Origin of the sequence: Hyalangium gracile, assembly GCF_020103725.1 — a bacterium.
Classification (GTDB): Bacteria; Myxococcota; Myxococcia; order Myxococcales; family Myxococcaceae; genus Hyalangium; species Hyalangium gracile.
Genome location: NZ_JAHXBG010000009.1, coordinates 345,201 through 401,642, shown reverse-complemented (window position 1 = coordinate 401,642; position 56,442 = coordinate 345,201). Strand labels below are relative to the sequence as shown.

Sequence of the window (56,442 nt, the reverse complement as noted above, 5' to 3'; positions counted from 1 at the left end):
GTGTCCGTGCGCACCAGCGTCCCGTCGAGGTCGACGACGAGCGGCACGTCCGGGGCCGAGGCTGGGGCGGGCGAGGCGGAGGACATCATCGGAGGCAGCGAAGGCTAGCGCAGTGGGGCGTGGGCGCACGGCCCATTTGTCGGAGGCGGAGGGCCCGCCGGTGGGGGAGCGGCCGGCCTCATTCCGGCTGGGCGAGGATGAGCGTCTGCAGCGGCAGGCGCCGGATGGGTTGGGTGCGGAGGATGCGGTAGCCCGCGTCGTCCAGGAAGCCCTCCACCTCGGCCGGCGTGTACGCCGCCGCCTTCGAGGTCAGGAAGTAGTGCAGGCCGATGAGCGCCGAGGCGCTGGGCTCGGCCTCCACCTCCTCGCGCAGGTACTCCAGGACGGCGAGCGTGCCCTTGGGCCCCAGCGCGGTGCGCACCCGGCGCAGCAGCGCCACGTTCTGCGCCGGCGACAGGTGGTGCACCACCTGGAAGAGCAGCACCGCGTCGTACGGGCCGCCCAGCTCGGCCGACAGGATGTTGCCCTCCCGGTGCGTCACCAGGTGCGACAGCCCCGCCGAGGCGATGATCTCCCGCCCCACGCGCGCGCTGCCCTCCAGGTCCAACACCGTGGCCTTCAGCCCCCGGTGGCGCTGGCACAGCTCCGCCGCGTACCAGCCGTGCGCCCCGCCCAGGTCCAGGATGTGCTTCGCGCCGCGGGGCAGGGGAATGGCCGAGGCCACCTCCGGCGCCGCCAGCCGCGCCAGCTGGTGCATGGCGTGGATGTAGTCCCGCCAGCGTGGGTCCTCCGGCGCGAAGTCGTGGATGTCCACGGACCTGCCGGTGCGCACCATCTCCTCGAGCTGGTTCCACCACTCCCACTGCGAGTAGTTGAACTCGATGAAGCCGCCGATGTACTGCGGCGAGCGCGGATCCAGCCAGCGCCGCGCCCGCTCATCCAGCCAGTAGCGGCCACGCTTGCGCTTCACCACCTCGCAGGAGACCAGGCCCTCCAGCAGCACGCGCGTGCCCTCGGGGGAGAGCTTCAGCCGCTCGGCCAGGGCCTCCGCCGTGGCGGGGCCGTCCGCCAGCGCCGCGTACACCCCCAGCCGCACCCCGGCCATCATCGTCCGGGAGCTCATCATCCCGAAGAACACCTGCACCACGGGCAGCGGCGCCAGGTTGAACCAGTTCGCCACGCGCTCCAGCAGGTTGTCCGCCTTGAAGCCGAGTCGCACTAACGCCTCCTCCTCGCCGCCACCAGCCCCAGCCCCGTCAGCACCAGCGCGGCCTCGGGGCCCAGCAGGCAGCCCACGCGCTCCGCCTCGCGCACCCCGCTGTACTTGCACTTGCCTTGATTGCAGGTGAAGCGGGGGGAGCAGTCATTGCTGCTGTGGCAGTTCACCACGACGCGGCCCACCCCATCCTCTCCCTCGGGGTTGTCGCGATCGGCGCCGCCCTCGCCCACCGAGGCGTCCGGGGTCATGGAGACCCCGCCATCCTCCGAGGCCCCACCTGCCTGGGCCCAGGCCAGGGTCGGCGCTCCCAGCCCCAGGCAGAGCAGGACGGCGAGCAGGCGCGCGCGAGAGGTGGGAGGGGACACCATGGCGGGTGCAACCTATCCGCCCGGAGAGCGGGATGCACCCTTTGGGAGCACAGTTTCCTGATCCTGCCCCGAGGTTTTGCTAGGTTACGCCCACTGATGGCCCCGCGAATCCTCGTCGTCGACGACAACCAGGAGCTCCTCTCCCTGCTCACGCAGCTGTTCGAGGATGCCGGCTATGAGGTGACCGCGGCCAGCCGCGGCAGGCAGGCCGTCGAGCTGGCCAAGGGGCAGAGCCTGGCCACGGCCGTCATCGACATCCTCCTGCCCGACATGATGGGCTACCACCTGGCCGACTCGCTCCGGAAGGAGCAGCCCCAGCTCCCGCTCATCTTCATCACCGGTGTGTTCAAGGGTGGGAAGCACGCCATCGAGGCCCGGCAGAAGTACGCGGCGGCGGGCTACTTCGAGAAGCCCTTCGAGGCCCAGAAGCTGCTCGAGGCGGTGGCCAAGCTGGTGCCGGCCGAGAAGAAGGCGCCGCCGGTCGCCCGGGCGCAGGACGCCTTCGAGGTGGAGCTGGACATCGACGTGGAGGAGGAGGGGCCTCAGGACGCGATGGAGCTCACCGGTCGCATCAAGGTGACCGGAGGCGGCAACCTGTCGGCGGAGATTCGCGGCGCCAACCTCACCGCCAGCCCCATGCAGAAGGGGCCGGTGACGGTGGTGCGTCCGCCCCAGCCGGGCCGGCCGCCGGAGCCGGTGCCCGCGGGCGGCGGTGGACCGGGCATGCGCCGGGGCGAGCTGCGCGACAACCTGCCCTCGCTCATCACCGCCTTCTTCCTCTCGCGCGAGACGGGCGAGCTGGGCGTGCAGCGCGGCAAGGTGAAAAAAGTCGTGTACTTCGAGCACGGCACGCCGGTGTTCGCGCTGTCCAACCTGCTGTCGGACCGGTTCGGCCAGTTCCTGGTGCGGGTGGGGAAGATCCGCCCCGAGCAGCTGCAGGACGCGGCGACGGTGGCCACGCAGACGCAGCGGCGCACCGGAGACGTGCTGGTGGAGCGCGGGCTGCTCAAGGACACCGAGCGGCTGTACTACGTGGGCCAGCAGGTGAAGGCCATCATCTACTCGCTCTTCTCGTGGGAGGACGGCACCTACGTGATGAGCTTCAAGGAGAAGGCGGCCGCCGAGTCCATCAAGCTGGATCTGCACCCGGCCAACCTGATCGTCCGCGGGGTGAAGAAGCTCTACAAGCCGGAGCGCCTGCGCCGGCTGCTGCGGCCGGAGGATCGGCTCATCCCCGCGGTGGCGCCCGCCTACAACCTCAACGAGGTGGAGCTGGAGCGGTGGGAGGCGGAGCTGCTGCCTCGCATCGACGGCAACCGGACGGTGGCCGAGCTGCTGGCGTACGCCAACCGCCCCGAGCAGGTGGTCTACGGCTTCCTGGTGGCGATGCTCTCGCTGGGCATCCTGGACCGGCGCACGTAGAGGGCCGGGCTCGCGCCTCGGCCCCCGCCGGTGCTCACGCTTCGGCCGGCGCTACTTCCGCGCGGGCATGTGGACGGCGAACATGGCGCCCTGCGGATCCATGCACTGGGCGATCTTGTCGCCGCCCGGGACGTCCATGGGGCCGTTGAGCAGCTTGCCGCCGTGCTTCTGGATGCTGGCCACGGTGGCGGCGATGTCGTCGACGGTGACGTAGTACAGCCAGTAGGGCGGCGTGTTCTGCCCCTTGGCGATGTTCGACATGCCACCCACCGGGTGCTGGGTGTCACGCCCGAACATCCAGTACATGCCGTACTCCGGGCCCATGTCCATGGCGCTGGTGTTCTTCCAGCCGAACAGCTCCGCGTAGAACTTCCACGCCGCCTGGTAGTCGGTGGTGTAGAGCTCGTGCCAGCTGAAGAAGCCGGCCTTCTGAGGCACGTCGTCCATGACCTCCAGCGGCTGGAGCACGGCGAAGCTGGCCCCCTGCGGATCCGCCAGGATCGCGAAGCGACCCACGCTCGGAATGTCCGTGGGGGACATATGCACCCGGCCCCCGAGCTGCTCGGCCCGCTTCGCCGTCGCGTCGACATTGTCCGTCTGGATGTAGGACAGCCAGTGGGGACGGGCGCCCGCCTTCTTCGCCTCGTCCGGAAGCGCCATCATGCCGCCGATGGGCTGCTCTCCCACGGCCCACATCTCATAGTCGCCCTGCTCCCACTTGATGACGTTCCAGCCCAGCGTCTCCGAGTAGAACCGCTTGGCGGCGACGGTGTCGTTCGTCATCAGGTCGTACCAGTCGAAGCGCCCCTTCTTCATCGTCATGGCGTACCCCCTCCTTCGAGAGGGGCGGGACCCTAGCAGATCGCCTGTGACGTTGGGAGCGCCTCGGAGGACCCTTCAGGTAGTCCCCGAGGGCGACTCACTGTCAGGAGCTGAGCGGGAGCAGCGCCTACAGCCGCGAGCTGATCCAGAAGACGCCCAGCGCTCCGGAGGACAGGGCCACGGCGCGGTGCACCCACGTGGCCAGCCCGCTGCTCAGGCGGGACATGCTCTCGGCGAACAGCAGCCCCACGGCGCCCATGCCCAGGAGGATGCCCAGGGCGAAGCCCGGCAGGTAGGTCCACGCGGCCAGGCTCATGCTGCCACCCACGAGCAGCGGAGGCAGCGCCAGCAGCAGCGAGCGCACGCCGCTGACGGCCATCAGCGCGCCGGCGGCGGTGCTGACGGACTCGTGGGCGTGAGAGTGGGGCTCCTCGGTGTGGCCGGGCAGGTGGGGGTGGCCATGGCGCAGGCTGTTGGGGAAGAGCAGCGCGGTGACGGCCAGGGCGACGAGCACTCCACCACCGAACACCTCGGCCCAGCGCTCGAAGGCCTCGGACAGGCCCACGCCCGCCAGCAGACAGAAGGCGGCGACTCCCCCCAGCACGGCCGCGTGCCCACAGGCGAAGCGCAGCGCGGTCATGAAGGCAGCCCGGCGCCGGCCCTCGCCCAGGGTGTTGAGCGTGGCCATGGCGGCGCAGTGGTCCGGCCCCACCGCATGGAGCAGGCCCTGGCCGAGACCGACGATGAATGCGAAGAAGACGGGAGTCACTGGTCGCGCACCCTAGCCGCATGCCGCGCGCGTGACCAGCATGGGAGAGACCATGGTTTTCACTTCTTTGCAGCGCCCCCTGGCCGCCCTGGGCTGTGTGCTGGTTCTGCTGGTGTTGCCGGGCTGTGACAAGGGGCCGGAGCAGCTCGCCAGGGCCGAGGCCCGGTACGCGGACCTCATCCAGCGCGGCGTCTCCCCGAAGGACCCGGCCTGGGACGAGGTGATTGCCGCCTTCGAGGCCGTGCCCAGGGACTCCAAGGCCCGGGCCGAGGCGGAGCGCCGCATCCTGGCGGTGGAGGCCCTGCGGGGGCCGCTCCCGCCTCGACCGCTGGCCACGCCCGGGGCGATGGGGCCGGGCACGGACGCGGTGGTGGCGCAGCGCGCCGAGTGCGAGCGGCTGGCCCGGGAGATGGGCCGGGCGACCGAGGAGCGGCGGGAGCAGGTGCGTCAGGCGCTCAACGCCTGCCGGGAGAAGCTGGTGCGCCTGGAGGCGACGTCGCACCCGCCGGGAGAGGGCGGCGAGGAGCACGGACACGACGCGAAGCCCTGAGCTGGGGCGGGAGCGCCACAGGTGACCTGTAAAGTAGTGCTTGCGTGTCCGGGAGCACGGCGCTAGCAGAAGCGCCATGCCCATCCCTCAGACAGGTAGTCAGGCGCCCGACTTCCAGCTTCAGGACCACTCCGGGCGGACCGTGTCGCTCTCGCAGTTCGCCGGGAAGAACGTCGTCCTCTACTTCTATCCGAAGGACGACACCCCGGGGTGCACGGTGGAGGCCTGCAACTTCCGCGACGAGCACTCGGCGCTGGAGAAGGCGGGGGCGGTGGTGCTGGGGGTGTCGCCGGACAGCACGAAGAGCCACCAGAAGTTCGCCACCAAGTTCAGCCTGCCGTTCCCGCTGCTGGCGGACACGGACCACAAGGTCGCGGAGGCGTACGGCGCCTGGGGCGAGAAGGTGAACTACGGCCGTACGTACATGGGCATCATCCGCTCCACGTTCCTCATCGATGGCCAGGGCAAGGTGAAGCACGTGTGGCCCAAGGTGAAGGTGAAGGACCACGTGGGCGAGGTGCTCTCCGTGCTGACGGGCGGTGCGGCCTCGGAGGCCCCGGCCGAGAAGAAGGCGCCGGCGAAGAAGGCCGCCCCCGCGAAGAAGGCCGCGGCGAAGAAGGCCCCCGCGAAGAAGGCCGCGGCGAAGAGCCGCTGAGCCGGCTTCTCAGGATTCCTGATCAGGGCGTACCGAGAAGGCCCGTAAGATGTCGGCGCGGCTTGTGCCGGCATCAAGGTCGAGACTGCCGCTCATGCTTTCGTCACAGAAACTGGCAGTCTCCCCAGCCGGGAGGAGGCTCTGGCACCAGAGAGCAAACTCCGCGCAGTCTCGAATCTCGCCAACGAAGACGACAGCACTGCCTTCTCGGTTGAGAGAGCCATCCACCCGGGAGTGCGTCATGGGGATGCTGAATTCGAGCGCATGATTGTCCGCAGGGTCGTGCACTTGCTCCACCTGGGCGTGTGGCCAGCGTGAGCGCAGGAGTTGGAGAAATCGCGGAGCGGGTAGCAGGCCCTCTCGCTGTGGGATGAAGAAGTAGTTCATGCAAGCCCCGCTCAAGGCTGGATGAGGACCTCTCCTGGGATCCCCAGGGTTCGCAGCAGTCTCTCGAAGAAGGGGACCGCGCGCGCATCATTGAGGATGACTTGGAGCCCCACGGCTGGAGTGCTCGTGTCCGCAATGATGGCCGCATACCTTCGGAACTCGCCGGTGACTTCCTCCTGGATGACCGCTCGCACCCGCGCGTTGCACTGCGAGTTTTCGATGAAGGGGCTCTTTTCAGGAGCCGCGATGAACTTGACCTCGACGATGCGAGCCGTGTCCATTCGCAGCCCATCCGCCCAGATCTTCTCGCCGCCGCCTTCGAGCAGTATCTCCTCGGGGCCTGCATGCTTCTGCTGGTAGCGGTAAGCCTCGGGCGAGTTCTGCGCGGGCCTGCGCGGAGCCTGCCTCACCCACCTGGCGAAGGCTTCCAGGTTCACGCGCTTGAGCGTGTGGCCGGCGAACGTCCGGGGCGGGCGTGGGTTGCTAGACATCATGGTTGCGACGGATGGAGGCTCGGCTTTCAACGCGACGCGGGCCTGCGGGCCTTGAGCCGTTGCAAGGCGAGGCGAAGGCCCAGGGGGACCCGAGGGAATGCCGCGCGCGGCACGCCGGGTGAGGATGAGGGCTACGATGTTTATGCCGCCGATGGCGATGGCTCGAGCAAGATGAGCACCGGCGTCATCCAGCTCCTCGTGGCTGCGAGCGCTCCTGGCTTTGTTGGCGTATTGCCAGAGTGCCTGAGCCAGTTCGGCGGATTGGACGGCGAGCATGACGACGCCCAGAGAGAGCAGGGCCGCATCCACCGCCTGCCCGACGATGGGAATGCCTTGAGTCCCCATCCAGGCAACCAACATGCTCGTCATGAGAGCAAGGTTCTCGGGGGCCAGCAGAGCGCTCGCCTCCTTCGCGGTCGCGGCGGGTAACTGGACCAGCGCACGCGCGAAAGACCGGCAGAGCTTTTCAGAAGCCTCCATCCGCTGGACTGGGATGGCAGTTGCCGGGCAGAGCGCATCCTCCATGGAGTTGGCCGAGGCAGTCCCCCCCAGCAGCAAGATCGCGAGCAGGGCCGCAGTCTTCATGTCGCCATCATTCCTCAGGCAGCGGTGCGTGTGCACCCAAAGAACACAGGCCTGGATGGACCTTCCTGCGGCCCAACTTGCAGGACGGCCTATGTCGTGACATATTTTGGTCATGCAACCAAGATTCGAGGACACCGCGAGGGTGGTGCGTGAGGCGGCGGGGGTTCGGACGGAGCTGCCGTGCTTCCTGCTGCGCGGCGTCTTCTCTCGAGGGGAGTGCGCGCGCATCATCCAGGAGGCGGAAGGCGCTGGTTTCCAGGCGACGGGAGGCGACTATCCGCCCTCGTATCGGGACAACGATCGGCTGGTCCGCGATGACGCGGCGCTGGCCGAGGCCTTCTTCACGCGCATCCGCGCGTTCCTGCCCGAGCGCATCGTGGACGCCGCCGGGGAGGCCTGGCGCCTGCACGGCCTCAACCCCCGCTTCCGCTTCTGCCGCTACCGGGGCGGCCAGCGCTTCTGCATCCACCGCGACGGTGCCTACGCTCCTCGCCTCGAGGTGCGCTCGCACCTGACGTGCATGCTCTACCTCAACGACGGCGGAGAGTTCTCCGGCGGAGGAACCCGCTACTACGCCCAGCGCTTCGAGGGCTCGGAGGTGCTGGGGGCGGTGCGGCCCGAGGCCGGCACCTTGATCGTCTTCGATCATGCGCTCTGGCATGACGGAGAAGCGGTCTCCTCCGGCACCAAGTACGTCATGCGCACCGACGTCCTCTATGAGCGCGAGGCTCCCGCGCGCGAGGATGTGCCGGATGTGCTCACGGGCCATCAGGGCTACGTCTGGAGCGTGCTGGCCCGCCGGAACGGGAGCCTGGCCACCGCGTCACGCGATGGGACCGTGCGGCTGTGGCGGCCGTCACGGCACACGTGGCGCTCGGAGGCCGTGCTCACCGGCCATACCGCCTCCATCGTGGCCCTGGCGGAGGACGCTCGGGGCCGGCTGTGGAGCGCCTCTCGGGACCGCACCGTGCGCCGCTGGGAGAGCGGTGTCTCGCGCGTCATCGGACGGCACGAGGGTGCGGCGCTGTGCCTGGCTCCGCTGCCCGACGGCGGCATGGCCAGCGGAGGGGCGGATGGAGTCATCCACCTGTGGTCCTCGGACGGGGCTCACCGTGGCGCCCTGCGAGGACACTCGGGATGGATCTGGGCGCTCGTTCCGCTCGAGGGCGGGCTGCTCGCGTCCGCCTCCGAGGACGGGACGGTGCGCCTGTGGCACGCCGGAAGCACGAGCGAAGCGGCTCCTCCCGCTCGGGCTGGTGCGCCGGTGCGGGCGCTCGCCTTGGATTCTTCCGGGGAGCTCATCTCCGGCCAGGCCACGGGTGAGCTGACCGCGTGGCGCCTCACCACCTCGCCTCGCCTGGCTCTCCACGCTCGTCACACCCGCCGCGTGCACGCGGGAGCCGTGTGCGCCATCGCCCCTCTGCGCGACGGGAGGGTGGCGAGCGGCGGCGAGGACGACGGCATCCACATCACCCGCCTGCCGGACTTCGTCGCCACTGCCTCCTTCCAGCACGCGGGCTTCGTCCGGAGCCTGGCGGTGCTGCCGGAGGGGCGGCTCGCGAGCGCCTCGTATGACACGACGGTGCGTTTCTGGAACGTGGAGGTAGGCAGGAGCGTGGATTCGGACGTAGAACGGCCCGCCTTTCAGAGTGCGCAGTCGCTTCCCTGACCCGCGGTTCCTGGAACGTCCATGGCCATCAAGCTCTTCGACGCAGAGAAGTCCCCCAACGCTCGCAAGGTCCGGCTCGTCGCGGCGGAGCTGGGCATCCCCCTGGAGCGCGTGCCCGTCTCCATCCCGAAGGGCGAGAACCGCTCTTCCGACTACCTGTCGAAGAACCCGAACGCGAAGATCCCCACCATCGACGATGACGGCTTCGTCCTCTGGGAGTCGGCCGCCATCCTGAAGTACCTCGCCTCGAAGCGTCCCGAGAAGGGGCTCGTCCCCGCGGACGCGAAGAGCCAGGCGCTCCTGGATCAGTGGCTGCTCTGGTGGACCGCCCACCCCGGGCCCGCGGTGATGTCGCTCGCCCTCGAGAAGTTCATCAAGCCGTTCCTCGGCATGCCCGGCAATGATGCCACCCTCATCCGGGACGCCGAGGCCACCCTGGGGCGCTTCCTGCCCGTGCTCGACCAGCACCTCCAGGGCAAGGAGTACGTCCTGGGCAAGCTCTCCATCGTGGACTTCGTCGTCTGCGCGGAGCTGGAGCTCGGGGCCGGCGTCGGAGTCGACATCGCCCGCTACCCGAACCTCTCCGCCCTGATGGCCCGGATGCAGGCCCGGCCGTACTGGAAGGAAGCGTAGCGAGGCCTGTCCGGCCGCCTGCCGTCCCGTGGCTCGGCGGCGATCCTGCTTCGGAAGGAGGCGCTCCGCCCGTCCGAAGCGAACGGATCGCCGCGAGCCCGGCCCCCTGCCTGCTCCCACCTGTGCCCCCTCGGGGAAGTCACCACCATGAGGGTGCGACAGCGCGTGAGAGAGCTGCTTGCCGGGGGCTGACCATGCTGCATGACTCCATCGACACCACGCAATTCCCCTCCTTTCCGCCCGACGTCCTCGAGGAGGTGAAGCGCGAGGGACGGATCCGCCCTCTTTCTCCGGGCGACACCCTCTTCGCCGAGGCACAGCACGCCCTGGACGTCTTCATCGTCCTCGCGGGCGAGATACGCCTCACCCATCGCTCGGGGGACGAGGAGGAGACGCTGGCCGTCCATCGACGTGGAGAGTTCGTCGGGGAGCTCTCCCAGCTCGCCGGAGAGCCCGCGGGCGCCACCGCTCGCGCCGTCGGACCGGCGAGGGTGCTGCAGCTGAGGACCGACACCTTCCGGCGCATGGTGGCCGAGAACACGCCGCTCGCCCGGTTCGCCCTGCAGGCCATGGCCAAGCGCCGCCAGGACCTGGAGGCGCGCATCCGCCAGCAGGAGAAGCTGGCCGCGCTGGGGCGCATGGCGGCGAGCCTGGCGCACGAGCTGAACAACCCCGCGGCCGCGGCGAGGCGGGCGGCCGAGCAGCTCCGGGAGGAGTGTCTCGCCGCCCAGCACCGCGCGCTCGCCCAGGATCGCCGGGTGACGGATGCCCAACGCCAGGCGCTCCAGGAACTGCTCCAGTCGCTGCGCACGACGCCTCCCCAGGCGATGGATGCGCTGGCGCGCAGCTACCATGAGGACGCCCTGGTCGAGTGGCTGGCAGACCACGGCATGCGCAAGGCCTTCTCCCGCGCCTCCCTCTTCGCCAGCGCGGGCGTGGACCTGCCGCACCTGGAGGAGCTCGGCGCCACGATGGAGGGGCCGGCGCTCCAGGCCGGGCTGGGCTGGCTCGAGAGCACGCTCTCGCTGACGCAGCTGGCGGAGGTGGTGGAGGCGAGCACGGACCGCATCTCCTCGCTCATCTCCTCGGTGAGGCAGTACACGTACATGGACCAGGACGCGCTCCAGGAGGTGGATGTGCACACCGGCCTGGAGGCGACGCTGGCCATGTTCGCCCACCGCCTGCGGGGCGCCATCACGGTGACGCGCGACTACGACACCTCGCTGCCCAAGCTCTGGGCTCACGGCGGCGAGCTCACCCAGGTGTGGACCAACCTCATCGAGAACGCGCTGGACTCCATGAAGGACCGGGGGACGCTGCACGTGAGCACCTGCCGGCGCGGCGACGAGGTGCATGTGGAGATCGCCGATGACGGCCCCGGCATCCCCGAGGAGGTCCAGGCCCGCATCTGGGAGCCCTTCTTCACCACCAAGGCCCAGGGCGAGGGCACGGGGCTGGGGCTGGACATCGCCCAGCGCATCATCGAGCGCCGGCATGGAGGGCGCATCCGCCTGCTCCAGTCACGGCCCGGGGAGACGCGCTTCCGGGTGGAGCTGCCGCTCAAGCCCGAGCTGCCCCACTGAAGCTCGCCTGCCCGCCGCGCGGACAGGCTGCCTCGCGCCGGGCTCGCTGCCCGGTGGGTGGTGGAGGCGCGTGTGGGTGCTCATCCCTTGAGGCAAAGGGGGGCTCGTGTGCCCCTCGGGGAGTGGGCATGAGACAGAGCGGCTTTCGAGCGTGGAAGGCATTGGGCGGGCTCGCGGCGGTGGCGCTGCTGGGCGTGGGGTGCGGCTACCTCCCCGTGACGGGCGGGCGCCAGGCGGGGGATCCTCCCCTGGGGTTCTGGGGCAACCATCGGCACGACGTGCCGCCGGACTTCTATGCGCGTTTCCACAGCGATCCGAACCGGGGCTACAACGGCACCATCCAGGACGTCGGCTCGAGCATCGATCCGCGCACGCCCGAGACCGCCGGAGCCTCCGGGCAGTCCCGGCAGGTGGACGTGACGGGGCGGGCCCCGCCTGAGTCGCCCATGCAGGGCATCGGCGGCAGCGGGCGCGCGGGCGATCCCGGCAGCTCGAGCGATCTGGGCTGGCGGGCGCGGCTTCCCTACGAGGTGGGGCCTGTCCGCAACCCGGGCTACTACGGCAAGGAGCGCGAGGGGTGGTGAAGCAGGCTCGGGGACCGAGCGGGCGGGTGAGCGCAGCGGGCTCGCCCGCGGGGTCCCTGGAGCGTGGCCGGGTGCCCATCTCCGTGGGACGGCATCCGCAGCTTGGGGGAATCGACCATGAGTGAGAGACGCATCCGACGGTGGGCACTGCTGGCCGCGCTGGTCTCGACGGCGCTGTTGGCTCCTGCGTGTGAGCGGAGCCTCCCAGAGGCGGGAACCGAGAACGAGGGCCTGGCCAACGAGGCGCAGAAGCTGGAGCCCTCCGACGCCGCGCGGCAGGAGGCGACGGGAGGCTCCGGCTTCCAGCAGCCGGAGGAGGGCGCCGCGCCGCGGCCGGAGCAGGGACAGCAGCGAGGCATCGGGGCGCCGGGCTACTCGGACTCGCGCGAGCAGCCACGGACGGACCAGGGCTATGACGAGCCCAACCCGGAGCTGTACGAGTCGGGCGCCGCTCCGAAGACCGAGAAGCGGCTGATGCCTACCCCCGAGCCCAGTCCCGAGTAGGCACGGGCCCCGGCGCTACACCAGCACCTCGGTCGGGTCCTTCCCGGCGAAGGTGCTGGCGAGGCCCTCGGACAGCGCGCGGTGCTCGGTGTTGCCCAGCGTGGCGAGCCGGTCCTCGGGGGCATGGGCGAAGCGCGCCTCGAGCCGGGCGAGCCGGCGGTGGGCCTCGGTGATGCGCTCGCGGGGGAGGCGGCCGGACTCGACGGCCTTCACCAGCGCCTCGATGGCCCGCCGCTGCACGTCCGCGCGGTGGCACACCAGGAACAGATCCACGCCGGCCAGGGTGCCCTGCACGGCGGCCTCCTCCACCGAGTAGTGGTCCGCGATGGCCTTCATCTCCAGGTCGTCGCTGACGAGCACTCCATCGAAGCCCAGCTCCTGGCGCAGCAGGCCATGGAGGACCTTGTGGCTCATGGTGGCGGGCACGCCGGGCTCGATGGCGTCGAAGAGCACGTGCGCCGTCATCAGTGACGCCAGCTGGGCCTGACCGAAGGCGCGGAAGGGCACCAGCTCCACGCGGCGCAGGCGCTCCAGGTCATGCGCCAGCCGGGGCAGCGTGAGGTGGCTGTCCGTGGTGGTGTCTCCGTGGCCGGGGAAGTGCTTGCCGCAGGAGGCCACGCCACCGGCCTCCAGCCCGCGCCCGAGCGCCACGCCGAGCCGCGCCACCACCTCCGCGTCCCGGCTGAAGCTGCGGTCTCCGATGACGGGGTTGGCGGGGTTGGTGTCCACGTCCAGCACGGGCGCGAAGTCCCAGTCGAAGCCCACGGCGCGCAGCTCGTGCGCGAGCAGCCGCCCGACGCGCTCGGCGACGCCCGCGTCTCCGCGCTGCCCCAGCTCCCGCATGGGCGGCAGGGTGGTGAACGGAGCGCCGCGCAGCCGGGCCACGCGCCCTCCCTCCTGGTCCACCGAGAGGATGAAAGGCCGGCCCGCGCGCACCTTGATGTCCCGGCACAGGGCGGCGGTCTCCTGCGCGGAGCCCACGTTCCGCTTGAAGAGGATGGCTCCGAAGATGCCGTCGTCCATGAGCGCGGCGAAGTCGGAGTCGATGCGGGGGCCGGGGAAGCCCACCATGAAGAGGCGGGCGCAGTCGCGGTAGAGGGCGGAGGCTTTCGTCACGGCCCCACCTTACCCACGTCGGAGGGGGGCTCCCAGAAGGGAAGCGGGGTGGCCCGGCCGAGTGCCTCCCGAGCGACCCTTTCCCTCCCGACCAGGGCTCGCGCCCGATTGGCTGGCGCTCGGGCAGGCGGGATTCCTCAGTGGCGCTGTCCTCCGGGCGTCTTGCGAGTCCCTGGCCTTCCCGAATGAAGTAGCGCCCATGCGGTGGGCTGCTCTCCAGTCGTGGCGCTTCGTGCTCCCGGGTCTCCTCGTGGCCTGGGGGCTGGGGGCATTTCCGAAGCCCGCGATGGCGGCCCCGCCCGTCCCCGAGCCCGTGGCTGCTCCGGTCTGGACGCCCCCCGTGGATGCCGTGCTCGAGGTGGACGCCGCCTATGTGCGTCAGCGCCCGGACTCGAAGGCTCCCATCGTCGGTCTGCTGCGGCGAGACAGTCGCTTCCGTGTGACGGGGTGCTCGCCCTCGTGCGAGGCGCCCCAGGCCTGGGCCCTGCTCGGCGAGCACGGCGCGATACGCCTGGAGCTGCTCGGGCTGGCGGCGCCGGACATCCCTGCCCTGGAGCAGCGGCCCGAGTTCATCTACGGCAAGGTGCTGCGCCCGGGGGCCGACGTGCTCGCGGAGCCGGCGGCCAGGGCCCGGCGCGTGAGGCGCGAGGCGGCGGGCCGCGTGCTGGCCTTCACCCGGGACGAGGCACTGCTCGCGCAGGGCTGGCTGCTCCGCCCAGGCGGTGGCTTCGTGAGCGTGAAGCAGATCCGCATCGACGAACCCTCGCCATTTCGGGGAGAGGAGCGCCCCCGCGCGCCGATGGCCTTCCTCTGGAAGCCCGCGCGGCTGACCGCGGACGTGGCGGCTGTCGGGGCCGGAGCCTCCCTCGATGGAGGAGTGGCGGATGCGGGAGTGCCGGATGCAGGCGCCTCGTCTCAGCCACCCGAGCCGCTGTCGAAGTTCACCCGCCTTCCGCTCCTGGGGCTGACGAAGCGCGAGGTGCGCGTCCCGGGGGGCACGCTCCCGCGCGGCGCGGTGCGCCTGGCCTTCGCTCGTCCGCGGCCCGCCTCCATCCCCGCGGGGGCGAAGTGGGTCCACGTGGATCTCGATGAGCAGGTGCTCACCGCGTACGAGGGGGACACCTGGGTGTACGCGACGCTCGTCTCCACCGGGAAGAAGGACACGCCGACGCACAAGGGCACCTACCGCGTGTGGAGCAAGACGCTGCACGAGCTGATGGCGGAGGAGAACGAGTACTTCGTGGAGGAGGTGCCCTACACGCAGTACTTCCACGCGGGTGAGGCGCTGCACGGCGCCTTCTGGCACGCGAGCTTCGGGGCGCCAGTGACGCACGGGTGCGTCAACCTCTCGCTGCCCGACGCGCGCTGGCTCTTCTTCTGGGCTCCACCGGCCCTGCCCTCGGGCTGGCACTCGTACAGCGTCACCCCGGGCGTGGAGTCGCTCTGGGTGGTGGTGGAGCACGCGAAGCCGGGCGAGCTCCCTCCCGTGCCGGTGTCCGAGGTCGGCTCCTCGCTGTGAGGTGGCCCCGGGCGGGTGGCTCAGCCCACGCAGCCGGCGGCCCGCTCCTCGGCGGTGCAGCGGATGCGGATGTGGAAGTGGTCGTCGTGGGGGCCGGAGTCACTGGGCTGGTGCAGCACGCTCTCGGCCCGCTTCACCAGGGCGGCGGGCTCGTTGCGCTGGCGAGCCTCCTCCAGCAGCGCCCGCCGCAGCGGCAGGCTGATGAACATCCACTGCACGTCCACCTCCTTGTCCTGGAGCAGCGCGCGCACCAGCAGCCAGTTGCGGCGCACGTCGAAGCGGAGCCGGCCCTGGTCCGCATGGCCCCGCGCATCGAACGAGAGCAGATCCTCCGCGGGCACCGGCTGGCCCTTCTCATCCAGCTGGTAGAAGGCCAGGTCCACGTCCCGCCCGGACTGGTGCGAGCGCGAGTACGGGCGGATGGGACCGCCGCGCGCCTTGGACAGGTCCCCGACGCCCAGCGGAGGTGAGTCGGGCAGGTGGGTGCGGACGGCCTCCGCGGCCCGCTGCAGGGCGGCGACGAGGCGCGGCGTGCCCCAGTTCAAACAGCGGCGCCGGTGACGGCGGGGCAGGGTACGGACGGCCTCGCTCGACTCGAGCGCGCGGGCGCCCTTGAGCTTTCCGTTGGAGGCCCGCCCGATGGAGAGGCCCTGGGCATGGGAGCTCGGCGTCTCGTGACAGAACGTCGGCTCGGCTGCCAGGACGGGCGCGCCGCCGAGCGACAGCGCGAGGGCAAGCAGGCTCCATCCGGAGCGGAGGCGGTTCATGGGCATCCGCGATCCTCCTGAACGCGAGGTGGCTCGAGAGGCACCGATGCTACTCGAACTCCTCGCGGCTGCAGCCGAGGGTGTCCTTCCGGGAACACCCCCGGCGCGCATCGCCTGGCGGCTCGAGGAGCAGGCGTCCAGCCTCGGGCGAAGTCTCCCGCGGGGCCAGGCGCTCAGACGCTCGAGGAGATCTCGATCAACAGCATGCACCACCCCACCGAGCGCCCTGCGCGAAGGCTCAGGGATGACGCGTCGTGGGTTCTCGCGCAGCGCGCGGAGCAGAGCTTCCCGAGGGGGGAAGGGACCGGGCTCACCGGGAACCGGTCCTGCCTTTTCCGACCCCCGGAAGCTAACCCCTGATTCTCTGGAAGTCCAGCCCTTTCAATCACAAACACAGACTGTGGGTGAAGAGCCTCCCTCCGGGAAGGCGAGCGAGGTTCTGCCTCCCGGGTGGCTTGCCTTTCCACCGTGTGAGGTAGGACGCCTGGAACCCAGGAGGAGCACACGCGGACGGTTGTCGCGTGGTACACACCGGGTTCCTATGCACGCAGCGCTCGAAGTCCTCCTCGCCGATGGCGTGATTGATGAGGTCGTCGCCCGCCTCAAGAGCGGCAAAGAGGCGGACGTCTACATCGTCACGCACGGCGGCCAGTACGTGGCGGCGAAGATCTACAAGGAGCGCACCCAGCGCAACTTCAAGAACAACGCGGGCTACAAGGAAGGGCGGCTGGTGCGCAACAGCCGCACCCGACGTGCGATGGAGAAGGGCAGTCGCTTCGGGCAGGAGGCCGAGGAGGAGGCGTGGAAGACGGCCGAGTCCGAGGTCCTCGGCAAGCTGCACACGGCTGGCGTGCGCGTGCCCGCGCCGGTGATGTTCTACGAGGGCGTGCTGCTGATGGAGCTGGTGGTGGACGCGGAGGGCCAGCCCGCGCCGCGCCTGGTGGACGCGGTGTTCACGCCGGAGCTGGCGGCGGAGTTCTACCGGGACCTCCGGCAGCAGGCGGTGAAGATGCTCTGCTGCGATCTCATCCACGGCGACCTGAGCGGCTACAACATCCTGCTCGGCGCCAACGGCCCCACCATCATCGACTTTCCGCAGACGGTCGCCGCGGCGGCCAACAGCCGCGCGGAGTTCTTCTTCCGGCGGGACTTGGAGAACCTGCGCCTCTTCTTCGCCAGCTATGAACCGAGCCTGATGGGGCGCGCGGGGGACGCGGCGGAGATCTGGAAGGCGTACGTGCGCCGCGAGCTGACGCCGGACTTCGAGCCGACCGGCCGCTTCGTGCCGGAGGCACGGGGGCCACGGGGTGGGGGCCGTCACGGCGGCAGACCCCACGGAGAGGGTGGAAGGCCCTTCCCTCCCCGGGACCGGCAGTTCGCTCCGGCCCAGGAGGCACCTCCCGCGGCGGCGGCGCCCGAGGTCGAGGACGAGTTCGCGCTGCTACGCCAGGGCGGCGGCGAGCGGCCCAAGGTGGCCCAGCTCGCGCGCAACAACGGGCGCGGCGGTGATCGTCCGCACCGGGGCGGCCCGGGAGGCGGTCCCCGGGGCGGTGGCTCCTCCGGGCGTTCCCATGGAGGCGGGAGGCCGGGACACTCGCAGGGTGGGCGTCCTCCCCACGCGGGTGGAGGCCAGGGCTCGCACCGCGGCGGTCCTCCTCGCCATGGCGGCCCGGCGCAGCAGGGAGGGGCTGGCCAGCAGGGCGGCCATCCTCAACAGGCGGGGCAGGCGCAGCAGGGTGGACAGGCTCCACACGGCGCTCCCGCTCAGCAGGGCGGCCAGGGCGGCGGGCATCCCCGGCACGGTGGACACGCTCCCAATGGCCGGAACCCCCGACACGGCGGACGCGCTCCGCAGGGGGGGCACGCTCCGCACGGCGGACACGCGCAGCACTCCGGGCACGCGCCGGCCGCGGCCGAAGGGCAGAGCCCGCGAGGAGGAGATCGTCCTCCGCGCGGCCACGAGCCCCGCCCTCCCAGGGGCCAGCGTCCCGAGGGCGCGCCGCGCCACGGTGAGGGCCAGGGGCCTCGAGGAGGCCGTCCTCCGCGCCAGGGGCGGGGCGCCAGCCCCGTGGTCACCTACGTGTCCCGGAATGCGGGCGCCGGCTCGGGAGGCTCCACCGAGGAGCCCTGAGCCCCAGCGCCCTGCCGCCGTCAGCTCGCGGACGGGGGCGGCGCGGCCTCGCGCGGTGAGCGGGGCAGCACCACGGTGAACGTGGCGCCCTGGCCGAGCGTGCTCTCGACCTGGATGGTGCCGCCCATGGCCTCCACGATGGTGCGGGTGATGTAGAGGCCCAGGCCCAGGCCTCCATAGTGCCGGTCGGACACGGCGCGCTCGAAGCGCTCGAAGATGCGCGACAGGCTCTCGGGCGCGATGCCGATGCCTTCGTCCTTCACGCGCAGGATGGCCCGGCCCGCGTCCGCCTCGAGCCACAGGCGGATGGGCTTTCCCGCGCCATACTTGATGGCATTGTCGACCAGGTTGGTGATGACCTGCTCCAGGCGGAGCCGGTCCCAGCGCCCGCTCACGGACGCCTGTCCCTCCAGCACGAGCGTCGAGCCGCTGCGGGCCGCCTCGGGCTCGTGGCGCGCGACGACCTCGCGCACGAGCGCCCCCAGCTCCATCTCCTCGAGCTCCAGGCGGAGCCGCCCGCCGCCGATGCGGGCCACGTCGAGCAGATCGCTCACGAGCTCCGACAGCTTCTTCACCTGGCGGGAGCCGACGGTGATGTAGTCCTCCACCGCCTTGCGGAAGGGAGAGTCGGGCTGCTGCCGCGCGGTGCGCGCGAGCATGTGCAGCTTCAGGCTCAGCGGGGTGAGGGGCGTCTTCAGCTCGTGGCTGGCGATGGAGAGGAACTCGTCGCGCAGGCGGATGGCCTCCTGGGCGTCCCGATACAGCCGCGCGTTCTCGACGGAGAGGGCGGCGCGCCGCGCGAGGTCCTCCAGCAGCTCCAGGTCCCCGTCCGTGTAGCTCCGGCCGGAGTGGGAGGTGAAGAAGCTGAGCAGCCCCAGCGCGCGTCCTCGCACCACCAGCGGCACCAGGATGAACGAGAGGACGCCGATGCGGAGCATCAGCTGGGCGTGCTCCTCGCTGCGCGCGCTCTGCCGGATGAGCTCGGGAGTGACGTTCGAGAGCAGGACCGACCGGCCACTCATGAGGGCCTGGGCCGCGGGAGACCGGAGGTCGACCTGCTGGGCCATCCCGAGCTGGCGCACCTCCTGGAGGAGCCCCGCGTCCTCGGGCGAGGAGCTCACGGTCTCCATCCGCTGGAGCGTCCCATCGGGCTGCACCAGGTCCACCAGGCACCAGTCCGCCAGCGTCGGCACGGCGAGCCGGGCCACGTTGCGCAAGGTGGACTCGTAGTCCAGGGACGAGGCCAGCGCGGCGCTCGCCTCGGAGAGGAAGCGCGAGTTCGCCTCCGCGCGCCGCAGCTCCTCCTCGGCGCGGCGCTGCTGCGTCACGTCCCGCTGGGTGCCCCACGCCCCCAGCAGGAGCCCATCCTGGACGATGCCCACCATGTTGTTGAGGAAGGCCCGAGGCGTGCCGTCCCGGGCCACCTCCCGGGACTCCGCGTTCTCGATGCGGTAGCCGCTCTGGATGAAGGCGCGCAGGAACTCGGTGTTGCGGGGATCCTCGGGTACCAGCACGTGGTCCAGACGGGTGCCCTGGAGCTCCGCCGCGCTGTCGATGCCGTACATCCGGGCCATGGCGTCGTTGCACTCGACGATGCGCGAGTCCCGGAACATGCGCTGGATCTGCTCTTCCTTGGGCAGGGAGACGGGGATGGGCGGGGTGGGATCGATGCGGTAGATGCCCTCGGTGCTCTTGCTCACGAAGGTCCGGTAGCGCTCCTCGCCACGCTGCAGCTCGCGGGCAAGCGCCTCCGCCTGCTGCCGCGCGCGCACGGAGGACGTGACGTCGAAGGCGAAGCTGGCGACGCCGTCGATGCGGCCCTGGCCATCCCGCGTGGGCTGATAGACGAAGTTGAGGAAGAACTCCCGCTCCGTCCCGTCGGGCCCGGCGATCGTCACGGAGTGCTCATGGCCCATGAAGGGCTCGCCCGTCGTGTAGACGCGATCGAGCAGCGTGATGATTCCCTGGTCCACCAGCTCGGGGAGCGCCTCGCGGACCGGCTTGCCCAGCACCTGGCGCTGGCCCAGCGACGCGTTGTTCAGGGGGTTGGACAGGATGTAGACGTGCTCCGGCCCGCGGAACAGGGCGATCTGGGCGGGCGCGTGCATGAACAGATCCTGCAGGCGGCCCCACTCGGCCTCCGCCTCGCGCCGGGCCAGCCGCTCGCGCTCCAGCAGCCGGGCCCGCTCGGCGTTCGTGCGTCTCAGCGACACGTTCACCCGGGTGATGACGGCGCCCACCAGGGCGAAGAGCGTGAGCGACACCGCCGGGCCCGTCTCGAGCGAGAACGAGCGGACGGGCGGGAGGAAGAAGTAGTCGACCGCCAGCATGGAGAGGCCGACGGCCAGCAGCCCCGGCCCACCGCCGCCCCACCAGCCGGACAGCACCACCGCGCTGACGAACAGCAGGAAGGGCGTGGGATGGATGAGCGGACCCAGGGCGAACTGGATGAGCAGTGCCACCGCGGTGCTCAGGACGGCCAGGCCATAGCGTCCGAGCGGGGACTTCGCGAGCTGGCGAAGCCGCCCATGCCCGGACTCCGAACCCGGAGCAGGCTCGAGCGGCGGCTCTCCCCGAGTGGCGGGAGGGTCGGCCCGAGAGGCAGCTGGACCTGGGGCTTCGCGCGTCGACACGAGACGGGACTCCAGCCCAGGGGCATAACATCTCCGGCGCCCCCAGCGCTCAATTTGTTGGGGAAGCCCCTCCGTCTACTTTCGCAGCAGCGTGCCCTCGAGGAAGAAGGCGGCACAGGCGGCGACGATGAGCCACGTCCACAGCGGCACCTTCGGGCGCTCGGCGTCGCTGCTGGAGGCCTTCACCGTCTCCTCGCCGAAGTAGGCGGTGAGCGTGTCGGAGGGGACGCGCGTGAGATCGCTCTCGGCCGGATCCAGCGTCACGGGGAAGTCGAGCGCCTGGAGCGGCTTGCCCTCGGCGCCCAGCACGGCGTGGATGCCCGGCTCGAGGACGGGACCCACGACCACCGTGCCGTCCTGCTGCGTCTTCACCGGCAGCTCCGTGCCGTCCGGGGCGCGCACGCCGGAGAGGGTCTGCCCCACCTCGGGCCGCAGCGTCACCGTCTCGCCCACCCGCACGCGCTGCTCCTCGCGCTCCTCCAGCGAGCCGGTGAGGTACGCGGCGAAGCGCTGCATGAGCGGCAGGAAGCTGGTGCGGATGGAGAAGTCGCTCCAGTCGCGGTCCACCGTGCTGGTGAAGAGGGCCACGCGCCCCTTGCCTCGCCGGGCCACCGCCACCGCCGGCGCGCCATCCTCGTAGGTGGCCAGCACCTGGCTGGGGCCGGCGCCGCCGGGATTGTCCGCCTCCAGCAGCATGTAGCGGTAGAAGCGGGCGCCCACGAGCCCCTCCTCGGCGCGGCCGGTGAAGGGGGTGAACAGCGGGTGCTCCACCTGCACCTGCGCCAGCTTCGCCGAGCGGGTGTCCGCCTCCGGGTCGTCGCGCTCCACGCTGGTGCGCACATCCCGCAGCGCCCGAGGCAGCAGCGGACCGAGCTGCCGGTTGTAGCCCACGGGCTCCACCCGGTCGCCCATGCTGACGAAGAGGCCACCACCGGCCTGGACGAAGGCGCTCAGCCGCTCCGCGTCCTCCTTGCTCGGGGCGGGCACGTTGAGCATCAGCACCAGGTCATACGCGGAGAAGTCCTCGCGCATGCCCGCGTCCGTGTCGCGCACGGACACCTCCACCGGCGAGCCCGGCGCGGACAGGGCGGCCTCCACGAAGAAGGCCTCGTCCCGGTAGCGCGTGGCGTGCGGCGAGCCGTTGATGACCAGCGACTTGAGCGCCCGCGGCACGGGCAGCACGAAGGGCCGCCGGTCGTCCTCGGGCAGCGCATCCGGCGCGAGCGTCACCGCGCCCTGAGCGATGCCACCCTGCGGGAAGCGCACCGTGAGCGTCTTCTGCGCGGTGCCGTTGGCGGGCACGTCCACGAAGCCCTTGGCCAGGGTGGACTCGCCCGTGCGCACCGCCGCCTCCAGGTCCTTGAGGGGCGTCTGGCTGTAGTTCTTCACCGTGAAGGTGAACTGGAAGGCGCGGGGGCCGGCCTGCATGGCGGGCTCCACCTTCATGTCCACCAGGGCGTGGTTGGCCAGCTCGTCCTCGCCGGAGCCCACGTCGCGCAGCACCACCTCGGGCCGCACCAGCTTGCCGGTGGGGTCCTTCACCGTGGGCGCCGGGGCCTCCAGCCGGAAGCCGGTGGCCGCCATGTCCGAGACGAGCACCAGCCGCTTGCCCGGCGTGGGGTTCTCCTCCAGCGCGCGCGCCGCCATGTCCATGCAGCGCGAGAGGTCCGCGGTGCCGTACGTGGGCTTCGCCTCGTCGATGATGGCCCGCAGCCGCGCGCGATCGAAGCCGAGCGGCGGAGGCGCGGCGGGCGTGCTGGTGCACACCAGCACGGTGGAGGGCTCGTCGGCCTGCAAGTCCTTGAGCGCGTCGCGCGCCTCGTCCCGCCCGCGCTCGAAGAGCGGGGTACCGTCCGCCCACCGCATGGAGAGCGAGGCATCCAGCACCACGGCGGTGGCGGCCGGGCCCTTCGCCACCGCGGAGGCCTGCGCGTCCTGGCGCAGCTCCGGCCGGGCCAGCGCCACGGGGATGGCCAGGAGGATGAGGGTGCGCAGCGCGTACAGCAGCAGCCGCTTGAGCTTGAGGCGGCTCGCGGTGCGCTTCTGGCTGCGCAGCACGAAGGCCATGGGCGGGAACGGGTGGGGCCTGGGCCGCCGCCGGTCGAACAGGTGCACCAGCAGGGGGATGAGCGCCCCGAGCGCGCCCCAGAGCATCAACGGGTTGCCGAACGTCACCGCCGCCTCCCGCGCCGCGCCAGGAAGCGCAGCAGCACCTCGTCCAGCCGCTCGTCCGTGCGCACCAGGTCGTAGTCCACGTCCGCCTCGGCGCACGCCCCCTTCACGCTGGCGAGGAAGGCGCCGAACTCCTCCAGGTAGCTCTCCTTTATCTCACGCGGGTTCACCTCGACGCGCGCGTCCCCCTCCATGTCGAGGAAGAGCGTCGGATCATCGAAGGGGAAGGTGAGCTCGGCCGGATCCACGACGTGGAAGAGCGCCACGTCGTTCTTGCGCTGGCGCAGGGCGAGGATGCGCTTGAGCGCGTCCTGGCGGTCGTCCAGCAGGTCCGAGAGGACGACCACGGTGGAGCGGCGCGGGAGCACCTCGGCCAGGTGGTCCGCCACGCCGGCCAGGTTCGTCGAGCCCTGGGCCTGGGTGTGCTCCAGCGCGTCCAGCAGCACGTTGAGGTGGCCGGCGGAGGCGCGCGGGGGCACGTCCCGGAAGGCATTGCCGGCCATGACGGCCAGGCCCGCGGCGTCCTGCTGGCGCACCAGCAGGTAGCACAGCGCGCCGGCCAGGATGGTGGACACCTCCAGCTTGGAGAGCGCCCCGCTGCGGTAGCCCATGGAGGCGGACGCATCCACCACCATCACCGAGCGCAGGTTCGTCTCATGCTCGAAGCGCTTGATGTAGTACTTGTCGAACTTGCCGTAGGCCTTCCAGTCCAGGTGGCGCAGCTCGTCGCCGGGGGCGTACTCCTTGTGCTCGGCGAACTCCACGCTCTGGCCCTGGTGGGGGCTCTTGTGGAGGCCGGAGAGCACGCCCTCCATGACCGCGCGGGCGCGCAGCTTCACTCCCTGGAGCCGGGACAGCGTCTGGGCGTCGAGCAGCGCCATGGGCGTGAGCGGCTATCCCTTCACCGTGGCGACGAGCTGATCCACCAGCTTCACGGAGGTGATGCCCTCGCTCTCGGCGGTGAAGTTGGGCAGCACGCGGTGGCGCAGCACGGGGCGGGCCAGGGCGCGCACGTCCTCCACCGTGGCCACGAAGCGCCCGGAGAGGATGGCGCGGGCCTTGGCGGCGAGCACCAGGTACTGGCTGGCGCGGGGGCCGGCGCCCCAGGACACGTTCTTGGCCACGAAGTCGGGCACGCCCGGCTCCTTGGGGCGTGTGTGGCGCACCAGCTCCACGGCGTAGCGCACCACGTGGTCCGGCACGGGCACCCGGCGCACCAGCTCCTGCAGCGCGAGGATGCGCTGGGGCGAGAGGATCTTCTCCAGCTTGGGCTGGGCGCCGCCGGTGGTGCTCTTGACGATCTGCACCTCCTCCTCGGCGGTGGGGTAGCCCACGTCCACCAGGAACATGAAGCGGTCCAGCTGCGCCTCGGGCAGGGGGTAGGTGCCCTCCTGCTCGATGGGGTTCTGGGTGGCGAAGACGAGGAAGGGCAGATCCAGCGGGTACGTCCGGCCGCCGGCGGTGACGCGGTATTCCTGCATGGCCTGGAGCAGCGCCGCCTGCGTCTTGGGCGGGGTGCGGTTCACCTCGTCGGCGAGGATGATGTTGGCGAACAGCGGGCCCTGCACGAAGCGGAAGGCGCGGTGCCCGGTGGCCTTGTCCTCCTCCAGGATGTCCGTGCCGGTGATGTCCGAGGGCATCAGGTCCGGCGTGAACTGGATGCGGTTGAAGGAGAGGTTGAGGACGTCCGCCAGCGTGGAGATGAGCAGCGTCTTGGCCAGGCCGGGCACGCCCACGAAGAGGCAGTGGCCGCGGCTGAACAGGGAGATGAGCAGGTGCTCGACGACGTCCCGCTGACCGACGACGCGCTTTTCGATCTGCTCGACGATCTGGGCCCGGGCCTGGGCGAGCTCCTCGACGGCGCGGAGGTCCTCGTTCGGGAGGGGCTCCTGCGCGGTGGCGGGGGTAGGGGCGGCGCTTTCCATAAGATCGGTTCTCTTAACCGGGGCGGGGCGCGGGGACCATCGCTTTCAGCACCCCACGTCCGTGGCGGACGTGAGACGGGAACCCCTCGGAAAAGCTCGTATTCCGACCGTCCGGCCGGGCAGGGGTCGCCTCCGGGGAGCCCGGGCGCCTGCCCTCCGAGGGGAGGGGGGAGGGTGGCAGCGCGGGGGGATGTGCTCCTGGGCACCTTGCTTAGGTTGTCCGGGCCCTCTCTTCCAGGGTGGCCATCGGTGGGTCGCAAGGAAGGGGGCGGGAGCGTGCATGAGACATGAGCGCGGAGGAACGGGCCGTCAGGCGATGCGGCTGTGGATGGCGACCCTTGCGCTGTGGGGGGCGGGCTGCGGAGGCGAGGTGCCGGGGCCCACTCCGGTGGAGCCACCCGGTCTGCCGGGACCCACGTCCCCCGCGCCCGAGCTGCCCGAGCCCACTCCTCCCAAGCAGGCGCCAGAGCCCTCACCGCCTCCCAGGGACTCTCCCGAGCGGCCGACGCCCCCTTCCGTCGAGCCCTGGGGCCACCAGCTGGGGGGCCCGCAGGACGACAGGGGAACGGGAGTGGCGGTGGACGCGGAGGGCCACGTGTCGTGGGTCTGGAGCTCCACGCCGCGCGAGGACGGGGAGCGCCAGCCCGTGGAGGGGCAGCGGCGGGCCCTGATGCTCTCGCGGTACACGGGCGCGGGGGAGCACGAGTGGACCCGCGAGTTCCCGCGAGTCCGAGTCTCCGAGCCGCGAGTGGGGGCCTCGGGAGACGGGGCGGTGTACCTGGGCGGGAACGCGTTCCTGCACGCGGTGGACTTCGGGCTGGGCGCCGCGGAGGACGGCTTCCTGGTGCGCTTCTCCTCGGCCGGCCAGCCCGAGTGGCAGCGGCGCGTGGGCCAGAAGCTCCACGGCCTGGCGGTGGGCGCGAGGGGCGAGGTGCTCGTCTCCGGCCAGGAGTGGATGGAAGGAAGGTACGAGCCGCTGCTCACGCTCCACGCGTCGGATGGGGCCGTGCGCTGGACGCGGCGGTTCCAGGAGGCGGAGGAGGGCACGGGGCTCGAGCGCGTGGCGCTGGAGCCGTCAGGGCGCGCGGTGCTCGCGGGCACGCTCGTGGGTGTGCTGCGGGTGGATGATCAGCGGCTGGGGACGGAGGGGACGCGGAGCCTCGCGGTGCTCGTGTTCGAGCCGGACGGGAGCCTGGCCTGGGGGCAGGTGCTGACCGGCGTGGACAGCCGCGTCACCGACGTCGCCGCGCGGGCGGATGGCTCGGTGGTGCTGGCGGGCGAGTCCCAGGGGGCCATGAGCTGGGGCGGCACCACGCTGGCGGACGGCGGGCCGTTCCTGCTCGCGATGGATGCTCAGGGGCGGGGCTGGCTGCGGAAGCCGGGCTGCGAGGCCCTGGGCTTCGTGCCCGTGCTGGCGGTGGGCGGCCTGGGCGAGGTGGAGGCGGCTTGCGGGAGCACGCTCTCCTCCTTCGCGCCGGAGGGGACACCTCGGGGGGAGCGTCAGCTCCAGCCCGAGTCCTGCGAGAGTGGCGCGTGCACGCTCGACGTCACGGCCATGACAGCGGGAGCGAGAGGCGGCTGGCTGGTGACGGGGCACCAGCGTGACGGGGTGACGACCGAGACGTGGAACCAGGACGCGTTCCTCCGTCTCATCGCGCCCTGAGCCGCGCGGGCTCAGGCGGCGGGGTTGGGCGTGAGGGGCTCGGGGACGCCGCGCAGCTTGTGGCCGAAGCGGGTGCGGATGACGGCGCCGAAGGCGACCATCGTGGCCAGCGCCATCGCCAGCGCGCCAATCACGGGGATGGAGCCCACGGTCAGCAGCACGAGCAGCCCCAGCGCCAGCACCGCCGCCTGGGTCTTGCGCCCGCGAAGCACCGGAACCCTCAGGCCGATCTCGCTGGCCAGCACCGCCAGCCCCAGCGCCGCCACGATGGGCACCACCAGCCACAGCGCCACGACCACCGGGATGCCGATGATGGTGATGGCCAGCACCGCCGTGATCGGGATGAGGGCAATGAACCCCACCAGCCCCGTCAGACCGCTCTTGAGGGGCTGACGCGAGATCTCCGCCGACAGCTCCTTCATGCGCGCCGGGAAGAAGAGCTGCCCGAGGAAGCCCAGCCCGAACAGCGCGGCGAACCGCAGGATGAACCCCAGGACGCCATCCAGGCTCCCCGAGCTCTCCTCACGCTCCACGTGCTCCTCGGTGTGAGCGGCCGCGGGCTCCGGGTTGCGGAACTCCTCGCGGAGGCTGTCCTTCACCTCGTTGGCCACCAGCGCGCCGAGGTGGCCGCCGCCGAAGGACTCGGTGCTGCCCTCCACCCACGCTCCCTCCTCGCGGATGACCGAGCCGCCGATGGCCGACGCGTCACCCTCCACGGAGGCCCCCTCGTGCAGGACGACGTTGCCACCGAACGCGTGCGCATCTCCCTCCACGTGGCCGTAGACGTCCAGGTTGCCGCCGAAGGCGACCGCATCCTCCTCCACGTGGCCCTTCACCGTCAGGTTGCCGCCATAGACGACGGCGTTGTCCACGGAGTCTCCCTCCTTCACCTCCAGCGACTGGCCACGAGCCACCACGTCGCGCTCGGCCGCGCCGCGCCGCTGCGACTTGCGCACCTGGTCGCGGACCCGCCGCTGGATCTCCCTCGCGTCCATGTCCTCGTCCGCGAGCAGCGGCATGCCAGGCATCGGAGGCATGGCGGGCATCGACGCAGCCACGCTCGCCGACTTCTCCTGCTCGTTCAGGGCGCGCAGCGTGAAGAAGGAGCCGTCCTGATCCAGGCGGAGCGAGTGGGTGCGCGCCAGGCTGCGCAGGGCCTGCTCGGCGGTGACGTCCCGCAGGTGCACCTCCACGGGGGTGGCCAGCTCGCCGGTGACGATGAGGTTGAGGCCGCCCTCCTCGGCGATGCGCTTGAGGGCATCCCGGAGCGAGCCGCGGAAGCTCACATCGATGTGCTTCACATCGGCCGAGGCGGCGGAGGCCTCGGCGGCAGGCGGGAGCGGATCCTGCTGGGCAAGGGCAACGGGAGCGCCGAGCAGCAGGGTAGGGAGCAGGAGTCGAGAGGCGATCTTCATAGGGCACCTGGACGAGTCTCCCCATCCCTCGGTGCCCGGGTAGCCCAGGGCCTGTGGCCGAAGTGAGGAGAGCGAGAGCGTTCGCATCCAGGTCTACGGAGCAGGCATCTGCTGATTGCAGCCCGTGTGACGCGCCTTGCTGCTCGGCCTGTCCCTCAGGCAGGTCAGAGGCGCGGCTGCCGCGATGCGGCAAGCGCCCCGTGGCGCTGCGTCCGTCAGTTTCTTCCCGCGCTCGCGGCCAGACGCCCGGTCGGCCGGTGCCAGGAGAACACCGCGTGGAGCCAGGTGAGGCAGATGACATAGGTGCCGAGCACGTCGCTGGGCCAGTGGGCTCCGGGGACGATGCGGGCCACCGCCGCGAGGACGAGCAGCGCGCTGCCCACGATGGTGATGCCCGTGCGCACGCCGCCGCGAGCCGCCCGCCGGGCGACGAACAGCAGCGAGCCCACGGTGACGCTGTAGAGCGTGATGAAGGAGGAGGGGAAGGAGAAGCCGGAGGGGTTGCCCATCACCTGGACGAGCTCGCGTGAGGGACGCGGGCGACCGAAGAGCGCCTTGCTCTGCTCCGCGAGGAGCTGCTCCAGCACGATGGCGACGAGCACCACGGCGGCGGTGCGCAGGCCGGCGATTCGCCAGACGGCCAGCAAGGCCAGGGCCATCAGGATGAACTTCGTCGGTGCGTAGCCCGTGGAGACGAACACCGGCACCCACTGCGTGCCCGGAGAGAGCGCCTGCACGGCCCGGGTGATGGCCACGTCCCCGGGGAGCAAGGGCGTGTGGGCCATGATGACGCCGATGACCAGCGTGCAGAGCGCGGCGATGACGAAGGCCCGGGTGGGAAAGCCGGAAGGGAGCATGGAAGCAATCTATCCCGGGCCCTGAGAGCCGCCCTCGGGCGCTTCGGCGGGGAGCTGGAGGGGCTCCACCCGGGAGAACGCATCGAGGATGGCGCGAGTGATGAGCGCGCGGCCCGTGAACAGTCCGCGGAGATGTCCGTTGCTCAGGTAGCGCAGCTCGGCGCCGCGCCAGTGCCGCAGCAGCCGCAGGGTGGAGGCGGAGGGGACGAAGCCGTCCTGGCGCGCGGCCAGCAGGATGGCGCGGCGAGGGTTGTCGAGCGGAGAGAGCTCGGTGATGGACAGTCGCTCCAGCAGCTCCGCCAGCCGCTGGCGAGCCGCCTCCGCGCCACCGCACGTGCGCCCCAGGGTGTCCCAGTCGGGCAGGGCGGACAGCACCCCCTGCGTGAAGACGGGCGCCGCCGAGTGCGCCACGGCCATGGGGACCACGGCTGCGGGCAGCGGGAAGAAGCAGGCGGCATAGGCGGCCATGCTTCCTCCCATGCTGTAGCCGGAGATACCCACCTTGGGGTGCCCGCGTGCCAGCAGCCAGCCCAGGAGCGCCACGGCCTCCACCGCCGTGGCCCGGAACATGAGCAGAAGGTCGGCCACCGTGCGCAGCGCCTCGCCCTGTTGCTCCGGGGGCCGCCGCGAGCCGTAGTAGGGATTCTCCAGCAGCATCGCGCCCACCCCCTGGGCCACGAGCCCCCGGGCCAGGAAGCGGCGCAGGCCGTAGCCATGATCTCCGGAAGAGGCCAGCCACAGGCACACCGGAGGGCGCGCCCCGGCGTCCGGGGGGAGCAGGAGCTGGAAGCGGGCCTCCGCGCACGCCGCGGGCAGAGGCCCCACGGCCGCGGGGCTGGCAAAGCGCCCCTCCTGCACCAGGAAGGGCCCCTCACGCCTCGGGGGGCTCAGTGTCACCTCGTGTAGTTCCGGCAGCGCGAAGCCCTGGGGGCCCCGCGAGAGCCGCTCGAGCAGCGACGGGGGGCCCCACCCTTCTTGGAAGAAGCGAGGACGACGGGTGGTGAGCCTCGCGGCGAGCGCGTCCATCCAGTGCATTCAAGCGGTTCCCAGGGCGCGCATGACCCACCAGGTCACGCCGCCACTCCCTCCCCCTGGTTAACTCCTACCCTGGGGTTGATTTGCCACAACATGAGCTACGGATGCGCAGGAGGCTCACCTCACCCGAAACTGCGTACACCTGCAAGATTGTTGAGAAAAACAGATTTGCAGGGGCTCGGAGATCCAACTTCGACTTTTCAGATCAATTGCGGGGTGTTTCATGACTCAGGTCAAAAAGAACCCCAGGAGACGGACGACGTGAGCCGAGCTTGGCCTGATTCCCCGGGTTCTGCTAGGCGGGTCTTCTGAGTCGCTCATGACCCCGATGTCAGGCATGACCCTGTCTGTTAGCGGGTGTTGATGAAGGACAAATCCGCGCATTCGAGCCTGATCAACCCCCTTGGAAATCCATCCAGATTGGAATTCTCATCTTTCAAGAGGTTCGAGGTATCCTGAGCTAGCCAAAGAACGACGCCAGAGCGCGGCGCTTCGCGAGTCTCGGGGGAACGCAGGTAGGGCCCGGGGCTCGTGACGCAGCGCCGCATGCTTCTGGAGCAGGCCGGGCACATCCGTTGCAAACTGAGTCCGCACGCGCCGGCCCGCGCTACCGCATCACCTGCTGCTCGACATCTCCGGCTCACTGAATTTCCAGGAGGGCATCATGCGCCGTATCGCCATCATCGGTTCCGGTCAGGCAGGACTCCTCGCCGCGCATGCTCTGCTGAAAGCCGGTTATGGGGTGACGCTGTACTCCGACAAGACTCCGGAGCAGTGGCTGAACGAGAGCAGGCCCACCGGCACGGCCCTGCGCTTCGACATGGCGCTCCAGTTCGAGGAGGAGCTGGGCCTCACCTCCTGGGAGAACGACGCCCCCTGGATCGACGGCATCCACTTCACGGTCTGCCCGGTGCCGGGCAACCGCATGCTGACGATCGCGGGCCGCAACCGCCGTCCCGCCCTCGCCGTCGATCTGCGGCTGCAGAGCCATGCCTGGATGCTCGATCTGGCCAAGCGGGGCGGCCGGGTGGTGGTGGAGAAGATCTCCGTGGAGCGCCTGGACGAGATCTCCGCCGAGCACGATCTCACCATCGTGGCCACCGGGCGCGCGGACCTCTGCAACCTCTTCGAGCGCAACCTCGAGCGCAGCGTGTTCGACAAGCCGCAGCGCCACCTGGCCATGGTGTGCGTGAGGGGCCCGACCCTGGGCTTCGACGGCATCCCCATGCTGCCGGTGAAGGCCAACCTGATCGGTGGGGTGGGGGAGCTGATCTTCCTGCCCTATCAGCACAAGGATGTGGGCGCGAGCTGGAACATCGTCATCGAGGCCCTGCCCGGAGGACCCCTCGACCGCTTCCAGGGCGCCACCAGCGGCCAGCAGGTGCTGGACACCCTCAAGGAGGCGGCGCGCGAGTTCGTCCCCTGGGACGCCGAGTGGCTCCGCAAAGGCGAGCTGTCGGATCCCCTCGGCTGGCTGGTGGGGAAGTTTCCTCCGACCGTGCGCAACCCCGTGGGCCGGCTGCCCTCGGGCCGCATCGTGACGGGAGCCGGTGACACGCTGATGTCCCTGGACCCCATCACCGCCCAGGGCGCCAACAACGGCAACAAGATGGTGCGCAACCTCGTCGAGTGCGTCATCGCCCACGGCGATCGGCCCTTCGATGCGCAGTGGATGACGGAGACCTTCGAGCGCTTCTACTCCCGACACGGGCGCGCGACGTACGAGTACACCAACGCGATGCTCTCTCCGCCCTCGGCCGCCGCGCGAGATCTGATGTTCGCCCAGTACGGCAGCGACGGCCGCTTCGACAACGAGAGCGGCCCGCAGCAGCTGGCCAACCTCTATGCCGAGATGGCCAATGATCCGGCGGCCCTGTTCCCCATCATGCAGGACCGGCGCAGGATTCATGAGTACATCGAGCAGAAGACGGGCCGCTCGTGGATTCGCGCCGTGGCCAGCGGGGCCATGGGTGTGGCCCGGGAAGAGTTCCGCCAGTGGCGCGGCCTGGAGCCCCGCCACCCGCTCGTGCCCGAGTACAGGGTCGCCGCCTGAGCCTCGGGCCTGGGGCCAGCGCTACCCGCCGGTGAGGCAGCGGAGGTAGGCCGTCACTCCGCTGGGCCTAGCCGGTCCTCTTCGAGGCGACGGGCCACAGCTCGTTGCCGCCATGCTCCTTGGTCTTCAAGGCGTAGGCGAGCAGCTCCTTGCCCAGGTTCGTGTAGTACTCGCAGACCTCGTCCACGTACTTCTTGGCCTCTTCCACCTCTGGAGCGGTCCACTTGTACTCGGAGATCAGCGTCGGGATGCTCTTGACATCGATCCCCCTGTGCTCGTCCTCCTGCTCCTTGTGGGGCATGCCGAAATAGGAGAGCTGCGGCTTGTTCTCCTTCTCGCAGATCTCCCTGCCCGCATCCCGGAAGAGCTCGAAGGCCACGGCCGCGCCCTCCTCGAAGGTCTCCAGGGCCGTCAGGCGCATGATGGGGCTGGCGGTGCGCGACAGGGCGATGAGCTTGTAGATGATCAGCCGCGAGTGGATCGAGTGCGGACCCCAGAGGAGCCTGAGCGCTTCCGTCAAGGACAGGCTCTTGTCGAGGTCCAGGATCTTCAGGTCGCCCAGGAACCACTCCCAGTGGTTCTCGTCCACGACGGTGTGGTCATGGAGCGCACGCCGCAGCTCGCGATCTTCTTCTTCTCTCTCTTTTGATTTCGGGACAGGAGCGTGAGAATAGTCCCGCAGGGAGTGGATGAACCAATCCGACAGGCCCATGGCCAGGGGGGCCATGCAGAGTGCGAAGCTGAGGCGCAGACGCGCAGGAATGTCGCGATTCTTGACGAACTTCAGGAAGTCGGTATCGCCCTGCGCCTGGCTCTGTTTCTCGATGTACGCCAGAACTTGCTGGGCGAGTTCCTTCGGGTCTTGGCTCATGGGTTGTCTCCAAGGAGGCTGGTACAGCCTTACCACCGAACGCAGGTGGCATGGGGACATGAGTCGCACGTATTCGGGCCTACCCGCAAGGACGGGTGCTTGGGGACCTGGCGCGGGCGTCTTCACTGCTCTGATAACAGCTTGATACTATAGGGACCGCATGCTGGAGTCCCGTGAAGTGGTCGGTTCAAGGGACTACGGCCATCAGCTTCCAGGGGAGAAAAGGTCATGCTCGACAGGGATAATCTCAAGGGCTACTTCATCGTTGGGACGAACATGCAGGCCATCATGAATGGCTTTGGGTCCTTCACGCTGATTGCCAGCAAGTTGCTCCTCCGCGAGGGTATTGGCACGCCGGACGAGAGCATGATCGCCCAGTTCGAGCCGACGGCGTGGTACCCGCTGGATCGCGTCCTGCGGGTGTTCGATCACATCCAGGAAGAGTTCGGCGACTTCACCGTGCGCCAGGTGGGCCTGCAGGTGTTCAGGACGCAGCCGCTGCCGCCGCAGATCGTTGACCTCACCAGTGCCTTCGAGGGCCTGAACTTCGCCTACAAGATGGTTCACGGCAAGGGGACCGTGCCGCTGTTCAATCCCGCCACCGGCGAGATGAAGGATGACCTCGGGCACTACAAGTGGATCCACACCAAGGGCACCAACAAGGGCTCCGTGGAGTCCACGAGCATCTACCCGTGCCCCTTCGATGAGGGGTTGATGAGCGGCGCCGCCCAGCGCTTCAAGCCCACGGCCACCATCACGCATGACCGGGCCTCCTGCCGCAGCCGCGGTGGAGACAAGTGCATCTACCAGATCAGCTGGAAGTAGCTCCCCACCCAGGGAGGCCCTCATGCCTGACACATCCTCTCCGCTGCGCCCCGACTCCCAGGGGCTGGTGACGGCCTTCGATGTAGCCAGCGGGAGCTGGCTCACCGCCGGGCAGACCGGCTCGAGGCTCGAGAGGCTGCCTTCGCTGGAGGGGAGACTGCTCGTCTCCTCGGAGGTGTTGGAGGGCGCCGCCAACGACTTCGGGCTCGCGGTGCCGAGCCGGCGGCCCTCCGTGGTTCTCCAGCCTGGCTCCGAGCAGGATGTCGTCCACATGGTTCGCTTCGCCCGCGCCCACGGGCTGAAGATCGGAGCCCGGGGGACCGCGCACACGATGTTCGGTCACACCCAGGTGGACGGGGGGATCGTCATCGACATGCGGAAGCTGGACCGGATCTACTCGATCGGCGAGGACCGGGCCGAGGTCGATGCGGGTGTGCTCTGGAGCGAGCTGGTCTCCAGGGCTGTCGCTCGGGGACGCACGCCTCCCGTGCTCACGGATCTGCTGGAGATGTCCGTGGGGGGGACGTTGTCGGTGGGAGGCGTGAGCGGCACCAGCTACCGGTATGGCACGCAGGTGGACACCGTCCTGGAACTCCGGGTCGTGACAGGCGAGGGAGAGCTGGTGAGCTGCTCCCCGAATCGGAACCAGGAGCTGTTCAACGCGGTGCTGGCCGGGCTGGGGCAGTGCGGCATCATCGTCCGGGCCACGCTCCGTCTGGTCCCCGCGCCGGCGCGGGTTCGCCTCTACGGGCTCAAGTACGCGAGCCATGAGGCGCTGATCCAGGATGAGCTGACGGCGATCAGGGATGGCCGCTTCGACTACGTGTTGGGCGTCATGTTCCCGGGCCCGGATGGGAAGTGGGAACACCTGATGCACTCGGCCTCGTATCTCGCGCAGCCGGACGACGAGCGGATGCTGGCGGGGCTCTCGCATCAGCAGAGCAACATCAAGGACGTGCCGTATCTCGAGTGGGTGAATTCCCTCTCGCAGCAGCTCGGCGAGCTCAAGCGCCTGGGCCAGTACGTGCGCCCGCATCCCTGGTGCGACCTGCTCGTGCCCTCCTCGAGGATCGCGAGCTTCGTCAGTGACGTGCTCCGGGAGGTTGCGCCCACGGAGATCTCTCGCGTCTTCCCGCTGCTGCTGTACCCGTTCAACCGCCAGCACATCACGCGACCGCTGTTCCGGGTGCCCGATGAGGACACCTTCTTCCTGTTCGACATCCTTCGGACGGTCTCCCCGGAGACGAGGACCGCCGCGCAGATGGTCGCGCACAACCGCCTGCTCTTCGAACTCAACCGGAGCTGGGGCGGCACGCACTACGCGATCTGCGCCGTTGGCTGTTCCCACGAGGACTGGAAGCGGCACTTTGGCTCGGCCTGGGACGCGTTCGCGGCAGCCAAGCGGCGCTACGATCCCGACGGCGTGCTGACCCCCGGGCCGGGCATCTTCGGCTGATTCATTCATGACGAGCGGCCCTCGAGGGGCCGCTCGATGCCGCGGGGCCCTGCTCAGAGCAGGGTGGTGTCAGTCTCCAACCCCAGGAGCACGCTGCCGATGGTCTCCATCGTGGCGGCGGACACCATCACGTGCTGGGTGACGGTGTGGATGTCCCGGAAGCAGCGCTGGAGCGGGTGGCTGCGGAAGACGGAGGTGCCGCCGCCGGCCTCGTACATGAGGTCCACGGCGCGCGCCGACGCGCGGACTGCGTGGGTGCAGGCCAGCCGCAGCTCGGCCCGGTTGCGCGTGGAGATCTCGCCTCGGTTGGCGGCGGCGTAGGTGCTGTTCACCGACTCGAAGAGCATGGCCCGCGCGGCTCGCACCTGAGCCTCGGCTTCGGCGACGGCGGTCTGGACGCCCGCCCGGGTGGCGAGAGGCTGGCGGCTCGGCATCAGGAGCTTCTTGAGCGCCAGCGCCCGCAGCTCGTCGATGGCGCGACGGGCGATGCCCAGCGTGACGGCCGCTACCCCCATGGTCAACAGCCCGAAGGGCGGAACGGAGTAGAGCGGCCGCGAGATGCGCGGGGGCTCGTTGATGAACCCGAAGCTGTACTCGTCGGGGACGAAGAGGTCCTTCAGCTCCATGTCGCAGCTCCCCGTGCCGCAGAGGCCCGAGGAGTACCAGGTGTCATGCAGCGTGACGTCCCGCGCGGGCATCGCCAGGAAGCGGAGCTCGGGCATGCCCGCGGGAGAGATGTTGGGCCGTCCTTGCTGGGTCACCATCGCGCCCACCATCAGCCACTGGCAGTTCTGGCTGCCGCTGGCCCAGGGCCACCGCCCGGTGACGCGGTACCCCCCCCTGAACGCGCTCGGCCATTCCAAAAGGCGCGTTCACGCCGGCGGTGATGGCATCCCGGGGCCCGAAGATGGTGCGCGCCGCCGCATCGGGCAGCCACGCCGCTGTCACTCCGATCTCGGAGCCGATCATGAGGCACCAGCCCGTGGAGCCATCCGCGCGAGAGATCGTCTCGAGGACCTCGAGCAACACGGTGGGGTGCACCTCGTGCCCGCCGTAGGCCTCGGGGATCCACATACGAAAGAGGTCCGCCTTCGCCAGCTCCTGGGCGAGATCGGCTGGGAGCCTGCGGGCGGCCTCGATCTCCTCGGAGCGGGCGGCGATACGGGGCGCGAGCTGCTGGGCGGCGGTGAGCAGCGGATGCGTCGAGCTGTTGGGGGAGGTGGTGGTCATGCCTGGGAGCATAGCGAGGATTCCTGGCCATGATCCAAGGCGGAGTGCCAGGGCGCCCAGCAGGGAGGGGGCAACCTGGCAGGGAGGTATCTTCCGACGGGCCCTTCAGGAGCCGTCAGGTAGTCCTGGCGTGGGCGAGTGCCCCGGCCCGGTGAGGCGCCGGCTCAGTTCAGCCAGCGCAGGTGGGCCAACGACGCCCCCTGCTCTTCCGCGAGCCGGGCGAAGGGCGCCTCATCCGAGATGACCGCCTCGAAGTAGGCGGCGACCATGTACCCCATGGGCACGGCATGGCAGCGCAGGATGTGCAGCGTGGTTCTGGGAATCATCAGCTCGGGGATGCTGGCCTCGACGACGCCCCCCGGCTCTAGAGGAGTGGCGCACAGGATCAGCACGCCGCTGGCCGAAGCATTGATGATGTCGGCGTCCAGCAGCTCCCTGCCGTAATGGAGCTTGATGGCCAGGCGCAGCGGGTAGCGCGGGTGCCGACGCCGCTCGGAATCGAAGGACACGATGAGGCCTCCTCAAGCGTTGCCCGAGCACCTGCAGGGGCAGTTCTCCAATACACATGCGGGAAACGTACCGAACCTGACTGACGGCGGATGATGTATGTCCTTGTAGCAACGTATGCCGAAGGGCTTTGCCGGCTCGGGTTTGACTGTCTCGGGTGTCAGTCATTACGCGGTGATGGCTCGCGCGCACGCTCTCGGGTGCGAACCAAACATAGGTTTTCCAGAAACTGGCGAAAGCATCCTTCCGCGAGGATGGGTTTGTCACGACTCATGTGTCAACACAGACCCAGTAGGACAAGTCTACAGTGGAATTTTTTCGTGTTTATGTGAAAATGAGTGGTGGCACTATGGACAAACTTCATCCCTGGCGGTAATTTGCTTCTAGATCCACCGGGAAGGAGGGGGGCACTCCAGACCCACTGCAGGGTGGAACCGGAAGAGCCTTCCCCTTAGTCCTTGTGAGGAACAATGCTGGCAAACAGATTGAAGGGGACGCTTGTCCACTCTGGCAGTCATCAGCTGGGGCAGGTCGCTCGCGGGTTGGGTCTGGATGATACGTGCACGCAAGCGATGCAGGAGGTCTTCCGGACGATGGCTGCGAGCTGGCACGATCTGCCAGCCAGCGGAAATCCAGCATGGCCCTCTGATGTCTGTGACGACCACTCTCCCTACGAACTGTCGATGACCATCGAGGACTCCGGGCCGCAGCTGCGCGTGCTCGTGGAGCCGATGGATCGCCCCGCCTCGCTGAGCGCCAACCGCATCGCGAGCCTTCGTCTGCACGAAGTGCTCCGGCGCAACTACGGCATCAATCTGGATCGGCTGCACGCGCTCGAGAACCTGCTGATGCCCGAGGAGGCCCGCGGCCACTTCGTCGCGTGGTACTCGGCGTCCATCGGCAAGGGCGAGGCCCTGGACTTCAAGGCCTACTTCAACCTGGGGTGCCTGGGGCGCGAGCGCGCTCCGAAGCTGGCCGAGGAGGCCTTCCGCCGGATCGGCTTCCACAAGGTGTGGCCCACCGTGGTGGAGATGATGGAGCGCCGGGGCGGGGGGCAGGACGAGCTGTGCTACTTCGCGCTCGATCTGTCGCACCGCTCCGACGCGCGGGCGAAGCTCTACTTCCGCCACCACCGCGCCACCGCGGAGTTCGTGGACGAGTTCTGCGGCGTGGCCCGCCACTACGAGCCCGGCATCGTCACCGACTTCTGCCGGAAGATGGGCGGTGGCTCCGAGGGCCCCTACTGCAGCAAGGGTCTGGTCACCTGCTTCAACTTCACGGACCCTTCCGACTCCCGCCCCAAGGCCGTGACGGCGTACTTCCCCGTGTCTCACTACGCGCGCAATGACAGCGTGATCCAGGAGCGGATCTCCTCCTATCTCAAGGAGCAGTCCCTCGACACGCGGCCGTACCTGGGGGCCATCGAGGCCTGCGCCCAGCGTTCCCTACAGGTGGGCACGGGAATCCACACCTACGCGGCGGTGCGCTGGATGGAGAAGCGTCCGCGGGTGACCGTGTACTTCTCGCCCGAGACCTATGGGCGCTTGCCGGCCAGCGCGAATCCGTACCACACGCCGTCCCTCCCCATGGAGATGGAGCAGGACGAGAGCGCCACCGTGCTCCACTGAGGACTCGGGCTCCTGGGGGCGCCGTTCCCGGCGCCTGCCCGGGGGCGCGCAATCAGTTCAGCCAGCGAAGGTGGGCCAGCTCCGCCTTCTGCTCGTCCGCGAGCCGGGCGATGGCTGTCTCATCCGCTGCCGCGGCCTCGAAATACGCGGCGATCGTGTATCCCATCGGTGTCGACTGGCAACGCACCACGTGCAGCCGCGTCTGGGGAAGCGACAACTCGGGAATGCTGGTCTCGATGTGCCCGCCCGGCTCCAGCGGGGTGGAGCACAGCAAGAGGCAGCCGCTCTTGGAGGCGTTGAGGATGTTGGCCTCGAGGACTTCGTCACCGCGATGGAGCTTGATGGGCAACCGCAGATCGTAGCGCTGGTGTCGACGCCGTTCGTTGTCGGTAGACACGTGCCCTCTCCTCCGGCGTTGCCCGCTCGCCAGTGAGGAGGAATGAAATCATTCCCCCGCCGCTACCATAACGCCCTCACCATTATTTTGTCGTGTCGTGAGATGTGGTGTTTTTTCCACGACGATGTTTCACGCCGGTACGCCAGCCGCTGGAGCGGCTGTGTGGAGGAGGGCGGGGAGCGTTGGACAAGGTGCGAGCGAGCCTGCCATTTTCGACGGCATGAGATGGCGTCCCCTGCTCTTGAGCGCCCAGGGCCTCGCGGCTCTTGCGAGGGCCGCGCCTCCTGCTGCTCCTGTCTCGAAGCCTTCTTGCTCTTTGGAGACCTGAGCTGCCGCCATCGCAGAACCGGCTCAAGCCGCGTGTCGAGGCCGGAGAGAAGCGCTACGGCGACCGCTGAGCGCTTCGGCTCCCGCCATGCTGGCGCACCTACATCTCTCGGATTCGAGTGCCCAACCTCCCAGGGCTGCCACTGCTGGCCAACCCTGCGCCTGGAGCGGGGCGAGGTCCGATGGAAGGAGCCCCGGTGAGGCATGTGCCTACACCCCTGTTCGAGGGTCAGCCAGGCAAACAGGAAGGTCATTAAGAGCTTGAGCCGGAGGCACCGGAGCCGCGACAGTTCTGATCATGGAACAGGGGCGGCGCGCGACGGACCGGAAGGCCGTCGGTCTTCTGGTGAAGCTCAAGCACTCGGATGTGGGGAGCTTCGCCGAGGAGTTCGCTACCAATCTGAGCCCTGGGGGCATGTTCATCCGGTCGCGCACGCCGCAGCCGGTGGGCACGCTCGTGAAGTTCGAGGTGCAGATCGCCGGCGGCGTCCGGGTGCTGCGCGGCACCGCCGTGGTGCGCTGGGTGCGCGCCGCCAATGATCCCGAGGGCCCGCCGGGCATGGGCCTCCAGTTCCAGGAGCTGGACCCCGTCACCCAGGCGCTCATCGACCGGATGCTCCAGCTCAACAAGGCCGCGGCCGCGGCCGCGGACGCCGAGGCGCTCGAGCGGGAGATGCTGGCCAAGGGCATGCTGGACCGGGTGGGCAAGCGCGTCACCGCCTCGAGGCTGCCGGCCATCGCCCCCTCCGTGGCGCCCGTGGCTGCTCCCAAGGGTGCGCCCCCGAAGGCGCCTGTCCCACCCATGGCCCCCGTGGTCGCGGACGACCGCGCGGAGGAGAGCGTGGACCTGGGCGCGATGATCGACGAGCTCGAGGACCTGGGAGTGTCGGCGGGGAAGCCTCTCGCGCCTCCCGTCCCCACGCCCGCGCCCCTGGCCGTTCCGCCGCCTCCGAGCAGCGACGTGGACATCGACGTCGAGGAGCTCATCTCCGCGTCGTCGACGCCCTCTCCCGGCTCTTCCGAGGTGAAGTTCGAGGTCCTCGACGAGCCCATGCCCGACATCGACTTCGAGATGGAGTCGCTGGGCGGGGACCTGCCCGTGGCCGTGGGGATGCCGCTGGACGAGGCCGAGGCCCTGATGGAGTCGGCGCCCGTCATCCAGGGCGCCCCCATCGTCGCGCCTCCACCGCCCGCGCCCGCTCGTCCCGCGGCGCCCCCGCCGCCGCCGCCCGTGGCGCAGGCCTACCCCGCGGTGCAGCCCGCCGCGCCGGTGCCACAGGCTCGGCCTCCTGCTCCCGCGGCGCCTCCTGCTCCTCCCGCCGCCGCCGTCGCGCCGCCGGCCCCCGCCGCCGCGCCTGCTCCGCCGGCGAGGCCCGCCTTCGACGTCGACCTGGAGCTGGGCCTGCAAGGGCCGAAGCTCCGGTCTGCTGCGGACGCCACGGAGGATGTCTTCCAGCCCGGCAAGGGCGTGGAGTTCGAGCTGGACCTGGGTGATGGCGAGGACCTGGAGGTGGACAGGCCGGGACACCCGAGCCGGCGTGGGGCGCGTGGTCGCCCGTCAGCGCCTCCTCCGAAGCCCAAGGCGCCCGCGCAGGCCGCGCCGCCTCCTCCCTCGGCTCCGCCGCCTCGGCAGATTCCGCCGCCTCCCGCGAGCCCACCCGCGGCCCGGGTCGAGGCGCCGCGCGCCCCCGAGCCGAGGCCCGCGCCCGAGGGTGCCACGCAGGTGCTGCCCTCTCCGCCGGTCCGGCCGCTGCCGCCCGAGCCTCCTCCCAACCGGATGGTGCTGCCGCCGACCGTCTTCCTCCCGGCTCCGACGCCGGTGGCGGGCACGGGGCCGATCATCGGCATCGACCTGGGAACCACCAACTCGTGCGTGGCCATCATGTCGGGGGGGCGCCCCACGGTGCTGCGCTCGAAGGAGGGCTACAACACCATCCCCTCCGTCATCTCGCTCAACGCGCAGAACAAGCTGCTGGTGAGCCACCGCGCCAAGAGCCAGCTCGTCATGCGCCCCACGCAGACCATCTACGGCGCCAAGCGGCTGGTGGGCCGCCCGTACGAGAGCGCCGTGGTGAAGCAGGTGCGCGAGCGCTTCCACTACGAGATCGTCCCCGACACCCTGGGCCGCGCGGCGGTGCGCCTGGGCGACCATGTCCTCTCCCTGGAGGAGGTGCAGGGCCTCATCCTCAAGGAGTGCAAGGAGATGGCCGAGCAGCACCTGGGGAACAAGGTGGAGCGCGCGGTGGTGACGGTGCCCGCCTACTACTCCGAGCCCCAGCGCGAGGCGGTGCGCAAGGCCGGCGCGCTGGCGGGCCTCAAGGTGGAGCGCATCCTCAACGAGCCCACCTCCGCGGCGCTGGCCTACGGCCTCAACCGCGAGCTGAACAAGCGCGTGCTGGTGTACGACCTGGGCGGCGGTACCTTCGACGCCACGGTGCTGCGCATCGAGAAGAACGTCTTCGAGGTGCTGGCCACCGGCGGCGACGTCTTCCTCGGAGGCATCGACTTCGACAACGCCATCGTCGACTTCCTGCTCGAGCGCTTCCAGCAACTGGAGAACGTGGCCTTCCAGGGAGATGGCGTCGCACTGTCGCGCATGAGCGACGCGGCCGAGAAGGCGAAGATCGCCCTCTCCGAGCGCAACCACTACGAGATCCACATCCCCATGCTCGTCATGGACGACATGGGCCGCCCCAGGGACTTGCGCTTCACGATGACGCGCGCGGACCTGGAGCGCATCTGCGCGGGCATCGTCGAGCGCACGCTGGACGTGGTGCGCGACGTGCTGCTGGACGGGCGGCTGAAGCCCAGCGACATCGACGACATCATCCTGGTGGGCGGGCAGGCGCGCATGCCGCTGGTGCGCGAGAAGATCAAGGCGCTGTTCGGCAAGTCGGCGCACTCCAGTGTGAACGCGGACGAGGCGGTGGCCCTGGGCGCGGCGCTGTACTCGACGGCGCTGGAGAAGGTGAGCAGCGTGGTGCTCATCGACGTGCTGCCGATGACCATCGGTCTGGCGATGCCGGGCGGTGCCTTCCAGCGTGTCATCGAGCGCAACACGCCGCTGCCGGCGCAGCGCTCGTTCGCGGTGTCCACGGCCCGGGACGACGAAGAGGTGCTGGAGCTGTCCATCTTCCAGGGCGAGGACAACCACATCTCCGCCAACGAGTACCTGGGCACGGTGCGCCTGGAGGGGCTGCCGCCAGGCCCGAAGGGCTCGGTGCGGGTGGCGGTGACCATCAAGCTGGATGCGGAGTGCGTGCTGTTCGTGGAGGCGCGCGAGTACACCACGCGCAAGACGGTGCGCGCGACGCTGGCCACGCGGTACACGCCGGATCAGCTGGCCAGTCAGCTCAAGGTGGACCAGAACGCCGCGCGCGCGGCGGAGGAGCGGCGTGGCGCGGATCTGCGTGATCGCGCGGGCCGCTTCTGGAGCTTCCTCAAGAAGGTGGTGGGCCGGTCTTGATGCTCGTGTCGCGTCTGCGTTCCTCGCTGGTCGTCCTCGCCCTGTCGTCCGGTCTGGCCTGTGGCTCGGGCTCGGGCTCGGGAGGAGGCCCCGGGCCGCAGCCACCCGGGAAGACGCCGGAGACCCAGAGCCCCGTGGTGGAGATTGCTCCGGCGGCGGGCAGCGAGTGGTACCGCAAGGCCGTCTTCTATGAGGTGTTCGTCCGCAGCTTCCAGGACTCGGATGGAGACGGGAACGGGGACCTGAAGGGCCTCATCTCGCGCCTGGACTACCTCAACGACGGCGATCCGAGCACGACGCAGGACCTGGGCGTGGACGCGCTGTGGCTGATGCCCGTCTTCGACTCGCCCAGCTACCACGGCTACGACGTGGTGGACTACGAGCGCATCAACCCGGACTACGGCACCCTGGAGGACTTCGAGCAGCTGTGCGCCGAGGCCCACCGGCGGGGGATGCGCGTCATCCTCGACTTCGTCATCAACCACTCGGGCACGGGCCACCCGTGGTTCGTGGAGTCCGCCTCCTCGCGCACCTCTCCCAAGCGCGACTGGTACATGTGGAGGGATCAGGATCCGGGCTGGAAGCAGCCGTGGAGCCAGTTCTCCAACGAGCCCACCTGGCACTCGCGCAACGGCGCCTGGTACTACGGCGTGTTCTGGGGCGGGATGCCGGACCTGAACATGCAGAACCCGGAGCTGCGCGCGGAGGTGAAGCGCCTGGCCTCGCTGTGGATCTCGCGCGGCGCGGATGGCTTCCGGCTGGATGCCGCGCGCTACCTCATCGAGACGGGCGCGGGCGGCGGACAGGCCGACACCCCGGAGACGCACGCCTTCTGGAAGGAGTTCGCCGCGCACGTGCGCCAGGAGAAGCCGGACGCCGTCATCGTGGGCGAGGACTGGAGCACCACGCCCGTCATCGCCGCCTACTATGGCTCGACGAAGGACGTGCCGGGCGGGGACGAGCTGCCGCTGAACTTCAACTTCCCGCTCTCCGAGCAGATCCTCGCGAGCCTCAACGCGGGCAACTCCACGAGCATCGCCGCGAAGCTGACGGAGATGGCCAGCGCCTACCCGGCGGGCGTCAGCGACGCGCCCTTCCTCACCAACCACGACATGGTGCGGGTGGCCACTCAGCTCAACGCTCACTCGGGCAAGCTGGCCAACGCCGCGGCGCTGCTGCTCACCCTGCCCGGAGCTCCCTTCCTCTATTACGGGGAGGAGCTGGGCATGACCAACGGCACCACGAACAACGACGAGGCCAAGCGCACGCCCATGCCGTGGGACGGCTCCGGCGGTGGCGGCTTCACGTCGGGCTCGCCGTGGTTCAACTTCTCGCCGGGGCACGCGTCGGGTCGCAACGTGGCCGCGCAGACGGACGCCGCGAACTCGCTGCTCTCGCGCTACCGGGCGCTGATCCGGGCCCGCCATGCCTCCGAGGCGCTGAGCCGGGGAGGGCTCAAGCTCTTCACCTCCACCAAGGGTGTCTCGGCCGCGCTCGCCTTCGTGCGCACGCTGGGGGATGAGCGGGTGCTCGTGGTGCACAACCTCTCGGACTACAACGTGACCGCGGGCCCGTTCTCCATCCCCGGCGGCACGCCCGAGGTGCTCTTCGCCGACACCAATGTCGGGACGCTCTCCGCGACCGCGAGCGGGTGGCAGACCACCCTGCCCGCGAGGGCCACGGGCATCTGGCGCCTGAAGCCGTAGGCCGTTCGCCTCACCCCTCGGAGGGAGGAGCAGGGGGCGCGGCCTCGGGAGCCTCGGCCGGAGTCGCCGGGCCCGCGGGAACCACCGCTGGCCACGGCGGCGCATTCGGCCCGAGCACCTGCTCCTGCGTGACGCCCGGGGGCACGATCAGGTCCACCACCGGGGACTGGCTCGGGTCTCCCAGCCGTCCGCCGCCCAGCCGCTCCTTCGAGTCGCCCGGCCCGATGGGCAGCACCATCAGCCCTCGCGGCCCGGACTTTCCGAACAGCGCCGGCATGTCCACCTTGTTCTCGATCGAGGCGGCCGTCACCGCGAGCGCGTAGCCCCACTCCGGCCGCGGCGCGCCTCCGAAGAAGTCCTCCGGCACGAAGAACTCCACCGTGGCGCCCGTGACGCGCACCCGGGTGGGGAAGAACACCCGCGAGGCCAGCTCGCGCTCCACCGCCGTGTCCACCTCGCGTGCCGCGGCCTCGCTCAGCGCGCCCTGCTGCCGCTGCCGCTCCTCGCGGGCCTCCTGCAGCCAGAACCCTCGCAGCGCGTCGCGCGCATCGAACGGCCGGGGCGTGAGCACGACTACCTTCTCCCAGCCGCTGTCGGGCGCCAGCGTGAGGTTCCGGCCCGGCAGCGTGTCCGTGCGGCCCGAGCCCTGCGCCCGGTCCGTGTCCACGTACAGGTCCAGGTTGAAGGTGTAGAAGCCGAACCGCGCCCGCTGCGCCTGCGTCTCCCCGCTCAGGTCCACCGTGCGCCCTGACTGCGGCCGGACGATGGGGCGGGCGAAGGTCGCCTCGAAGCGGGTACCGCCCTCCTCCGGATACGCCGTGAGCAGGAGCAGATCCATGGAGCCCGGCGGCATGTCCTCGCGCAGCGGGTAGCGCAGGTCTCCATCCCCATGGTCGTCCCCACGGGGGTCCGCCAGGGTGAGGAGCGACGGGTCACCGCGCGTGCCCCGCGAGAGGCACGCACTGGCCAGCATGGCCCCCAGCGCGAGCAGCAGGGTGGAGCGGCGGAGCAGCGGCATGGAGAGGACTCCTGGGGCAAAAAGAAAGGCCCGGCAGCGTCGCCGCGTGCCGGGCCCTTCTCAAGCAAGAAGCGAGCGGCTGACTAGAACTGGGCCTTCATGAAGACCTTGGCCCGGTAGTGCTCGAACTCGCGGCGCTCCAGGCTGTTCCAACCGTTGAAGCGGTTGAAGAAGCCCTCGGAGCCCACCGCCACGTTGTGGTCCTTGGCCGTCTGCTCGTCCGCCACCGTGGACACGAAGCCCGAGCCGAAGTTCGGCTTGAAGGTGCCGAACGCGTACTGCGCCTCCGCGCCGAACTCCACGCCCGCCAGGATGTACTTGGCCTTGAGCACGATGGAGTTCTTGTTGTGGAAGCCCGAGGCCATCTCGTGGAGGTTGTACGCCTGGAAGGCCGTGTTGCCGTCGAACAGGTTGGCCAGGTACTTCGTGTAGCTCAGCGAGGCGTACAGGTCGTCCGACACCTGGTAGCCCGTGCCCGCCGTGAAGGCGTAGTAGCGCAGCAGCCGGTCGTCATCGCTCAGGCTGTCGAAGGGCTTCCACTGGTAGCCCGTCTGGCCGTTGGACTCGATGACGTTCGGGTTGCCGAAGGTGTCCGCCGTGGACAGGCCCGGGGCGTACTCGTTGCGCAGGTCCTGGCACGGCTGCCCGTCACCCGGGCACGCGCCGGCCTGGTACGGCAGGAAGCGCGCGTCGTTGATGCGCTTGTCCTGCTCGCGGATGAACTTGGCCTTGCCGAACACGTCGATGCCGCGGCCGATGTCCAGCACGTAGCGGCCCTTCACCACCGCGATGTGCGTCTGCTTGTCCTGGAAGGGCTGGAAGGCGGTGCGGAAGTTGTGGCCCACGCCGGTGTCCAGCTCCGTCGTCGGGTACGGCGTCTTCAGGTACGAGGTGTTGGGGTCGTCGTACGCCTGCCAGTTGGTGTTGTAGGTGATGTACGAGTACTCACCGGACAGATCCAGGTTGCCGCTGCCCCAGATGGGGTTCACGGTGAAGCCCTTCCAGCCGATGGCCGTCTCCGCCATGGGCTCGTCGAAGTCCGTGAAGTCGTTGTCCACGTTGATGGTGGCCAGCTGCTGCGCCTCGCTCGTCCAGCCGCCGTAGCCGATGCGCGTGGGGTTGCCGCCGAACACGCCGTAGGACGCGTTGGAGGGGCCCGGGAAGGCGAAGCTGCCGTCGTGGCCCTCGGTGAGCAGCACGTCCGACTCGCGGCGCGCCGCCATGATGGCCACGTAGTCCGCGCCGATGCTGAAGCCCTGCAGGTTCACCGACAGGCCGATGTCCAGCGGATCGCTCAGCGTGACGTCCACCTTCCAGGTGTTGTCCTCGTGCCGGCCCGCCAGCACCGGCGAGTACCCGTTCAGCCCGAACTCCTTGGGCGTCAGCACCGGGTCCGCGTTGGAGTACGAGTGGTAGAGCGAGCCGCGGATGTCCACCGTGTCGCTCAGCCGCAAGGCCGCCTTCACGCCACCCACGCCGTTGCGGAAGCGGGGCGTCGTGTCGCGCCCGTCGTCCAGGTTGCCGTCCACGTCCGCGGGGGCGACCTCCGCGTCGTGCACGTAGCTGAAGATGCCGCCCACCTCGAGCGCGTCGCTCAGCGACCACTTCGTCTGGAAGCCGTACGCCGCGTCCGCCGCGTGGAACAGGCCCGTGCTGAAGGACGGGCCGGCCCACAGCCGGGGCAGGCTGATGCGCGTGGCGTCCCAGGTGATGCGCCGCTCGAAGCCCGAGCCCTGCACGAGGATGCCGTGGGCGTTGTCGCGGTCGATGTAGCGGATGCGGCCGATGACGAACGGATCGAACTGGCCGAAGTCATTGGCGCCGATGGTGGCCGAGTCGATCAGGTAGCCCGGCGTGAGGACCACGGCGATGCCGCGCAGCTTGATGTACTGGTTGGAGCGCGGATCGAACTCGCCGCAGTCTCCGTTGAGACAGGGCTTGGACGGGTCGCCACCGAAGCCGCCGAAGTTCGTCCAGAAGTTCTGGCTGAAGCGGCTGTGGATGCGGCCCCGCACCTCCACCTGGCTGGAGAGCCGGGCGTTGAGCAAGAGCTCCAGCTCGGTGCCCTGGCCGTTGTCGCCATAGCCTTCACCGGGCACGGTGGTGAAGTTGTACATGGCGCCCTGGTCACGCAGGTTGCCCCAGAGCCACTTGGTGTAGGTGGTGCCGCCAATCTGGAGCCTCGGCGCGTCCTGGGCGATGGCGGGCGCCGCGGGCAGCAGGGTAGCGGTCGCGGCGAGCACCATGGCGCTCTTCCGCAAGAACTTCTTCGACATGATGTGAACCCCTCCTCAGGGCCAGACCGACTGCACCGCGGGGAGACTTCCCCCGCGGCGGTCCGGCCACGTCCTTGTGAATCTCAGCTACAGCGTCACTTGCCCTGGCGCACCATCGTCAGGGTGGCCTTGCTCTTGGAGCTGCCGTCCTCGGCGCACTCGTACTTCAGCATCTCGTGCTGGGCCTTGGTCTCGGAGGCGTCACCCTTGCCGCTGCCGGCCAGGATGTCGATGGCGTGCGGATCGCAGTCGCCGTCGTTGCCGCCGCCGAAGCGGTGCTGGCCCTCGTACTCGTTCACCTTGCGGGTGAGCATGTCATTGCCGGCGGGGAAGCCCTCGTTGGACTGCACCACCACCTGGATGCCCCACTGGCTGGGGTCTCCCGCCAGGCCCGCGCCGTCCACGCTGCCGCTGACCTTCTTGCCGCTGCCCTTGACGCGATCGGGGACGAGGATGTCGCCCTTCAGGCCGCCGGCCTTGAGCTCGACCTCCTTGCGAACGCGCGCGGACTCCTGCGGCGAGAGGATGATCAGCTTCTCCCAGGCGGAGGCCGGGGCGAACTGCACGTTGAGGCCCGGAGGCGCGTCGGTGTGGCCGCTGCCCTCCTTGCCGTCCGTGTCGATGAAGATGAAGACCATCTGCGTGGAGAACCCCATCTTCATGTTCCAGGGGTTCTCCAGGTTGGCGCCCAGGCCCACGGTGAAGTCGACCTTGTTGCCCTTCTTGTCCACCGTCAGCTCGGTCAGATCGAACGAGCCCTTCTTGTAGACGGTGTCGGTCGGGTACTTGTAGGTGCCCGGGCCGTTGTCGTCCCCCGTCGGGTCCTTGAAGGTGACCTTGCCGTCGGCGAAGGCGGGGAGGCTGAGCAGCGATGCGGCGAGGGTGAGGCTTGCGAGGCGGGTCTTCATGACGGCTCTCCTTGGGGAAACGACTTCAACCTTTCACGCTTCCAGCCGTGAGGCCGGAGACGAGGTACTTCTGGAGGAACAGGAACAGGAACACTACGGGCACCGACACGATGATGGAGCCGGCGGCGAAGTAGCCCCACTGCTGGGAGAAGCCGCCGACGAAGAAGCGCAGCCCGACCGGCGCCGTGTACATGACTTCCTGGTCCATGAAGGTAGCCGCCAGAATGAACTCATTCCAGGCAGTCATGAAAGAAAACAACGCCGTGACTGCGACGGCCGGCTTGGCCAGGGGAAGAATGATGCTCCAGAAAATCTTGCCTACCGAGGCACCCTCGATGAGCGCGGCCTCCTCCAAGTCACGGGGGATGGTGTCGAAGTAGCCCTTGAGCATCCACACGCTGAAGGGGATGGAGGTGGTGGCGTAGACGATGATGAGGCCCAGGCGCGAGGAGCCGAGCCCCAGCCACTGCACGAGGATGATGAACAGGGGGATGAGCATCAGCGTGCCCGGGAACATCTGGGACACCAGGAAGGCCATCATGCCGGTGCGCTGGCCGGGGAACTTGAAGCGGCTGAAGGCGTAGGCGGCGGTGCAGGCCAGGAAGACGCCCACCACGGTGGTGCCCACGGCGATGATGGCGCTGTTGAGCATCCACCGGGCGAACGGCTGATCCGTCATCACCGAGGTGAAGTTGGACAGGGACCACACCTCCGGCCACGGGGTGATGGCGCGCAGCCGGTCCACCCACGTGGGGTCCGCCGGCAGCGTGGCGATGGCCAGGTTCTGCCGCCCGGAGAAGGCGATCGTGACGACCCAGAGGATGGGGTAGATGGTGAAGAGGGTGAAGACCACCAGCAGCACGTGGAGCGGCAGGTGGGGGAAGCCTTCGCGACGCGTGGCCATCAGGTCGCCTCCGTGGCGCGCGAGAGTCGGTTCTGCACCATGCTGTAGAGCAGCAGGATGCCGAAGATGACGGTGGAGTAGGCCGCCGCGTAGCCGTAGCGGTAGCGCTGGAAGGCGAACTTGTAGGCCTGGGTGACGAGGATTTCGGTGGAGTTGCCCGGCTCACCCTCCGTCACCAGGAAGATGATGTTGAACATGTTGAAGGTCCACACCACCGACAGGATGATGGCCGGCACCAGCGCGGGCTTGAGCGAGGGCAGGGTGATGGCGGTGAACTGCTGCCACCGGCTGGCCCCGTCCACGCGCGCCGCCTCGTACAGCTCCATGGGGATGGACTGCAGCGCCCCCAGCGACACCACCATCATGAAGGGGAAGCTGAGCCAGCCGTTGGTGGCCAGCGCCGTGAGGTACGAGGTGAAGGGCGTCTCGAACCAGGACAGCCCCTGCCCGCCGAACATGCGGATGACGTGGTTCACCACGCCGAACTGCTGGTGGAACATGCCCTTCCAGATGAGCGCGGTGATGTAGTTGGGCATGGCCCACGGCAGGATGAGGAGCACCCGGTACAGGGGCCGCATCGCCAGGTTGGGCGTGTTGAGGATGAGCGCCAGCAGCAGGCCCACGGACACGCCGATCGTCACGTTGGTGATGGTCCACACCACCGTGAAGAAGAGCGTCCAGTAGAAGTTCAGGTAGTTGAAGACCCAGACGCCGCCCTCGCCCCGCTGGGCGATGTTGAAGTCGCCGAGGATCTCCACGTAGTTGCGCAGGCCGATCCAGATGTCCGTGAGCGGCTGGTTGGTGTTGTAGAGGTTGGCGTCGGTGAAGGAGAGGGTGATGCCGTAGAAGAAGGGGAAGAAGACGAGCACCAGCATCCCCAGCATGGCCGGGAAGATGTAGGCGTACGCCTCGCGGTGCTCCACCACCGTGGCGGCCAGGCGGTGCAGGCCCCCCAGACCGATGAAGAGCAGCAGCCCCAGCCCCAGCGCGCCCAGGCCGAGGAAGGCGCGGGCGGCCTGGCCCTGCAGCGTGGTCGCGCGCTGGGTGACGACGGCCTCGTTCACCGTGGCCTGGGCGGTGAGCAGCCCCAGCGAGCGGCGGTAGAAGTCCGTGTCCCAGGTGTCGGGCTGGAGCGCCGGCTCGGCCGCCAGGTTCTGCGCGGTGATGAGCGCCTGGGCCTTCTCCGTCACGCCGCGCAGGTGCTCGCCCACCCGGGCCTGGGAGCCGCGCACGCCGTCCTCGAGCAAGCGCATGGAGTACGTGGCGTAGCCGCCCAGCCCCGCCACGAAGGCCACCGCCGCCACCGCCACCAGCTGCCACTGGCGACGCAGCGGCGCGAAGGACGCACCCAGCACCGCCAGCAGCGGCAGGAAGAAGGCCAGCAGCACCGGCCCCAGCCCGGGGCGCTCCACGCCCTGTTCTTGAGGCTGGGGCGCGGCGGCCAGCTGCGGCGGCGTGGCCAGCTCCACCATGCCCACCACCGCTCCGTCCACCTCCACCGGCGCGGAGTACAGCAGCCCGCCGTTGAGCTGCCCCGCCGTCCCGGTGCCGGGCAGCTCCGCCCGCTCGAGCTCGGGCTTGCGGGCGTTGCCCTCCTCGCGGTTGGTCTCCACCGCGGCGCGCAGCCGCTGCCCGCGATCGTAGATGGGCTTCTCCTCGCGCGACAGCCGCCGCGGCGGGGCCTTGTCGCCCTGGTCCTCCGGGAACGTCGAGGCCTCCAGCTGGATGCCGGAGAAGGCGATGACGCGCACCCACCGGCCGGGGAGGAGCTGCTCCTTCACCGCGGCGACGACGGCGCGCACCCCGTCGCCACTGCCTCCCGCGCGCCGCGCGAGCTCCGACAGGGCGTTGAGGGAGATGATGTCCTGGCGCTGCTCGAGGCCGCTGTCTGCGTCTTCACGCGCGCGGATCAGCAAGGCGTACGCCACCGCCAGCCCCAGGCCGAGCGCCAGGGCCAGCCCCACCAGCACGCGCGGCCGCCGCGGGCCGGGGGGAGTCGTCTGAGGAGGATTCAAGGAGGAGCCTGCGGGGAAGGGGACCGGGGAGCTGCTCCCGGGGGAGGCGGCGCCCGAGGAGGCGCCGCCCGTGGGCTGCGATGAAGCGGTGCTCACTTCTTGCGCAGCCCCGCGACGTCCTTGGCCACCTGCTGCTGGGCCTTGTCGAGCGCCTCCTTGGGCTTGGAGGTCTTCTTGAGGATGCCGTTCATGGCGCTGGTGGCCGGCGACCAGACCATGGTCATCTCCGGCACGTTGGGCATGGGCACCGCCACCTCCACCTGATCACGGAAGGCCTTGAGCTGCGGATCCTTGGAGACCTGGGCGTCGGTGTACACCTCGTTGGTGGCCGGGCTCTGGCGGCCCTCGAGCGCGAGCACCTTGGCGGAGGACGCGCTGGTGAGGAACTTCGCCACGTCGAAGGCGGCCTCCTTGTTCTTCGAGGGCGCCGTCACGAACACGCCCTCCACCGTCATCCACGGGCGCATGGGCTTGCCGCCGGCCTCGTCCAGCGTGGGCAGCGGGGCGATGCCGTAGTCGATGCCCTTGGCGATCTCTCCCAGGAACCACGGGCCGGAGAACACCATGGCCGCCTTGCCGTCATTGAAGAGCGAGGTGATGAGCGCGGAGGAGGGCTCGGCCGGGAGGATGCCGTCCTTGTCGATCCACTTGAGCAGCTGGTCGATGGACTTCAGGTTCTCCGGCGAGTTGAGGGTGGGGTTGAACTTCGCGTCGAACACCCCGCCGCCGAAGCCGTTCATCAGCGCCGCGTGGAAGTAGAAGTCCCCGTACGAGTACGCCAGGCCGAAGCGCCCGGACTTCTTGTCGGTGAGCTTCTTGGCCATCGTCACCAGCTCGCCCGAGGTCTTGGGCGGGGTGGGCACCAGCTTCTTGTTGTAGATGAGCGCGATGACCTTGTAGTTCAGCGGCAGGCCGTAGGCGGTGCCCCGGTACGTCATCGCCTGCATCGTGGTGGGGATGAAGCGCTTCTTGAGCGCGTCATCCAGGTAGAAGTCGATGGGCTCGATGGTGTTGCCGGCCTCGATCCAGCCGCCGAGCCGGTCCTGCGCGAAGATGAAGAGGTCCGGCCCCTTGCCGCGCGGCACGGTGGCGGTGATCTTGTCGGCGAAGGCGTCGTAGGGGACGGCCAGCGTCGTCACCTTCGTCTTGCCGGCGTTGGCCTTGTTGTACTCGGCCACCACCTTCTCCAGCGCGGTCTTCTCCTCGGCGCGGTAGGAGTGCCACAGGACGATCTCCGTCTCGGCGGCGGAGGCGGTCACAGGCAGCAGGCCGAGCGCGCACAGGCACACGGCGGCGATCAGCAGTCGCAGGTTCTTCATGTGGGGAGGCTCCAGGGAATCAAGCGGTGAGGCGCTGCTCGGTTTGGGCGTCGAAGAGGTGGAGCGAGTCCAGCTCCACCGCGACGGGAATCGTCGAACCGGTATCGGGGGTGTTCTGCGGGGGCATGCGGAAGACGAGGCCGAACTCGCCCAGGCTGGCGTGGACGATGAGCTCGTTGCCCAGGGGCTCGACGATCTCCACCTTGGCGTCCAGCTTCGCGGACTCGCCGCGGACGGCCTGGCCCGGCTGCACGATGTGGTCGGGGCGGATGCCCACCTTCACCTTGCGGCCGCCCTTGCCCGCAGTCACCGCGCGCATGCTCTGGGGCACCGGCAGGGTGAAGCCGTGGCCCACCAGGGTGGTGCCGTCGGAGTCCAGGGTGGCCTCGAGGAAGTTCATGGGCGGGCTGCCGATGAACTGGGCCACGAAGATGTTGGCGGGCTTCTCGTACACCTCCAGCGGCGTGCCGAGCTGCTGCAGCTTGCCCTCCTTGAGCACCGCGATGCGGTGGCCCATCGTCATCGCCTCGATCTGATCGTGCGTCACGTAGACGCTCGTCACCTGGAGGCGCTGCTGGAGCTTCTTGATCTCCGCGCGCATGGCCACGCGCAGCTTGGCGTCCAGGTTGGACAGCGGCTCGTCGAAGAGGAAGACGGCCGGCTTGCGCACGATGGCGCGGCCCAGGGCCACGCGCTGGCGCTGGCCGCCCGACAGCTGCTTGGGCTTGCGGTCCAGCAGGTGGGTGATGCCCAGGATGTCCGCCGCCTCGTTCACCAGCTTGTCCATCTCCGGCTTGGGCGTCTTGCGGATCTTCAGGCCGAACTCGAGGTTCTCCCGCACGGACATGTGCGGATAGAGGGCGTAGTTCTGGAAGACCATGGCCACGTCCCGCTCCTTGGGCGGCAGCTCGTTGACCACCCGGCCGCCGATGGAGACGGAGCCTCCGCTGATCTCCTCCAGGCCCGCGATCATCCGGAGCGCGGTGGACTTGCCGCAGCCGGACGGCCCCACCAGCACGAGGAACTCATGGTCCCGGATGTCGAGGTTGAGTCCCTCGATGATCGAGACCGCGCCGTACCGCTTCGCCACGTCCTTGAACGTTACTTCGGCCATTCGGCCCTCGACCCCTTGAGTCAGGGTGTTGGAGTTGTTTGTTTCCCAGGCCTCTTCAGCCCGGTCTTCCAAGAATGCGCGCTGCGAGCGGCTCGACGGTGAGCTCCAGCGAGGAGCCCTCCAGCCGGCCACCGTTCAACAAATCCTCCGCCGCCGTTGCTCCCCAGGGAGCAGGCCACGGAAGAGAGACCTTCGCGGGCTGCTGCCCACGATTGATCGCCACCAGCACCGCGTCGCCGGACTCCGCGTCATGGCGCAGGTACACGTACAGATCGCCGTCGGTGGAAATCCCCTGGTGCGTGCCGCGCGAGAGCGCCGGGTGCGCGCGGCGGATGGAGATGAGCTTCTGGTAGAGCTTGCGCAGCTCCTCGTCGCGGGGCTTGCCAGCACCGGGCTTCACGGCACGCGAGCCCCAGGGCATGTCGCCGCGGTTGGCGGGCCAGTCTCCGCCCGGGCGGGCGACCTCCTCGCCGTAATAGATGGTGGGCAGGCCGGAGATGGTGAGCTGGAGCACCGCCGCCAGGCGGAAGCGCTTCACGTCGCCCTCGAGCTGGTGGAGCGCCCCCGGCACGTCGTGCGAGGACAGGAAGTGCGACAGCAGGTAGCCCTGGCGCACCTTGTGGCGAGACCGCAGGTACTTGTCGAAGGCGATCACCCGGCCGCGCCCCTGCACGAAGGAGATGGCGCTGCCCTGGAAGCCGAAGTCGAAGCCGGCGTCCATCTCGTCCCCGGAGAACCACGGGTCGAGCGACTCGGCGTCTCCGCCCCACACCTCGCCCAGCAGGAAGAAGTCCTTGCGGACCTCCTCGCGGGTGCGGCGACGGTGCTCCTTCCAGAAGGGGTGATCCACGTGCTTCACGGTGTCCAGCCGGAAGCCGTCCACGCCGGAGCGCTTCGCCCAGTCGAGCTGCGCGTCCAGCAGGTACTTCGCCACCTCGGGCTGCTCCGTCTTGAAGTCCGGCAGGCCGGAGACGCACTGCGTGAGGTCGTCCTCGCCGCAGGTGCCGCGATCCTCCACGCGCACCCAGCTCTTCGTCTCGGGGTGGGTGAGGTAGCGCGAGTTGTAGCCGGGGTGGTTGTAGACGACGTCCAGCAGCACGCGGATGCCACGCTTGTGGGCCTCGTCCACCAGGGCGCGCAGGTCCTCCTCGGAGCCGAAGCGCGGATCCAGCTTGTGGAAGTCATCCGCCCAGTAGCCGTGGTAGCCCCAGTCCGGGAAGCCCGCGCCGGTGACGAAGCCGTCGATGTTCTTCACCACCGGGGTGATCCACAGCGCGGTGATGCCCAGCGAGCTGAGCTCGTCCAGCTGCTGGCGCAGGCCCTTCAGGTCTCCACCGTGGAAGGCGCCCTGGGCGGCCACATCCACCGCGGCGTTGTTCGCCGTGTCCCCATCCGCGAAGCGATCCACGACGACGAAGTAGAGGATCTCGTCAGCCCAGTGGCGCGGCGGCGCCTGGGGCGCGGGCTTCGCGGCCTCGGCGGCGGGAGGACCCGCTGGGGCGGGAGCCGACTCGGAGGGCGCGGAGGTGTGCGCGCAACTTGCCAGGTGCAGTGCGACCAGCAGCGTCAACGCTGCATGACGCACTCGCTCGGTGGCCAGTCGGCGGGGCTGGGAGGCCTGCATGGGCGGGCGACTTTTCCACAGAACGCCCTGGAGGTGAACTATCGATCTCGCGGGCTTGGGGACCTCCCCAGTCGGATCGGCCCGCGAGATTTCATGATGCGCCGCGTTGTCGCTGCCCGAGTGAAATGACGGGCACGCGGAGTCTGACGCGGCGCGTAGCCGCGTGAAAGCGCATGCAGCTCGTGCGTGGCGCGTCCCCTACCTTACGGGTCGCGGCGGTAGGGCGTGGGCTCCTCCGGCCACGCGTTCGGCTCGCACTGGCTTACGGCGCGCTCGATGACGACCTCTTGAGCGATGCGCTCCTTTTCGTTGTAGTCGAACGAGGTGCGCACCTGGGCCCCGGGCGCCAGGTACTCGCGGGCGATGATGTCTCCCTCCAGGTTGCGGTAGATGGTTTTCTCATCGACGCGCATCGCTCGCTCGAAGCCCTCGTCGTCGCGGATGATGAGGGTATCCCGGTAGTCGGCGACCACGGTGCCCGGGATGAGCGGCCCGCCCTCCCCTCGCGCGATGTCCGGGTTCTGGGCGATACGCGTGGGCGAGGCCACCTGGGACGAGAAGCCCGCCACGCTCGTGTCCGTGCTGCACCCGGCCAGCAGGCCCGCCACCGCCGCCGCCACACCGATGATCAGTCGCTTCATGGTTGCTCACCCCCGTTCGGCGGAACGCTCCGCCCATCCACGGGCAGGGTGGCGATGCAACGCGGCACCACGCAACCCTGGCTCGGACCGGAGGCGCCCGGCGCGGAGGGCATGGGCCCGGCCCGCCCCCCGAGGAGCAGGCAGGCGAAAGAGGGATTTCGCGCGGCTGGTGGACTTCACGGGGCGGGTGCTCGGAGGGGGAGAGACACGACGGGAGGAGACCTGGACGCCTGCTCCATCCACCCTGCTAGGCTGCGCCAGCCGTGATGCCGTGCGACGGAGCCGGGCTCCATGCCTTTTCGTCGCGAGCGATGGGCACCACCGCTATCGCTGAGAGCCGTTTCAACCCCCGGAGGTGTGTCCTGAGAGTCCCAGTCCGTTTCTCATTACCGGTGCGTCCGCTCGCGCTCAGCGCGCTGCTGGGTACCGTCGCCGTCCCGGTGGCCGCCATCGCGGCGCCCACCAGCGTGACGCTCGTGGGTGACTTCCAGAGCGAGCTCGGCTGCGCGAGCGACAATGAGCCCACGTGCGCCGCCACCCAGCTCACGCTCGATGCGAGCGATGGCGTGTGGCAGAAGAGCTTCGAGCTCCCCGCGGGCACCTGGCACTACAAGGTGGCCCTCGACGGCGCGCTGACGGAGACGTACCCCGCGACGGAGCTCACCGTGACGCGGGCCGCC

General features: G+C 69.6%; 48 protein-coding genes (2 of these 48 running past the window's edge). 18 read left to right on the top strand and 30 right to left on the bottom strand.

The annotated features are described in order from the left end of the window. From KY572_RS20970 to KY572_RS20960, 3 genes are all read right to left on the bottom strand, one after another. Positions 1–86, bottom strand: the beginning of a protein-coding gene (locus KY572_RS20970; RefSeq protein WP_224244706.1) for a UbiA family prenyltransferase. It extends 1,360 nt beyond the left edge of the window; only the first 86 of its 1,446 coding nucleotides appear in the window; the start codon lies at positions 84–86; the stop codon falls past the left edge of the window. Positions 87–178: 92 nt separating this feature from the next. Next, positions 179–1,219, bottom strand: coding sequence for a methyltransferase (locus KY572_RS20965; protein WP_224244678.1), 1,041 nt, complete (start codon positions 1,217–1,219; stop codon positions 179–181). Next, a complete protein-coding gene (locus tag KY572_RS20960; RefSeq protein ID WP_224244677.1) occupies positions 1,219–1,587 on the bottom strand; it encodes an MXAN_6627.5 family MYXO-CTERM protein in 369 nt (122 codons plus the stop codon). The genes KY572_RS20965 and KY572_RS20960 overlap by 1 nt, the downstream gene beginning before the upstream one ends. A gap of 96 nt (positions 1,588–1,683) precedes the next feature. Between KY572_RS20960 and KY572_RS20955 the strand changes: the two genes are divergently transcribed. Beyond that, positions 1,684–3,009: a response regulator gene (locus tag KY572_RS20955; protein WP_224244676.1), complete on the top strand. Its 1,326-nt coding sequence runs from the start codon at positions 1,684–1,686 to the stop codon at positions 3,007–3,009. A 51-nt stretch (positions 3,010–3,060) separates the two neighbouring features. On the opposite strand, the gene KY572_RS20950 is transcribed toward KY572_RS20955, so the two are convergent. Both KY572_RS20950 and KY572_RS20945 read right to left on the bottom strand, forming a co-directional pair. Beyond that, the gene (locus KY572_RS20950) at positions 3,061–3,831 is read right to left on the bottom strand and encodes a VOC family protein (protein ID WP_224244675.1); all 771 of its coding nucleotides are present in this window, start codon (positions 3,829–3,831) and stop codon (positions 3,061–3,063) included. Positions 3,832–3,958: 127 nt separating this feature from the next. Then, entirely contained in the window at positions 3,959–4,600 is a 642-nt protein-coding gene (locus KY572_RS20945; RefSeq protein ID WP_224244674.1) for a hypothetical protein, read from the bottom strand. Between the two features lie 52 nt (positions 4,601–4,652). Between KY572_RS20945 and KY572_RS20940 the strand changes: the two genes are divergently transcribed. Further along, complete coding sequence (locus tag KY572_RS20940; RefSeq protein WP_224244673.1) at positions 4,653–5,150, top strand: hypothetical protein; 498 nt, start codon at positions 4,653–4,655, stop codon at positions 5,148–5,150. A gap of 76 nt (positions 5,151–5,226) precedes the next feature. Next, the gene (gene bcp, locus KY572_RS20935; RefSeq protein WP_224244672.1) at positions 5,227–5,805 is read left to right on the top strand and encodes a thioredoxin-dependent thiol peroxidase; all 579 of its coding nucleotides are present in this window, start codon (positions 5,227–5,229) and stop codon (positions 5,803–5,805) included. Positions 5,806–5,814: 9 nt separating this feature from the next. Here bcp and KY572_RS20930 read toward each other — a convergent pair whose 3' ends face one another. Both KY572_RS20930 and KY572_RS20925 read right to left on the bottom strand, forming a co-directional pair. Further along, positions 5,815–6,192 (bottom strand): hypothetical protein, encoded by a 378-nt coding sequence (locus KY572_RS20930; protein WP_224244671.1) that lies wholly within the window; start codon positions 6,190–6,192, stop codon positions 5,815–5,817. Between the two features lie 11 nt (positions 6,193–6,203). Further along, positions 6,204–7,271 (bottom strand): restriction endonuclease fold toxin-2 domain-containing protein, encoded by a 1,068-nt coding sequence (locus KY572_RS20925; protein ID WP_224244670.1) that lies wholly within the window; start codon positions 7,269–7,271, stop codon positions 6,204–6,206. Between the two features lie 112 nt (positions 7,272–7,383). Here KY572_RS20925 and KY572_RS20920 point away from each other — a divergent pair, with 112 nt between their 5' ends. The 5 genes from KY572_RS20920 to KY572_RS20900 all read left to right on the top strand — a co-directional run bounded on the left by KY572_RS20920 (position 7,384) and on the right by KY572_RS20900 (position 12,244). Beyond that, the gene (locus KY572_RS20920) at positions 7,384–8,940 is read left to right on the top strand and encodes a 2OG-Fe(II) oxygenase (protein WP_224244669.1); all 1,557 of its coding nucleotides are present in this window, start codon (positions 7,384–7,386) and stop codon (positions 8,938–8,940) included. Between the two features lie 21 nt (positions 8,941–8,961). Next, positions 8,962–9,573, top strand: coding sequence for a glutathione S-transferase family protein (locus KY572_RS20915; protein WP_224244668.1), 612 nt, complete (start codon positions 8,962–8,964; stop codon positions 9,571–9,573). Positions 9,574–9,767: 194 nt separating this feature from the next. After that, positions 9,768–11,156, top strand: a complete 1,389-nt coding sequence (locus KY572_RS20910; RefSeq protein WP_224244667.1) for a sensor histidine kinase — start codon at positions 9,768–9,770, stop codon at positions 11,154–11,156. A 128-nt stretch (positions 11,157–11,284) separates the two neighbouring features. After that, positions 11,285–11,740: a hypothetical protein gene (locus tag KY572_RS20905; protein ID WP_224244666.1), complete on the top strand. Its 456-nt coding sequence runs from the start codon at positions 11,285–11,287 to the stop codon at positions 11,738–11,740. A gap of 117 nt (positions 11,741–11,857) precedes the next feature. After that, on the top strand, positions 11,858–12,244 hold the full coding sequence (locus tag KY572_RS20900; RefSeq protein WP_224244665.1) for a hypothetical protein: 387 nt from the start codon (positions 11,858–11,860) through the stop codon (positions 12,242–12,244). A gap of 15 nt (positions 12,245–12,259) precedes the next feature. Here KY572_RS20900 and nagZ read toward each other — a convergent pair whose 3' ends face one another. Further along, positions 12,260–13,360 carry a beta-N-acetylhexosaminidase gene (gene nagZ / locus KY572_RS20895; RefSeq protein WP_224244664.1) on the bottom strand — a complete coding sequence of 367 codons (1,101 nt, stop codon included), beginning with the start codon at positions 13,358–13,360 and terminating at the stop codon, positions 12,260–12,262. A 199-nt stretch (positions 13,361–13,559) separates the two neighbouring features. On the opposite strand from nagZ, the gene KY572_RS20890 reads away from it, so the two are divergent. Further along, complete coding sequence (locus KY572_RS20890) at positions 13,560–14,879, top strand: L,D-transpeptidase (protein ID WP_224244663.1); 1,320 nt, start codon at positions 13,560–13,562, stop codon at positions 14,877–14,879. Positions 14,880–14,899: 20 nt separating this feature from the next. Here KY572_RS20890 and KY572_RS20885 read toward each other — a convergent pair whose 3' ends face one another. Further along, positions 14,900–15,646 carry a penicillin-insensitive murein endopeptidase gene (locus KY572_RS20885; protein ID WP_224244662.1) on the bottom strand — a complete coding sequence of 249 codons (747 nt, stop codon included), beginning with the start codon at positions 15,644–15,646 and terminating at the stop codon, positions 14,900–14,902. Between the two features lie 541 nt (positions 15,647–16,187). On the opposite strand from KY572_RS20885, the gene KY572_RS20880 reads away from it, so the two are divergent. After that, positions 16,188–17,777, top strand: a complete 1,590-nt coding sequence (locus tag KY572_RS20880; RefSeq protein ID WP_224244661.1) for an RIO1 family regulatory kinase/ATPase domain-containing protein — start codon at positions 16,188–16,190, stop codon at positions 17,775–17,777. Between the two features lie 20 nt (positions 17,778–17,797). On the opposite strand, the gene KY572_RS20875 is transcribed toward KY572_RS20880, so the two are convergent. The 4 genes from KY572_RS20875 to KY572_RS20860 all read right to left on the bottom strand — a co-directional run bounded on the left by KY572_RS20875 (position 17,798) and on the right by KY572_RS20860 (position 24,507). After that, positions 17,798–20,410, bottom strand: coding sequence for an ATP-binding protein (locus KY572_RS20875; protein WP_224244660.1), 2,613 nt, complete (start codon positions 20,408–20,410; stop codon positions 17,798–17,800). 75 nt (positions 20,411–20,485) lie between these two features. Continuing rightward, positions 20,486–22,585: a BatA domain-containing protein gene (locus KY572_RS20870; RefSeq protein ID WP_224244659.1), complete on the bottom strand. Its 2,100-nt coding sequence runs from the start codon at positions 22,583–22,585 to the stop codon at positions 20,486–20,488. After that, on the bottom strand, positions 22,582–23,463 hold the full coding sequence (locus KY572_RS20865; protein ID WP_224244658.1) for a DUF58 domain-containing protein: 882 nt from the start codon (positions 23,461–23,463) through the stop codon (positions 22,582–22,584). Before KY572_RS20865 ends, KY572_RS20870 begins: the two co-directional genes overlap by 4 nt. Before the next feature lie 12 nt (positions 23,464–23,475). Beyond that, positions 23,476–24,507 (bottom strand): AAA family ATPase, encoded by a 1,032-nt coding sequence (locus tag KY572_RS20860; protein WP_224244657.1) that lies wholly within the window; start codon positions 24,505–24,507, stop codon positions 23,476–23,478. A 280-nt stretch (positions 24,508–24,787) separates the two neighbouring features. Here KY572_RS20860 and KY572_RS20855 point away from each other — a divergent pair, with 280 nt between their 5' ends. After that, entirely contained in the window at positions 24,788–26,170 is a 1,383-nt protein-coding gene (locus tag KY572_RS20855; RefSeq protein ID WP_224244656.1) for a hypothetical protein, read from the top strand. Between the two features lie 11 nt (positions 26,171–26,181). Here KY572_RS20855 and KY572_RS20850 read toward each other — a convergent pair whose 3' ends face one another. The 3 genes from KY572_RS20850 to KY572_RS20840 form a co-directional block, all read right to left on the bottom strand. Further along, positions 26,182–27,585, bottom strand: a complete 1,404-nt coding sequence (locus tag KY572_RS20850) for a bactofilin family protein (protein WP_224244655.1) — start codon at positions 27,583–27,585, stop codon at positions 26,182–26,184. Positions 27,586–27,800: 215 nt separating this feature from the next. Then, the gene (locus KY572_RS20845) at positions 27,801–28,442 is read right to left on the bottom strand and encodes a phosphatase PAP2 family protein (RefSeq protein WP_224244654.1); all 642 of its coding nucleotides are present in this window, start codon (positions 28,440–28,442) and stop codon (positions 27,801–27,803) included. Positions 28,443–28,451: 9 nt separating this feature from the next. Further along, positions 28,452–29,477, bottom strand: coding sequence for an alpha/beta hydrolase family protein (locus tag KY572_RS20840; RefSeq protein ID WP_224244653.1), 1,026 nt, complete (start codon positions 29,475–29,477; stop codon positions 28,452–28,454). A 664-nt stretch (positions 29,478–30,141) separates the two neighbouring features. Here KY572_RS20840 and KY572_RS20835 point away from each other — a divergent pair. Continuing rightward, positions 30,142–31,530 (top strand): styrene monooxygenase/indole monooxygenase family protein, encoded by a 1,389-nt coding sequence (locus KY572_RS20835; RefSeq protein ID WP_224244652.1) that lies wholly within the window; start codon positions 30,142–30,144, stop codon positions 31,528–31,530. 67 nt (positions 31,531–31,597) lie between these two features. Here the strand turns inward: KY572_RS20835 and KY572_RS20830 are convergent, their stop codons facing one another. Continuing rightward, positions 31,598–32,401, bottom strand: coding sequence for a hypothetical protein (locus KY572_RS20830; protein WP_224244651.1), 804 nt, complete (start codon positions 32,399–32,401; stop codon positions 31,598–31,600). Between the two features lie 228 nt (positions 32,402–32,629). On the opposite strand from KY572_RS20830, the gene KY572_RS20825 reads away from it, so the two are divergent. Both KY572_RS20825 and KY572_RS20820 read left to right on the top strand, forming a co-directional pair. Next, positions 32,630–33,226 (top strand): hypothetical protein, encoded by a 597-nt coding sequence (locus KY572_RS20825; RefSeq protein WP_224244650.1) that lies wholly within the window; start codon positions 32,630–32,632, stop codon positions 33,224–33,226. Positions 33,227–33,248: 22 nt separating this feature from the next. After that, positions 33,249–34,682, top strand: a complete 1,434-nt coding sequence (locus tag KY572_RS20820) for an FAD-binding protein (RefSeq protein ID WP_224244649.1) — start codon at positions 33,249–33,251, stop codon at positions 34,680–34,682. 53 nt (positions 34,683–34,735) lie between these two features. On the opposite strand, the gene KY572_RS20815 is transcribed toward KY572_RS20820, so the two are convergent. From KY572_RS20815 to KY572_RS20805, 3 genes are all read right to left on the bottom strand, one after another. Next, positions 34,736–35,446, bottom strand: a complete 711-nt coding sequence (locus KY572_RS20815) for an acyl-CoA dehydrogenase family protein (protein WP_224244648.1) — start codon at positions 35,444–35,446, stop codon at positions 34,736–34,738. Continuing rightward, positions 35,352–35,912: an acyl-CoA dehydrogenase family protein gene (locus tag KY572_RS20810; protein WP_224244647.1), complete on the bottom strand. Its 561-nt coding sequence runs from the start codon at positions 35,910–35,912 to the stop codon at positions 35,352–35,354. The genes KY572_RS20815 and KY572_RS20810 overlap by 95 nt, the downstream gene beginning before the upstream one ends. A gap of 164 nt (positions 35,913–36,076) precedes the next feature. Further along, positions 36,077–36,421: a PilZ domain-containing protein gene (locus tag KY572_RS20805; RefSeq protein ID WP_224244646.1), complete on the bottom strand. Its 345-nt coding sequence runs from the start codon at positions 36,419–36,421 to the stop codon at positions 36,077–36,079. A 468-nt stretch (positions 36,422–36,889) separates the two neighbouring features. Here KY572_RS20805 and KY572_RS20800 point away from each other — a divergent pair, with 468 nt between their 5' ends. Further along, positions 36,890–38,047: a tryptophan dimethylallyltransferase family protein gene (locus KY572_RS20800; protein ID WP_317987875.1), complete on the top strand. Its 1,158-nt coding sequence runs from the start codon at positions 36,890–36,892 to the stop codon at positions 38,045–38,047. A gap of 52 nt (positions 38,048–38,099) precedes the next feature. Here the strand turns inward: KY572_RS20800 and KY572_RS20795 are convergent, their stop codons facing one another. Beyond that, positions 38,100–38,444 carry a PilZ domain-containing protein gene (locus KY572_RS20795; RefSeq protein WP_224244644.1) on the bottom strand — a complete coding sequence of 115 codons (345 nt, stop codon included), beginning with the start codon at positions 38,442–38,444 and terminating at the stop codon, positions 38,100–38,102. Between the two features lie 625 nt (positions 38,445–39,069). Here KY572_RS20795 and KY572_RS20790 point away from each other — a divergent pair. Continuing rightward, positions 39,070–42,237, top strand: a complete 3,168-nt coding sequence (locus KY572_RS20790; RefSeq protein WP_224244643.1) for a TIGR02266 family protein — start codon at positions 39,070–39,072, stop codon at positions 42,235–42,237. Continuing rightward, complete coding sequence (locus KY572_RS20785; protein WP_224244642.1) at positions 42,237–43,943, top strand: alpha-amylase family glycosyl hydrolase; 1,707 nt, start codon at positions 42,237–42,239, stop codon at positions 43,941–43,943. The genes KY572_RS20790 and KY572_RS20785 overlap by 1 nt, the downstream gene beginning before the upstream one ends. A 10-nt stretch (positions 43,944–43,953) precedes the next feature. Here the strand turns inward: KY572_RS20785 and KY572_RS20780 are convergent, their stop codons facing one another. The 9 genes from KY572_RS20780 to KY572_RS20740 all read right to left on the bottom strand — a co-directional run bounded on the left by KY572_RS20780 (position 43,954) and on the right by KY572_RS20740 (position 55,762). Continuing rightward, complete coding sequence (locus tag KY572_RS20780; RefSeq protein ID WP_224244641.1) at positions 43,954–44,961, bottom strand: glucodextranase DOMON-like domain-containing protein; 1,008 nt, start codon at positions 44,959–44,961, stop codon at positions 43,954–43,956. 83 nt (positions 44,962–45,044) lie between these two features. Further along, the gene (locus KY572_RS20775; protein ID WP_224244640.1) at positions 45,045–47,237 is read right to left on the bottom strand and encodes a hypothetical protein; all 2,193 of its coding nucleotides are present in this window, start codon (positions 47,235–47,237) and stop codon (positions 45,045–45,047) included. A gap of 95 nt (positions 47,238–47,332) precedes the next feature. Further along, entirely contained in the window at positions 47,333–48,145 is an 813-nt protein-coding gene (locus KY572_RS20770) for a glucodextranase DOMON-like domain-containing protein (protein ID WP_224244639.1), read from the bottom strand. A 25-nt stretch (positions 48,146–48,170) separates the two neighbouring features. After that, positions 48,171–49,049 (bottom strand): sugar ABC transporter permease, encoded by an 879-nt coding sequence (locus KY572_RS20765; protein WP_224244638.1) that lies wholly within the window; start codon positions 49,047–49,049, stop codon positions 48,171–48,173. Next, positions 49,049–51,064: a carbohydrate ABC transporter permease gene (locus KY572_RS20760; protein WP_224244637.1), complete on the bottom strand. Its 2,016-nt coding sequence runs from the start codon at positions 51,062–51,064 to the stop codon at positions 49,049–49,051. Before KY572_RS20760 ends, KY572_RS20765 begins: the two co-directional genes overlap by 1 nt. A 92-nt stretch (positions 51,065–51,156) precedes the next feature. After that, a complete protein-coding gene (locus tag KY572_RS20755; RefSeq protein WP_224244636.1) occupies positions 51,157–52,383 on the bottom strand; it encodes an extracellular solute-binding protein in 1,227 nt (408 codons plus the stop codon). 19 nt (positions 52,384–52,402) lie between these two features. Continuing rightward, positions 52,403–53,497 carry an ABC transporter ATP-binding protein gene (locus KY572_RS20750; protein ID WP_224244635.1) on the bottom strand — a complete coding sequence of 365 codons (1,095 nt, stop codon included), beginning with the start codon at positions 53,495–53,497 and terminating at the stop codon, positions 52,403–52,405. A 55-nt stretch (positions 53,498–53,552) separates the two neighbouring features. Beyond that, entirely contained in the window at positions 53,553–55,121 is a 1,569-nt protein-coding gene (locus KY572_RS20745) for an alpha-amylase family glycosyl hydrolase (RefSeq protein WP_224244634.1), read from the bottom strand. A 203-nt stretch (positions 55,122–55,324) separates the two neighbouring features. Beyond that, positions 55,325–55,762 (bottom strand): hypothetical protein, encoded by a 438-nt coding sequence (locus tag KY572_RS20740; RefSeq protein ID WP_224244633.1) that lies wholly within the window; start codon positions 55,760–55,762, stop codon positions 55,325–55,327. A 392-nt stretch (positions 55,763–56,154) separates the two neighbouring features. On the opposite strand from KY572_RS20740, the gene pulA reads away from it, so the two are divergent. Then, positions 56,155–56,442 carry the 5' portion of a pullulanase-type alpha-1,6-glucosidase gene (gene pulA, locus KY572_RS20735; RefSeq protein ID WP_224244632.1) on the top strand. Its footprint extends 3,156 nt past the window's final position, so the window shows 288 of its 3,444 coding nt (coding positions 1–288); its start codon is at positions 56,155–56,157; the stop codon falls past the right edge of the window.

Bases quoted from the DNA above. Each gene is read 5' to 3' on its own strand.
- KY572_RS20780 (WP_224244641.1), bottom strand. From the start codon at position 44,961: ATGCCGCTGCTCCGCCGCTCCACCCTGCTGCTCGCGCTGGGGGCCATG.
- KY572_RS20810 (WP_224244647.1), bottom strand. From the start codon at position 35,912: ATGACCACCACCTCCCCCAACAGCTCGACGCATCCGCTGCTCACCGCC.
- KY572_RS20905 (WP_224244666.1), top strand. From the start codon at position 11,285: ATGAGACAGAGCGGCTTTCGAGCGTGGAAGGCATTGGGCGGGCTCGCG.
- KY572_RS20855 (WP_224244656.1), top strand. From the start codon at position 24,788: ATGAGACATGAGCGCGGAGGAACGGGCCGTCAGGCGATGCGGCTGTGG.
- KY572_RS20765 (WP_224244638.1), bottom strand. From the start codon at position 49,049: ATGGCCACGCGTCGCGAAGGCTTCCCCCACCTGCCGCTCCACGTGCTG.
- KY572_RS20770 (WP_224244639.1), bottom strand. From the start codon at position 48,145: ATGAAGACCCGCCTCGCAAGCCTCACCCTCGCCGCATCGCTGCTCAGC.
- KY572_RS20890 (WP_224244663.1), top strand. From the start codon at position 13,560: ATGCGGTGGGCTGCTCTCCAGTCGTGGCGCTTCGTGCTCCCGGGTCTC.
- KY572_RS20835 (WP_224244652.1), top strand. From the start codon at position 30,142: ATGCGCCGTATCGCCATCATCGGTTCCGGTCAGGCAGGACTCCTCGCC.
- KY572_RS20915 (WP_224244668.1), top strand. From the start codon at position 8,962: ATGGCCATCAAGCTCTTCGACGCAGAGAAGTCCCCCAACGCTCGCAAG.
- bcp (WP_224244672.1), top strand. From the start codon at position 5,227: ATGCCCATCCCTCAGACAGGTAGTCAGGCGCCCGACTTCCAGCTTCAG.
- KY572_RS20820 (WP_224244649.1), top strand. From the start codon at position 33,249: ATGCCTGACACATCCTCTCCGCTGCGCCCCGACTCCCAGGGGCTGGTG.
- KY572_RS20740 (WP_224244633.1), bottom strand. From the start codon at position 55,762: ATGAAGCGACTGATCATCGGTGTGGCGGCGGCGGTGGCGGGCCTGCTG.
- KY572_RS20950 (WP_224244675.1), bottom strand. From the start codon at position 3,831: ATGACGATGAAGAAGGGGCGCTTCGACTGGTACGACCTGATGACGAAC.
- KY572_RS20750 (WP_224244635.1), bottom strand. From the start codon at position 53,497: ATGGCCGAAGTAACGTTCAAGGACGTGGCGAAGCGGTACGGCGCGGTC.
- KY572_RS20865 (WP_224244658.1), bottom strand. From the start codon at position 23,463: ATGGCGCTGCTCGACGCCCAGACGCTGTCCCGGCTCCAGGGAGTGAAG.
- KY572_RS20955 (WP_224244676.1), top strand. From the start codon at position 1,684: ATGGCCCCGCGAATCCTCGTCGTCGACGACAACCAGGAGCTCCTCTCC.
- KY572_RS20745 (WP_224244634.1), bottom strand. From the start codon at position 55,121: ATGCAGGCCTCCCAGCCCCGCCGACTGGCCACCGAGCGAGTGCGTCAT.
- KY572_RS20755 (WP_224244636.1), bottom strand. From the start codon at position 52,383: ATGAAGAACCTGCGACTGCTGATCGCCGCCGTGTGCCTGTGCGCGCTC.
- KY572_RS20815 (WP_224244648.1), bottom strand. From the start codon at position 35,446: ATGGTGACCCAGCAAGGACGGCCCAACATCTCTCCCGCGGGCATGCCC.
- KY572_RS20785 (WP_224244642.1), top strand. From the start codon at position 42,237: ATGCTCGTGTCGCGTCTGCGTTCCTCGCTGGTCGTCCTCGCCCTGTCG.
- KY572_RS20925 (WP_224244670.1), bottom strand. From the start codon at position 7,271: ATGAAGACTGCGGCCCTGCTCGCGATCTTGCTGCTGGGGGGGACTGCC.
- KY572_RS20860 (WP_224244657.1), bottom strand. From the start codon at position 24,507: ATGGAAAGCGCCGCCCCTACCCCCGCCACCGCGCAGGAGCCCCTCCCG.
- KY572_RS20830 (WP_224244651.1), bottom strand. From the start codon at position 32,401: ATGAGCCAAGACCCGAAGGAACTCGCCCAGCAAGTTCTGGCGTACATC.
- KY572_RS20885 (WP_224244662.1), bottom strand. From the start codon at position 15,646: ATGAACCGCCTCCGCTCCGGATGGAGCCTGCTTGCCCTCGCGCTGTCG.
- KY572_RS20840 (WP_224244653.1), bottom strand. From the start codon at position 29,477: ATGCACTGGATGGACGCGCTCGCCGCGAGGCTCACCACCCGTCGTCCT.
- KY572_RS20800 (WP_317987875.1), top strand. From the start codon at position 36,890: ATGCTGGCAAACAGATTGAAGGGGACGCTTGTCCACTCTGGCAGTCAT.
- KY572_RS20880 (WP_224244661.1), top strand. From the start codon at position 16,188: ATGCACGCAGCGCTCGAAGTCCTCCTCGCCGATGGCGTGATTGATGAG.
- KY572_RS20930 (WP_224244671.1), bottom strand. From the start codon at position 6,192: ATGAACTACTTCTTCATCCCACAGCGAGAGGGCCTGCTACCCGCTCCG.
- KY572_RS20825 (WP_224244650.1), top strand. From the start codon at position 32,630: ATGCTCGACAGGGATAATCTCAAGGGCTACTTCATCGTTGGGACGAAC.
- KY572_RS20960 (WP_224244677.1), bottom strand. From the start codon at position 1,587: ATGGTGTCCCCTCCCACCTCTCGCGCGCGCCTGCTCGCCGTCCTGCTC.
- KY572_RS20775 (WP_224244640.1), bottom strand. From the start codon at position 47,237: ATGTCGAAGAAGTTCTTGCGGAAGAGCGCCATGGTGCTCGCCGCGACC.
- KY572_RS20910 (WP_224244667.1), top strand. From the start codon at position 9,768: ATGCTGCATGACTCCATCGACACCACGCAATTCCCCTCCTTTCCGCCC.
- KY572_RS20920 (WP_224244669.1), top strand. From the start codon at position 7,384: ATGCAACCAAGATTCGAGGACACCGCGAGGGTGGTGCGTGAGGCGGCG.
- KY572_RS20900 (WP_224244665.1), top strand. From the start codon at position 11,858: ATGAGTGAGAGACGCATCCGACGGTGGGCACTGCTGGCCGCGCTGGTC.
- KY572_RS20845 (WP_224244654.1), bottom strand. From the start codon at position 28,442: ATGCTCCCTTCCGGCTTTCCCACCCGGGCCTTCGTCATCGCCGCGCTC.
- KY572_RS20790 (WP_224244643.1), top strand. From the start codon at position 39,070: ATGGAACAGGGGCGGCGCGCGACGGACCGGAAGGCCGTCGGTCTTCTG.
- KY572_RS20940 (WP_224244673.1), top strand. From the start codon at position 4,653: ATGGTTTTCACTTCTTTGCAGCGCCCCCTGGCCGCCCTGGGCTGTGTG.
- KY572_RS20850 (WP_224244655.1), bottom strand. From the start codon at position 27,585: ATGAAGATCGCCTCTCGACTCCTGCTCCCTACCCTGCTGCTCGGCGCT.